The organism is Streptomyces sp. NPDC046870 (assembly GCF_040704595.1).
GTDB lineage: Bacteria > Actinomycetota > Actinomycetes > Streptomycetales > Streptomycetaceae > Streptomyces > Streptomyces argyrophylli.
The window spans coordinates 479,598-535,732 of sequence record NZ_JBEYXM010000002.1 but is presented as its reverse complement, the minus strand read 5'-3'; the positions used below and the strand labels follow the sequence as shown (position 1 = coordinate 535,732).

At 72.1% G+C, this 56,135-nt stretch carries 54 protein-coding genes (2 of these 54 cut by a window edge); 28 read left to right on the top strand and 26 right to left on the bottom strand.

Translation table 11 applies throughout. The features are described 5' to 3' along the window. The 9 genes from AB0946_RS06890 to AB0946_RS06850 form a co-directional block, all read left to right on the top strand. A protein-coding gene (locus AB0946_RS06890; protein WP_366759540.1) for an amidohydrolase crosses the window boundary here: on the top strand, nt 1-85 show its final stretch. It extends 1,151 nt beyond the left edge of the window; only the last 85 of its 1,236 coding nucleotides appear in the window; its start codon lies off the left edge, out of view; the stop codon is at nt 83-85. Nucleotides 86-385: 300 nt separating this feature from the next. Further along, entirely contained in the window at nt 386-1,441 is a 1,056-nt protein-coding gene (locus AB0946_RS06885; protein WP_366759539.1) for a BMP family ABC transporter substrate-binding protein, read from the top strand. Nucleotides 1,442-1,604: 163 nt separating this feature from the next. Continuing rightward, the gene (locus AB0946_RS06880; protein ID WP_366759820.1) at nt 1,605-3,164 is read left to right on the top strand and encodes an ABC transporter ATP-binding protein; all 1,560 of its coding nucleotides are present in this window, start codon (nt 1,605-1,607) and stop codon (nt 3,162-3,164) included. Then, nucleotides 3,161-4,288, top strand: a complete 1,128-nt coding sequence (locus AB0946_RS06875; protein WP_366759538.1) for an ABC transporter permease — start codon at nt 3,161-3,163, stop codon at nt 4,286-4,288. The genes AB0946_RS06880 and AB0946_RS06875 overlap by 4 nt, the downstream gene beginning before the upstream one ends. Beyond that, nucleotides 4,288-5,574: an ABC transporter permease gene (locus AB0946_RS06870; protein ID WP_366748687.1), complete on the top strand. Its 1,287-nt coding sequence runs from the start codon at nt 4,288-4,290 to the stop codon at nt 5,572-5,574. Before AB0946_RS06875 ends, AB0946_RS06870 begins: the two co-directional genes overlap by 1 nt. Then, nucleotides 5,571-5,975, top strand: a complete 405-nt coding sequence (locus AB0946_RS06865; RefSeq protein ID WP_366759537.1) for a cytidine deaminase — start codon at nt 5,571-5,573, stop codon at nt 5,973-5,975. The genes AB0946_RS06870 and AB0946_RS06865 overlap by 4 nt, the downstream gene beginning before the upstream one ends. Nucleotides 5,976-6,055: 80 nt before the next feature. Beyond that, a complete protein-coding gene (locus AB0946_RS06860) occupies nt 6,056-7,333 on the top strand; it encodes a thymidine phosphorylase (RefSeq protein WP_366759819.1) in 1,278 nt (425 codons plus the stop codon). A gap of 83 nt (nt 7,334-7,416) precedes the next feature. Beyond that, entirely contained in the window at nt 7,417-8,001 is a 585-nt protein-coding gene (locus tag AB0946_RS06855) for a Uma2 family endonuclease (protein WP_366759535.1), read from the top strand. A 68-nt stretch (nt 8,002-8,069) separates the two neighbouring features. Further along, nucleotides 8,070-8,456 carry an STAS domain-containing protein gene (locus AB0946_RS06850; RefSeq protein ID WP_366759534.1) on the top strand — a complete coding sequence of 129 codons (387 nt, stop codon included), beginning with the start codon at nt 8,070-8,072 and terminating at the stop codon, nt 8,454-8,456. Here the strand turns inward: AB0946_RS06850 and AB0946_RS06845 are convergent. Next, nucleotides 8,340-9,353, bottom strand: coding sequence for a sigma-70 family RNA polymerase sigma factor (locus AB0946_RS06845; RefSeq protein ID WP_366759533.1), 1,014 nt, complete (start codon nt 9,351-9,353; stop codon nt 8,340-8,342). The two genes, AB0946_RS06850 and AB0946_RS06845, sit on opposite strands and share 117 nt — an antisense overlap. Nucleotides 9,354-9,502: 149 nt before the next feature. After that, entirely contained in the window at nt 9,503-10,792 is a 1,290-nt protein-coding gene (locus tag AB0946_RS06840; RefSeq protein ID WP_366759532.1) for an MFS transporter, read from the bottom strand. Nucleotides 10,793-10,854: 62 nt separating this feature from the next. On the opposite strand from AB0946_RS06840, the gene AB0946_RS06835 reads away from it, so the two are divergent. After that, the gene (locus AB0946_RS06835; RefSeq protein ID WP_366759531.1) at nt 10,855-11,808 is read left to right on the top strand and encodes a LysR family transcriptional regulator; all 954 of its coding nucleotides are present in this window, start codon (nt 10,855-10,857) and stop codon (nt 11,806-11,808) included. 13 nt (nt 11,809-11,821) lie between these two features. Here the strand turns inward: AB0946_RS06835 and AB0946_RS06830 are convergent, their stop codons facing one another. After that, nucleotides 11,822-12,580: an alpha/beta hydrolase gene (locus tag AB0946_RS06830; protein WP_366759529.1), complete on the bottom strand. Its 759-nt coding sequence runs from the start codon at nt 12,578-12,580 to the stop codon at nt 11,822-11,824. Between the two features lie 135 nt (nt 12,581-12,715). Here AB0946_RS06830 and AB0946_RS06825 point away from each other — a divergent pair, with 135 nt between their 5' ends. After that, complete coding sequence (locus AB0946_RS06825; RefSeq protein WP_366759528.1) at nt 12,716-13,879, top strand: adenosine deaminase; 1,164 nt, start codon at nt 12,716-12,718, stop codon at nt 13,877-13,879. 151 nt (nt 13,880-14,030) lie between these two features. Further along, nucleotides 14,031-14,414, top strand: a complete 384-nt coding sequence (locus tag AB0946_RS06820; RefSeq protein WP_366759527.1) for an ATP-binding protein — start codon at nt 14,031-14,033, stop codon at nt 14,412-14,414. 94 nt (nt 14,415-14,508) lie between these two features. On the opposite strand, the gene AB0946_RS06815 is transcribed toward AB0946_RS06820, so the two are convergent. The 5 genes from AB0946_RS06815 to afsQ1 all read right to left on the bottom strand — a co-directional run bounded on the left by AB0946_RS06815 (nt 14,509) and on the right by afsQ1 (nt 18,474). Next, nucleotides 14,509-14,709 (bottom strand): PspC domain-containing protein, encoded by a 201-nt coding sequence (locus AB0946_RS06815; RefSeq protein ID WP_014674578.1) that lies wholly within the window; start codon nt 14,707-14,709, stop codon nt 14,509-14,511. Between the two features lie 108 nt (nt 14,710-14,817). Continuing rightward, nucleotides 14,818-15,381 (bottom strand): VanZ family protein, encoded by a 564-nt coding sequence (locus AB0946_RS06810; protein WP_366759526.1) that lies wholly within the window; start codon nt 15,379-15,381, stop codon nt 14,818-14,820. Nucleotides 15,382-15,611: 230 nt separating this feature from the next. Further along, nucleotides 15,612-16,214: a hypothetical protein gene (locus AB0946_RS06805; RefSeq protein WP_366759525.1), complete on the bottom strand. Its 603-nt coding sequence runs from the start codon at nt 16,212-16,214 to the stop codon at nt 15,612-15,614. Next, nucleotides 16,211-17,800: a HAMP domain-containing sensor histidine kinase gene (locus AB0946_RS06800; protein WP_366759524.1), complete on the bottom strand. Its 1,590-nt coding sequence runs from the start codon at nt 17,798-17,800 to the stop codon at nt 16,211-16,213. Before AB0946_RS06800 ends, AB0946_RS06805 begins: the two co-directional genes overlap by 4 nt. Continuing rightward, nucleotides 17,797-18,474: a two-component system response regulator AfsQ1 gene (gene afsQ1, locus AB0946_RS06795; RefSeq protein ID WP_031024517.1), complete on the bottom strand. Its 678-nt coding sequence runs from the start codon at nt 18,472-18,474 to the stop codon at nt 17,797-17,799. The genes AB0946_RS06800 and afsQ1 overlap by 4 nt, the downstream gene beginning before the upstream one ends. A 241-nt stretch (nt 18,475-18,715) precedes the next feature. Here afsQ1 and AB0946_RS06790 point away from each other — a divergent pair, with 241 nt between their 5' ends. After that, nucleotides 18,716-19,486 carry a SigE family RNA polymerase sigma factor gene (locus tag AB0946_RS06790; RefSeq protein WP_366759523.1) on the top strand — a complete coding sequence of 257 codons (771 nt, stop codon included), beginning with the start codon at nt 18,716-18,718 and terminating at the stop codon, nt 19,484-19,486. A gap of 149 nt (nt 19,487-19,635) precedes the next feature. Here the strand turns inward: AB0946_RS06790 and AB0946_RS06785 are convergent, their stop codons facing one another. After that, nucleotides 19,636-20,238 (bottom strand): uridine kinase, encoded by a 603-nt coding sequence (locus AB0946_RS06785; RefSeq protein WP_366759818.1) that lies wholly within the window; start codon nt 20,236-20,238, stop codon nt 19,636-19,638. Nucleotides 20,239-20,398: 160 nt separating this feature from the next. Between AB0946_RS06785 and AB0946_RS06780 the strand changes: the two genes are divergently transcribed. After that, on the top strand, nt 20,399-20,800 hold the full coding sequence (locus AB0946_RS06780; RefSeq protein WP_366759522.1) for a hypothetical protein: 402 nt from the start codon (nt 20,399-20,401) through the stop codon (nt 20,798-20,800). 115 nt (nt 20,801-20,915) lie between these two features. Here the strand turns inward: AB0946_RS06780 and AB0946_RS06775 are convergent, their stop codons facing one another. From AB0946_RS06775 to deoC, 3 genes are read right to left on the bottom strand one after another with little or no spacing between them, the layout of a single operon-like run. Further along, entirely contained in the window at nt 20,916-21,800 is an 885-nt protein-coding gene (locus tag AB0946_RS06775; protein ID WP_366759521.1) for an aldehyde dehydrogenase family protein, read from the bottom strand. Beyond that, on the bottom strand, nt 21,793-23,223 hold the full coding sequence (locus AB0946_RS06770; protein ID WP_366759520.1) for an aldehyde dehydrogenase family protein: 1,431 nt from the start codon (nt 23,221-23,223) through the stop codon (nt 21,793-21,795). The genes AB0946_RS06775 and AB0946_RS06770 overlap by 8 nt, the downstream gene beginning before the upstream one ends. Nucleotides 23,224-23,229: 6 nt before the next feature. Beyond that, a complete protein-coding gene (deoC, locus tag AB0946_RS06765) occupies nt 23,230-24,189 on the bottom strand; it encodes a deoxyribose-phosphate aldolase (RefSeq protein WP_366759817.1) in 960 nt (319 codons plus the stop codon). A gap of 136 nt (nt 24,190-24,325) precedes the next feature. On the opposite strand from deoC, the gene AB0946_RS06760 reads away from it, so the two are divergent. Next, on the top strand, nt 24,326-25,027 hold the full coding sequence (locus AB0946_RS06760) for a PH domain-containing protein (RefSeq protein ID WP_366759519.1): 702 nt from the start codon (nt 24,326-24,328) through the stop codon (nt 25,025-25,027). A 355-nt stretch (nt 25,028-25,382) separates the two neighbouring features. On the opposite strand, the gene AB0946_RS06755 is transcribed toward AB0946_RS06760, so the two are convergent. From AB0946_RS06755 to AB0946_RS06745, 3 genes are all read right to left on the bottom strand, one after another. Continuing rightward, complete coding sequence (locus AB0946_RS06755; protein ID WP_366759518.1) at nt 25,383-27,014, bottom strand: phospho-sugar mutase; 1,632 nt, start codon at nt 27,012-27,014, stop codon at nt 25,383-25,385. A 920-nt stretch (nt 27,015-27,934) separates the two neighbouring features. Further along, nucleotides 27,935-28,759, bottom strand: coding sequence for a purine-nucleoside phosphorylase (locus tag AB0946_RS06750; RefSeq protein WP_171153358.1), 825 nt, complete (start codon nt 28,757-28,759; stop codon nt 27,935-27,937). 134 nt (nt 28,760-28,893) lie between these two features. Further along, a complete protein-coding gene (locus tag AB0946_RS06745) occupies nt 28,894-29,331 on the bottom strand; it encodes a gamma-glutamylcyclotransferase (RefSeq protein ID WP_014674593.1) in 438 nt (145 codons plus the stop codon). Nucleotides 29,332-29,427: 96 nt separating this feature from the next. On the opposite strand from AB0946_RS06745, the gene AB0946_RS06740 reads away from it, so the two are divergent. Beyond that, nucleotides 29,428-30,876, top strand: a complete 1,449-nt coding sequence (locus tag AB0946_RS06740) for an NAD(P)H-quinone dehydrogenase (RefSeq protein WP_366759517.1) — start codon at nt 29,428-29,430, stop codon at nt 30,874-30,876. 190 nt (nt 30,877-31,066) lie between these two features. Continuing rightward, the gene (locus tag AB0946_RS06735) at nt 31,067-31,975 is read left to right on the top strand and encodes a DeoR/GlpR family DNA-binding transcription regulator (RefSeq protein ID WP_366759516.1); all 909 of its coding nucleotides are present in this window, start codon (nt 31,067-31,069) and stop codon (nt 31,973-31,975) included. Nucleotides 31,976-32,060: 85 nt separating this feature from the next. Here the strand turns inward: AB0946_RS06735 and AB0946_RS06730 are convergent, their stop codons facing one another. The 3 genes from AB0946_RS06730 to AB0946_RS06720 all read right to left on the bottom strand — a co-directional run bounded on the left by AB0946_RS06730 (nt 32,061) and on the right by AB0946_RS06720 (nt 35,352). Then, the gene (locus AB0946_RS06730; RefSeq protein WP_366759514.1) at nt 32,061-33,020 is read right to left on the bottom strand and encodes a hypothetical protein; all 960 of its coding nucleotides are present in this window, start codon (nt 33,018-33,020) and stop codon (nt 32,061-32,063) included. A 3-nt stretch (nt 33,021-33,023) separates the two neighbouring features. Beyond that, the gene (locus AB0946_RS06725) at nt 33,024-33,500 is read right to left on the bottom strand and encodes a hypothetical protein (RefSeq protein ID WP_366759513.1); all 477 of its coding nucleotides are present in this window, start codon (nt 33,498-33,500) and stop codon (nt 33,024-33,026) included. Nucleotides 33,501-33,579: 79 nt separating this feature from the next. Beyond that, on the bottom strand, nt 33,580-35,352 hold the full coding sequence (locus tag AB0946_RS06720) for a biotin carboxylase N-terminal domain-containing protein (RefSeq protein ID WP_366759512.1): 1,773 nt from the start codon (nt 35,350-35,352) through the stop codon (nt 33,580-33,582). 364 nt (nt 35,353-35,716) lie between these two features. On the opposite strand from AB0946_RS06720, the gene AB0946_RS06715 reads away from it, so the two are divergent. Continuing rightward, nucleotides 35,717-36,301 (top strand): hypothetical protein, encoded by a 585-nt coding sequence (locus AB0946_RS06715; protein WP_366759511.1) that lies wholly within the window; start codon nt 35,717-35,719, stop codon nt 36,299-36,301. On the opposite strand, the gene AB0946_RS06710 is transcribed toward AB0946_RS06715, so the two are convergent. From AB0946_RS06710 to AB0946_RS06695, 4 genes are all read right to left on the bottom strand, one after another. After that, nucleotides 36,273-36,890 carry a nucleoside triphosphate pyrophosphatase gene (locus tag AB0946_RS06710; protein WP_366759510.1) on the bottom strand — a complete coding sequence of 206 codons (618 nt, stop codon included), beginning with the start codon at nt 36,888-36,890 and terminating at the stop codon, nt 36,273-36,275. The genes AB0946_RS06715 and AB0946_RS06710 overlap by 29 nt on opposite strands. Before the next feature lie 32 nt (nt 36,891-36,922). After that, complete coding sequence (locus AB0946_RS06705; protein WP_366759509.1) at nt 36,923-37,051, bottom strand: hypothetical protein; 129 nt, start codon at nt 37,049-37,051, stop codon at nt 36,923-36,925. An 83-nt stretch (nt 37,052-37,134) separates the two neighbouring features. Continuing rightward, nucleotides 37,135-37,344 (bottom strand): acyl-CoA carboxylase subunit epsilon, encoded by a 210-nt coding sequence (locus AB0946_RS06700; RefSeq protein ID WP_366759508.1) that lies wholly within the window; start codon nt 37,342-37,344, stop codon nt 37,135-37,137. A gap of 32 nt (nt 37,345-37,376) precedes the next feature. Continuing rightward, the gene (locus AB0946_RS06695) at nt 37,377-38,990 is read right to left on the bottom strand and encodes an acyl-CoA carboxylase subunit beta (protein WP_366759507.1); all 1,614 of its coding nucleotides are present in this window, start codon (nt 38,988-38,990) and stop codon (nt 37,377-37,379) included. Nucleotides 38,991-39,100: 110 nt separating this feature from the next. On the opposite strand from AB0946_RS06695, the gene AB0946_RS06690 reads away from it, so the two are divergent. Both AB0946_RS06690 and AB0946_RS06685 read left to right on the top strand, forming a co-directional pair. Further along, nucleotides 39,101-39,961 carry a biotin--[acetyl-CoA-carboxylase] ligase gene (locus tag AB0946_RS06690; protein WP_366759506.1) on the top strand — a complete coding sequence of 287 codons (861 nt, stop codon included), beginning with the start codon at nt 39,101-39,103 and terminating at the stop codon, nt 39,959-39,961. Between the two features lie 203 nt (nt 39,962-40,164). Continuing rightward, nucleotides 40,165-41,289, top strand: a complete 1,125-nt coding sequence (locus tag AB0946_RS06685) for an adenylate/guanylate cyclase domain-containing protein (RefSeq protein ID WP_014674603.1) — start codon at nt 40,165-40,167, stop codon at nt 41,287-41,289. On the opposite strand, the gene AB0946_RS06680 is transcribed toward AB0946_RS06685, so the two are convergent. Then, nucleotides 41,264-41,941 (bottom strand): hypothetical protein, encoded by a 678-nt coding sequence (locus tag AB0946_RS06680; protein ID WP_366759505.1) that lies wholly within the window; start codon nt 41,939-41,941, stop codon nt 41,264-41,266. The two genes, AB0946_RS06685 and AB0946_RS06680, sit on opposite strands and share 26 nt — an antisense overlap. 152 nt (nt 41,942-42,093) lie before the next feature. Between AB0946_RS06680 and AB0946_RS06675 the strand changes: the two genes are divergently transcribed. The 3 genes from AB0946_RS06675 (at nt 42,094) to hutH (ending at nt 46,069) form a co-directional block, all read left to right on the top strand. Further along, on the top strand, nt 42,094-42,888 hold the full coding sequence (locus tag AB0946_RS06675; RefSeq protein ID WP_366759504.1) for an enoyl-CoA hydratase-related protein: 795 nt from the start codon (nt 42,094-42,096) through the stop codon (nt 42,886-42,888). Between the two features lie 411 nt (nt 42,889-43,299). After that, complete coding sequence (locus AB0946_RS06670) at nt 43,300-44,442, top strand: GGDEF domain-containing protein (RefSeq protein WP_366759503.1); 1,143 nt, start codon at nt 43,300-43,302, stop codon at nt 44,440-44,442. Between the two features lie 88 nt (nt 44,443-44,530). Beyond that, nucleotides 44,531-46,069 carry a histidine ammonia-lyase gene (gene hutH, locus AB0946_RS06665; RefSeq protein ID WP_366759816.1) on the top strand — a complete coding sequence of 513 codons (1,539 nt, stop codon included), beginning with the start codon at nt 44,531-44,533 and terminating at the stop codon, nt 46,067-46,069. Between the two features lie 55 nt (nt 46,070-46,124). On the opposite strand, the gene AB0946_RS06660 is transcribed toward hutH, so the two are convergent. Both AB0946_RS06660 and AB0946_RS06655 read right to left on the bottom strand, forming a co-directional pair. Then, nucleotides 46,125-46,922 carry a hypothetical protein gene (locus AB0946_RS06660; protein ID WP_366759502.1) on the bottom strand — a complete coding sequence of 266 codons (798 nt, stop codon included), beginning with the start codon at nt 46,920-46,922 and terminating at the stop codon, nt 46,125-46,127. Between the two features lie 42 nt (nt 46,923-46,964). Next, nucleotides 46,965-47,291, bottom strand: coding sequence for an LAETG motif-containing sortase-dependent surface protein (locus AB0946_RS06655; RefSeq protein ID WP_366759501.1), 327 nt, complete (start codon nt 47,289-47,291; stop codon nt 46,965-46,967). A gap of 109 nt (nt 47,292-47,400) precedes the next feature. Between AB0946_RS06655 and AB0946_RS06650 the strand changes: the two genes are divergently transcribed. The 5 genes from AB0946_RS06650 (at nt 47,401) to AB0946_RS06630 (ending at nt 55,178) form a co-directional block, all read left to right on the top strand. Next, on the top strand, nt 47,401-47,745 hold the full coding sequence (locus AB0946_RS06650; protein WP_366759500.1) for a hypothetical protein: 345 nt from the start codon (nt 47,401-47,403) through the stop codon (nt 47,743-47,745). Between the two features lie 236 nt (nt 47,746-47,981). Beyond that, complete coding sequence (locus AB0946_RS06645; protein ID WP_366759499.1) at nt 47,982-49,229, top strand: Ig-like domain-containing protein; 1,248 nt, start codon at nt 47,982-47,984, stop codon at nt 49,227-49,229. Between the two features lie 157 nt (nt 49,230-49,386). After that, complete coding sequence (locus AB0946_RS06640) at nt 49,387-50,826, top strand: ABC transporter permease (RefSeq protein ID WP_366759498.1); 1,440 nt, start codon at nt 49,387-49,389, stop codon at nt 50,824-50,826. Nucleotides 50,827-50,946: 120 nt separating this feature from the next. Further along, the gene (locus AB0946_RS06635; RefSeq protein WP_366759497.1) at nt 50,947-51,630 is read left to right on the top strand and encodes an ABC transporter ATP-binding protein; all 684 of its coding nucleotides are present in this window, start codon (nt 50,947-50,949) and stop codon (nt 51,628-51,630) included. A 302-nt stretch (nt 51,631-51,932) separates the two neighbouring features. After that, entirely contained in the window at nt 51,933-55,178 is a 3,246-nt protein-coding gene (locus AB0946_RS06630; RefSeq protein WP_366759496.1) for a S8 family serine peptidase, read from the top strand. Nucleotides 55,179-55,247: 69 nt separating this feature from the next. Here AB0946_RS06630 and AB0946_RS06625 read toward each other — a convergent pair whose 3' ends face one another. Further along, on the bottom strand, nt 55,248-56,135 hold the 3' portion of the coding sequence (locus AB0946_RS06625; RefSeq protein ID WP_366759495.1) for a helix-turn-helix transcriptional regulator. It continues 21 nt past the right edge of the window; the window shows 888 of its 909 coding nt (coding positions 22-909); the start codon falls outside the window, past its right edge; the stop codon is at nt 55,248-55,250.

Here is a 56,135-nt window from a genome sequence, read left to right as displayed (position 1 = left end):
CGACGCCGACGAGCACGCGATCACGGTGGGTGTGGAGATGTTCACCGCCGCCGCGTTCCTGGACGTCAACGGGTCGCGGAGCTGAGCGGACGGCCCCCGGCCGGCCCGTCCACGGGCCGGCCGGGGGCGGCCCTCCCGCCCGGCGCAACACGGATGCAAGCCAATCGTGCACTGTGCGCAACAACGGTGTGGGAGGACCAAGACACCGAGTTCAGGCAGTGTTTGCCTCGAATCGATAACGGCTTCGCGAGAGGGTTTTTTGCGACATCTACGCGCGTTACGATGCCGCGAAGCCGACGCCGCCGGGGCGTCTCGGCCGGAGCACCCGCATGGTGCTCACATCAAGCGCCGCCAAGGCGCTCAGGTCAGGTGAAGGAGCCTTCCCGTGCGCCGGGTAGCCAAGCTTTCCGCTGCGTGTATCGCCTCCGCAGCTCTCGCACTGACTGCCACTGCCTGTGGCAGCACCTCCTCCGACAACGACTCCGGCTCGCCCGCCTCGGGCGACGGCAAGGGTGTCAAGGTCGGTCTCGCCTTCGACGTCGGCGGCCGTGGTGACCGCTCGTTCAACGACTCCGCCGCGCGCGGTGCCGACAAGGCGGAGAAGGAGTTCGGCGGCGGCATCAAGGAGCTGACCGCGAAGACCTCGGACACCGAGGCCGACCGCGAGCAGCGCCTGTCGGACCTGGCCGACGCGGGCTACAACCCCGTCATCGGTGTCGGTTACGCGTACGCCGCCTCGATGACCAAGGTCGCCGCGAAGTACCCGAAGACCACCTTCGGCATCGTCGACTCGGTGGTGAACGGCAAGAACGTCGACAGCATCACCTTCACCGAGGAGCAGGGCTCCTACCTGGCGGGTGTCGCCGCCGCGCTGAAGACCAAGACGAAGCACGTCGGCTTCATCGGCGGTGTCGACGTCCCGCTGATCAAGAAGTTCGAGGCGGGTTACGTCCAGGGCGTCAAGGACACCAACCCGAAGATCAAGGTCGACACGCAGTACCTGTCCCACGGCTCGGACACCTCCGGCTTCGCCAGCCCCGACAAGGGCAAGGAGGCCGCGCAGGGCATGCTCGACAACGGCGCGGACGTCGTCTACTCGGCGGCCGGCTCCTCCGGCAACGGCGCCATCGAGGCCGTCGCCGGCAAGAAGGGCGCCTGGGCCATCGGCGTGGACTCGGACCAGTACAGCATCCCGGGTCTGGCCAAGTACAAGAACTCGATCCTGACCTCGGTCGTCAAGAACGTCGACGTCGGTGTCTACGACCTGGTCAAGTCCGTCCACGACGGCAAGCCGCTGACCGGCACCAACACCTACTCGCTCGCCAAGGACGGCGTCTCGCTGTCCACCAGCGGTGGCTTCATCGACGACATCAAGGCCAAGCTGGACGCGGCGCAGAAGAAGATCGTCGACGGCTCGATCAAGGTCAAGACCACCCCGTGACCTGACGGGTCCCGTCGGACCCCGGCTCGGCGGAGGCGTCCTCCACAGCCCCCGCCGAGCCATAACAATGTGTCAACTCTACGCGTGTAGCACGGAGTTGCCGCGCTAGCGTCGCCGACGCCTGCCCCCTCCCCGCAGCCCCTTTCCCCGAGGAGAGTGCGCCATCAACGCGTCCAGCCCTCCCGCTGCCGTCGAACTGCGCGGCATCACCAAGCGTTTCCCCGGCGTCGTCGCCAACCGCGACATCGACATCACGGTCCGCACGGGCACCGTCCACGCCCTGTGCGGCGAGAACGGCGCCGGCAAGTCCACCCTCATGAAGATCCTCTACGGCATGCAGCAGCCGGACGAGGGCACCATCACGGTGGGCGGCGAACAGGTCGTCTTCCACGACCCCGGCGACGCCATCGCCCGCGGCATCGGCATGGTGCACCAGCACTTCATGCTCGCCGACAACCTCACCGTGCTGGAGAACGTCGTCCTCGGCGCGGAGAAGCTGCACGGCATCGGGGGCAAGGCACGCGCCCGGATCAAGGAGATCTCCGACGCCTACGGCCTGGGCGTGCGGCCCGACGCCCTGGTCGAGGAACTCGGCGTCGCCGACCGCCAGCGCGTGGAGATCCTCAAGGTCCTCTACCGCGGCGCCAAGACCCTCATCCTGGACGAGCCCACCGCCGTCCTGGTGCCGCAGGAGGTCGACGCCCTCTTCGACAACCTGCGCGAACTCAAGGCCGAGGGCCTCACCGTCATCTTCATCTCGCACAAGCTGGGCGAGGTGCTCTCCGTCGCCGACGAGATCACCGTCATCCGTCGCGGCACCACCGTCGGCACCGTCGACCCGCGCGGCACCACCCCCAAGCAGCTGGCCGAGCTGATGGTCGGCAGCGAGCTGCCCACCCCGGAGACCCAGGAGTCCACGGTCACCGACGTCCCGATGCTCACGGTGGACGGCCTGCACCTCGCGCAGACCGACCTCGACGGCATCGAGCGGATCATCCTCGACGAGATCTCCTTCACCATCCACAAGGGCGAGGTCCTCGGCATCGCCGGCGTGGAGGGCAACGGCCAGTCCGAGCTGGTCGAGGCCATCATGGGCATGCGCCGCCCGGACGCCGGCGTCGTCACGCTCGACGGCACCGACATCTCCCAGGCCCCGACCCGCGACCGCCGCGAGTCCGGCATCGGCTACGTCCCCGAGGACCGCCACCGCCACGGCCTGCTGCTGGAAGCGCCGCTGTGGGAGAACCGCATCCTCGGCCACGTCACCGAGAAGCCCAACTCACGCGGCGGGCTGCTCGACCTCAAGGCCGCCCGCGCCGACACCCAGCGCATCGTCGAGGCCTACGACGTCCGCACCCCCGGCATCGACGTCACCGCCGCCTCCCTGTCCGGCGGCAACCAGCAGAAGCTGATCGTCGGCCGGGAGATGAGCCACCAGCCCAAGCTGCTCATCGCCGCCCACCCCACCCGCGGTGTGGACGTCGGCGCGCAGGCGGCCATCTGGGACCACATCCGCGAGGCCCGCCGCGAGGGCCTGGCCGTGCTGCTGATCTCCGCGGACCTGGACGAGCTGATCGGGCTCTCCGACACCCTGCGGGTGATGTACCGCGGCCGTCTGGTCGCCGACGCCGACCCCGCCACGATCACCCCCGAGGAGCTGGGCTCCGCCATGACGGGTGCGGCCACCGGCCACCTGGAGCACACAGAGGACGACGCGCGATGAACAAGCTGACCTCACGGATCGACAAGGAGCGGCTGCTCCTCGGCATCGCCGCGCCCCTGCTGGCGGTCGTCGCCGCGCTCGTCGTCACCACCCTGGTGATCCTCGCGACCGGCAAGAACCCCGGCGACGCCTTCAGCGACATGGTGACCTACGGCTTCGCCAGCGACAGCCAGGTCTACATCCTGAACAAGGCGACGACGTACTACCTCGCGGGTGTCGCGGTCGCCATCGGCTTCCGCATGAACCTGTTCAACATCGGTGTCGACGGCCAGTACCGGCTCGCCGCGTTCATCGCCGCCGTCCTCGGCGGGGCGCTCACCGTGCCCGGCTGGATCGCCATCCCGCTGATCATCCTCTGTGCCATGGCGACCGGCGCCCTGTGGGCGGCCATCGCCGGCATCCTCAAGGTGACCCGGGGCGTCAGCGAGGTCATCGCGACCATCATGCTGAACTCGATCGCCACCGCGGTCATCGCCTACCTGCTCCAGCCCGGCAAGCTCGGCCAGCTGGACCAGGCCGGCACCCTCGTCTCCACCAAGCCGCTGCCGTCGTCGTCGTACTTCTTCAGCTTCGACACCGGCCCGGCCGGTGAGCTGTGGGGCTTCATCGTCATCGCCGTGCTCGTCGGCGTGGCGTACTGGTTCGTGCTCGGCCGCACCCGGTTCGGCTTCGACCTGCGCACCGTCGGCCAGTCCGAGACCGCCGCCGCCGCGAGCGGCGTCGGCGTGAAGAAGATGATCGCCACCAGCATGATCATCTCCGGTGCGGTGGCCGGCCTGATCGGCATGCCGACCCTGCTGAACGACAGCCACCAGTTCAGCAACGACTTCCCGGCCGGCATCGGCTTCACCGGCATCGCCATCGCCCTGCTCGGCCGCAACCACCCGATCGGCATAGCGCTCGGCGCGCTGCTCTGGGGCTTCCTGGAGCGCACCACCAACCACCTGGAGTTCCAGGGCTACGACAAGGAAATCCTCGGCGTCATCCAGGGCGTCATCGTGCTGTGCGTCGTCATCGCCTACGAGGTCGTACGCCGGTACGGCCTGAAGCGCCAGCAGCAGCGCGTCGGCGCCGAACTCGCCGCCCAGGCCGCCGCCCCGACGAAGAAGCAGGAGGTGGCGTGATGACTGCCACGATGACCGACGCGCCGCCGCCCGCGGCGCCCAAGGCGGCGGACGCGCCGCAGCGCTCCGGCCGCTCCCTCGGCCTCATACTCATGATCGTCGCGGGCGCACTGCTGCTCATCGCCGCCGTCCGCGTGATCACCGGCGCCAACCAGCTCGACTCCGCGGGCCAGGTCGCGGCCGCACTCGGCCTCGCCGTGCCGATCGGCCTCGCCGGACTCGCCGGCCTGTGGTCGGAACGGGCCGGCGTGGTCAACATCGGCCTCGAAGGCATGATGATCCTCGGCACCTTCGGCGCCGGCTGGATCGGCTGGCAGTCCAGCCCCTGGCTCGGCCTGCTGTGCGGCATCGCCTTCGGCGTCCTCGGCGGCCTGGTGCACGCCGTCGCCACCGTCACCTTCGGCGTCGACCACATCGTCTCCGGTGTCGCCGTCAACCTGCTCGCGCTCGGCGCCACCCAGTACCTGGCCAAGCTGTTCTTCGCCGACGGCAAGGCCGCCGGAGCGGGCGGCAACCCCAAGCAGTCCCCGCCCGCGGACACGCTGCCCGACGTCACCGTCCCCGGCCTCTCGGACGGCCTCGCGTCGATCGAGAAGCACCACTGGTTCCTGGTCTCCGACCTCGCCGGCATCATCGGCGGCCTGATCACCAACCTGTCCGTGGTGACGATCATCGCCGTGCTGCTGTTCGTCGGCAGCTGGTGGCTGCTGTGGCGCACCCCGTTCGGGCTGCGGCTGCGCTCCTGCGGCGAGAACCCGGTCGCCGCCGAGTCCCTCGGCGTCAACGTCTACCAGTACAAGTACGCGGCCGTGGCCGTCTCCGGCGGCCTCGCCGGCCTCGGCGGCGCCTTCCTCGCGCTGGTCACCTCGCACACCTACCTGGAGGGCCAGACCGGCGGCCGCGGCTACATCGGTCTCGCCGCCATGATCTTCGGCAACTGGCGCCCCGGCGGCCTGGCCATGGGCGCGGGCCTGTTCGGCTACTCCGACGCGCTCCAGCTGCGCAACGGCGGCGTGACCGTCCACGCCCTGCTCCTGCTGCTGGTCGTGCTGCTCGCGCTGCTGGCCGGCTGGAAGCTGTACAAGAAGGCCCTGGTGCAGGGCGTGGTCAGCGCCGTCATGGCCGCGCTGGTCCTCGTCTGGTACCTGCTCACCGACGAGGTCCCCAGCGACTTCGTCGGCGCCACCCCGTACGTCGTCACGCTGCTGGTGCTGTCGCTGTCCGCGCAGCGCCTGCGGATGCCGAAGGCGGACGGCATGCGCTACCGGAAGGGACAGGGCAAGTGACCCAAGGAGCCGCCGACTTCGACTGGGAGGCCCTGCGCGCCGAGGCGCGGGAGGCCATGACCCACGCCTACGCCCCCTACTCCGGCTACCCGGTCGGCGTGGCGGCCCTGGTCGACGACGGCCGCACGGTCACCGGCTGCAACGTCGAGAACGCCTCCTACGGCCTCGGCCTGTGCGCCGAGTGCGGCCTGGTCTCCCAGCTCCAGCGCACCGGCGGGGGCCGGCTGACGCACTTCACGTGTGTCGACGGCACCGGCGCCCTGCTGGTCCCGTGCGGCCGCTGCCGTCAGCTGCTCTACGAGTTCGGCGGCCCCGGCCTGCTGCTGGACACCCCGGCGGGCGTCCTGCCGCTCTCCGAGATGCTGCCCCAGGCCTTCGGCCCGGACCATCTCACCCCGTAAGGCCGTACGGCCCCCCTGCCCCGCTCGCAGGGGGGCCGCGCACTTCGCACCTCCCGGAAGGAACCACACCCGCCATGGCCATGGACGCCATCTCCGTCATCCGCACCAAGCGGGACCGCGGTGAGCTGACCGACGAGCAGATCGACTGGGTCATCGACGCGTACACCCGGGGCGAGGTCGCCGACGAGCAGATGTCCGCGCTCGCCATGGCGATCCTGCTCAACGGCATGAACCGCCGCGAGATCGCCCGCTGGACCGCGGCGATGATCGCCTCCGGCGAGCGCATGGACTTCTCCTCGCTGTCCCGCCCGACGGCCGACAAGCACTCCACGGGCGGCGTCGGCGACAAGATCACCCTGCCGCTGGCCCCGCTCGTCGCCGCCTGCGGCGCGGCCGTCCCCCAGCTCTCCGGCCGGGGCCTCGGCCACACCGGCGGCACCCTGGACAAGCTGGAGTCGATCCCCGGCTGGCGCGCGCTGCTCTCCAACGAGGAGATGCTGAACGTCCTCGACACCACGGGCGCGGTGATCTGCGCGGCGGGCGACGGCCTGGCCCCCGCCGACAAGAAGCTGTACGCCCTGCGCGACGTCACCGGCACGGTCGAGGCGATCCCCCTGATCGCCTCCTCGATCATGTCGAAGAAGATCGCCGAGGGCACCGGCTCGCTGGTGCTCGACGTGAAGGTGGGCACGGGCGCCTTCATGAAGACCATCGAGGACGCCCGCGAGCTGGCCTCCACCATGGTCGGCCTCGGCACCGACCACGGCGTGAGGACGGTCGCCCTGCTGACCGACATGTCCACCCCGCTCGGCCTGACCGCGGGCAACGCCCTGGAGGTCCGCGAGTCGGTCGAGGTCCTGGCCGGCGGCGGCCCGGCGGACGTCGTGGAACTGACCATCGCCCTGGCCCGCGAGATGCTCGACGCGGCGGGCATCAAGGACGCCGACCCCGCGAAGGCCCTCGCCGACGGCTCGGCGATGGACGTCTGGCGCCGCATGATCGCGGCCCAGGGCGGCGACCCGGACGCGCCGCTGCCCACCGCGAGGGAGCAGCACGTCGTCAAGGCCCCGGCCTCGGGCGTCCTGACCCGCCTCGACGCGTACGACATCGGGGTCGGCGCCTGGCGCCTGGGCGCCGGCCGGGCCCGCAAGGAGGATCCGGTGCAGGCGGGCGCGGGCATCGAGCTGCACGCCAAGCCGGGCGACACGGTGACCGAGGGTCAGCCCCTGCTGACCCTGCACACCGACACCCCGGAGCGCTTCGAGTACGCGCTCCAGGCGGTGGCGGGCTCCTACGACATCGCGGCCCCGGGCACGGCCTTCCAGGCCACGCCGGTGGTGCGGGAACGTATCGCCTGACCTGGGCTTTCCACGGGACCGGTGGACCTCCACCGGTCCCGTTCGGCATGCTGGGATCGGTGACGCACCGATAGGAGACCGCCATGAGCGCACTCACCGTCAGCCAGGACTCCGACCAGAACTGGGACGACCTCGTCCGGTACTGGGAGGAGATGGAATGGCCCGAGGGCAGCAAGGTGGAGATCATCGAGGGGATCATCACCGTGTCACCTGCTCCCGCATCCCGTCACAACGTGATCGCGGAACGTATCCAGCGTCGCCTCTACTCCGTGGTCCCCGAAGAGTGGGGGATCTTCCAGACACTGGCCATCGCCGTGCCGTCACGGCTGGGCATGCTCATCCCGGACCTGGTGGTGGCTCCAGTGCGAGAATGCGCCGAGGCCGACTCCCACATCCCCGCCGCCCTCGCCGAACTCGTCGTCGAGGTCACTTCCAAGTCCAACGCCGGCCACGATCGCGTCAGCAAGCCCGCCGCATACGCCACCGCCGGTATCCCGCTGTACCTCCTGATCGACCGCTGGGCCCCCGGAGGCCCCACCGCGACGCTCTACGGCGAGCCGAAAGGCGACGTCTACCGGGTCCTCAAGGCGGTCAAGTTCGGCGACCTCATCGAGCTGCCGGAGCCGTTCGGCCTCACCCTCGACACCGGCGAGTTCCCGGTCGGCTGACCGGCGTCACCCCGACACCGCCGCCGCCCCACCGGCCGGACCGGCACCGCGGCGCGCCACCGACCCCGATGAGTTCCGCCCGGCCCGGCGGTCTACCGCACGTGGATGCCGAGACCCCCGCCGTGCTGGTGCTGCCCGGGCCCGTCCGTCGGGACGACGTGCCGGGGCTGTGCGCCGATGTGCGGGCGCTGCTGGAAGCCGGCGGGACCGGGGTGGTCGTGTGCGACGTGGGCGGGCTCGGGCCGCCGGGACTGGCGGCCGTCGACCTGCTGGCCCGGCTGGAGCTGACCGCCCGCCGGGCCGGCGGCCGGATACGGCTGCGGGACCCCGACCCCGCGCTACACGCCCTTCTCGGCCTCGTCGGACTCCGCTTCCAGGTGGAGGGGCAGACCGAAGAGCGGGAACCAGCGCTGGGTGTCGAGGAAGCAGTGGAATCCGGTGATCCGGCCGTCTGAGGTTTCCAGCACCTGCACCGCCCACGGGCTGAACCCGCCGTTGTCCGGGTCGGGCTTGTAGTGCGCGAAGCCCGGCAGACCGTTGGCCCGGACCGGCAGCAGCCGGGAACCGGCGCAGGAGGCGCCCAGGGTCGTCATGAAACCGGTGATGTCCGCGGTGCCGCGCAGCCACAGGTCGAACGGCGGCATCGTCATGACGGCGTCCTCGTGCAGCAGCGCCGTCAGAGCCGTCATGTCGTAGCCCTCGAACGCCTTGACGTAACGCTCCAGCAGCTTCTGCTGCTCCTCGTCCAGCGGATCGGACACCGCCCCCTCGGTACCCGCGTCCCCGCGCTCCGCGAGCGTGGCCCGGGCCCGCTGCAAGGCGCTGTTCACCGAGGCGACCGTGGTGTCCAGCAGCTCGGCCACCTCACTCGCCTTCCAGGCCAGCACCTCACGCAGGATCAGCACCGCCCGCTGCTTGGGCGGCAGCTGCTGGAGGGCCGCCATGAAGGCGAGCCGGATCGACTCCTTGGCGACCGCCGCCTCCGCCGGGTCCTCCACGACCGGCAGCACGCGCGCGTCCGGCATCGGCTCCAGCCAGGTGTTGTCCGGGCGCGGGGAGAGCGCCGCCCGCGCGAGCGGGGTGGCCTCCGACAGGTCCATCGGCCGGGCCCGCTTGCTGCCCGCCGCCAGCATGTCCAGGCACACGTTCGTCGCGATCCGGTACAGCCACGAGCGCAGGCTGGAACGGCCCTCGAACTTGTCGTAGCTCCGCCAGGCCCGCACCAGGGTGTCCTGCACCGCGTCCTCGGCCTCGAAGGAGGAACCGAGCATCCGGTAGCAGTACCCGGTCAGCTCGGTCCGGTGCTTCTCCAGTGCGACGTCCAGATCCGCCGTCGCCGTGCTGTCGCCCATCGTCCACCCACCCCTGTGGCCGTCCCTGTAGCGCGCCTTCGCGCCCCAGCACTTGAGAAGCTACCGCAGCCCACTGACAATGGCCCCCGGAGTGGGGAAAGGCCCAGCTCGGAACGGTTGCCCGGGGGAGCCGGGCGGCGTGCGCCGGGTCAGTGCGCGCCCACCGGCTCCCGCCGCGCCGCCACCCGGGCCGCCCGCGAGCCCAGGACGGTGATCGTGACGACGCCGAGGACCGCGAGGAGGCCGACACCGACCGTGCCCGCCCACCCGTCGGCGTGGAACGCCAGCGCGCCGACCGTGCTGCCGACGCTGGAGCCGATGGAGTAGGCGGACTGGTACAGCGCCGACGCCTGGGCCCGGCCGTGCGTGGCCGTCTTGCTGACGGCCGAGGAGGCCACCGCGTGCCCGGCGAAGAAGCCCGCCGTGATCAGCACCAGACCCGCCAGGACCGGCACCAGGGAGGCGGTCAGGGACAGCAGCAGCCCCGCCGCCGTCGTACCGCCCGCGAGATACAGCGCGCCCCGGCGGCCGAGGCGGCCCACCAGCCGGCCCGCCGCCGACGCGGAGACCGTACCCACCAGGTAGACCAGGAAGATCGAGCCCACGATGCCCTGCGGAAGCCCGAACGGTGCCGCCGTCAGCCGGTAACCGATCACCGTGTACACACCGCCGAACACCGTCATGAACAGCGCGCCGATCGCGTACAGGCGGCGCAGCAGCGGGTCGGAGAGGTGGTCGCGGACGGTGCCGAGCAGGACCCGCGGGCGCAGCGAACCCGCCGTGAAGTGCCTCGGGGCCGGCAACAGCAGCCGGAAGGCCACCGCGCAGGCGACCGCGAGCGCGCCGATCACCCCGACCGACACCCGCCAGCCCCACTCCTGCGCGACCCAGCCGGTGATCACCCGGCCGCTCATGCCGCCCACGCTGTTGCCCGCCACGAACAGCCCGATCGCCGTGACCAGCGCCTTCGGCCGCACCTCCTCCGCCAGGTACGCCTGCGCCGAGGCCGGCAGCCCGGCCAGCGCCGCGCCCTGCACCGCCCGCAGCACCACCAGCGCGCCGAGCGACGGCGCGAAGGGCACCAGCATGCCGACCGTGACGGCCACGGCCAGCGAGGCGGTCATGACCGTACGGCGTCCGAACCGCTCCGACAGCGCGCTCATCGGCAGGACGAACAGCGCGAGAGCACCGGTCGCGGCGGCCACGGTCCAGCTCGCCTCGCTCGCCGCGACCCCGAACTCCCCGGAGATCAGGGGCAGCAGGGCCTGGGTGGAGTAGAGGAGGGCGAAGGTGGCGACCCCGGCGAGGAACAGGGCGAGGCTCATCCGGCGGTAGCCGGGGCCGCCCGGCGTCAGCCGGGAGTCGGGGCCGGACTCGGCGGTGCGGAGGGACGTGACGGCGTCCACGCCGGTGGACGCCCCGGTACTGGCGGGAGACATGCTTCGAACGTAGACCGGCCCCACTCATGCGTCCAATGCATGGAATCGCCATAATCGTTCCCATGGCGCATCAGCAGAGCTCACCGGCGCGACTGTCACCGTCCAGTGACGCAGAAGACATGGCGCTGTTGCTCGCGCCCCGCCTCGCGTACTTCGCCGGCGTGGCCCGCACCGAGCACGTCACCCGGGCCGCGCGGGAGCTGGACGTCCCCCAGTCCACCCTGTCCCGGGCGATGGTCCGCCTGGAGCGGGACCTGGGCGTCGACCTGTTCGCCCGGCACGGCCGCACGGTCTCCCTGACCACCGCCGGCCGCACCTTCCTCGCCTCCGTGGAGCGGGCCCTCGCCGAGATCGAGCGCGCCGCCGAGGAGGTCCGCGCGGACGCCGATCCGGCCACCGGCAAGGTCGCCTTCGGCTTCCTGCACACCATGGGCGCCGAGACCGTGCCCGGCCTGCTGCACGCCTTCCGCGCCGACCACCCGCGCGTGCGCTTCAGCCTCGTGCAGAACTACGGCGAGGCCATGCTGGAGGGGCTGCGCGCCGGTGAACTCGACCTCTGCCTCACCTCGCCCGTCCCCGACGCGCCCGACCTGGTCGCCCGGCGCCTGGACGAGCAGAAACTGCGCCTGGTCGTCCCCGCGGAGCACCGCCTGGCGGGCCGCCGCCGCATCCGGCTGGCAGAAGCGGCCGAGGAGACCTTCGTGACCCTGGAACCGGGCTACGGCCTGCGCCGCATCACGGACGACCTGTGCCGCGAGGCCGGTTTCAAGCCCCGCATCGCCTTCGAGGGCGAGGAGGCGGAGACGCTGCGCGGCCTGGTGGCGGCGGGCCTCGGGGTCGCCCTCCTGCCGCCCCCGACCGTCCCGCGCCCGGGCGTGGCGGAACTGACGGTCACGGCCCCCAGGGCGGTCCGCGAGATCGGCGTGGCCTGGCCGGCCGGCCGCCCCGACACCCCACCGGTGGCGGCCTTCAAGAGGTTCCTGCTCTCCAGGAGGGGCAACCTGCTGCCCGGCTGAGGGACGCCCCGCCCTACCGTTTCCACGACTTGCCGAACCCCGCGGCCAGCGGCATCCGCAGGCCGATCGGCGGGGGCGCGGCCAACGCGTCCTCCACGGGACGGGACACGGCGTGCCCGAACAACGCGCCCATCACGAAATCCACCGTCAGACACAGCACTTCGTCCCGGTACCCGTGCAGCCCGTGCCCGTCGGAGTGCACCTCGAACCGGCACACCTCCCGGTTCGCCTTCTTCGCCCGCGCCGCGAACCGGAACGACAGCTCCGGGTCGGTCCGGTCGTCGTTCGTGCCGTGGGCGATCAGCACCCGCCGCCCGACCAGCTGCTTCACCGGCTCGGGCGGCGCGGCGACGTCCTCCTCCGGCATCCAGGGGGCCAGCGCCACCACGGAGCTGACCGCCTCGTGCCCGCCGGCCCGCAGCGCCGCGCGCCCGCCCATGTCCACGCCCACCAGACACACGGGCACGTCCCCGTAGCGCCGTACGACCTCGTCGGCGGCCCACTCGGCATCGGCCGCCGGATGGGCCTCGCTGCCGTTCCAGCCGCGGTAGCGGTACTGCACCGGATGGACGGCCAGCCCCTCGTCCCGGCCCGCACGGGCGAGCGCGCGGCCCAGGGAGCGGACGAGGGTCAACGCCCGGACAGGGGACGGCCGGCGGACGGAGACCTCCTCCCCGCCGGGGAGCAGCAGCACCGCTCCGCTCACCGACGTCGGCTGCGCGCCGACTGCCTTCCCCAGCCCGGCCGTTCGGACCGGCGTCGCTTGTCCCATGGCAGAACAGTGTCAGAACGGCGCGGTGTACTGAACCCGTGCGTCCGGTCACCGTTGGGTATCGACGGAGAAGCGCCGCGAAACCGCTGTCGCGCGCACGGGGTGCTCTACGCGCGTAGGAGTTAGAGTGCGGAAATGACGAGCCAGACCGCACCCACCGGGAACGCCCCCACCGCGGACCAGATCCGCCGGGCCCCCAAGGTACTGCTGCACGATCATCTCGACGGCGGGCTCCGCCCGGGCACCGTCGTGGACCTCGCCCGGGAGACCGGGTACACCGACCTGCCCGAGACCGACCCGGACAAACTCGGCATCTGGTTCCAGGAGGCCGCCGACTCCGGCTCGCTGGAACGGTACCTGGAGACCTTCCGGCACACCGTCGGCGTGCTCCAGACCAAGGAGGCCCTGACCCGGGTCGCCCGCGAGTGCGCCGAGGACCTCGCCGAGGACGGGGTCGTCTACGCCGAGGTGCGCTACGCGCCCGAGCAGCACCTGGACCGCGGGCTGTCCCTGGAGGAGGTCGTCGAAGCCGTCAACGAGGGGTTCCGGCAGGGGGAGCGGCTCGCCCGTGAGAACGGCCACCGCATCCGGGTCGGCGCCCTGCTGACCGCCATGCGGCACGCCGCCCGCTCCCTGGAGATCGCCGAACTCGCCAACCGCTACCGGGACTCCGGCGTGGTCGGTTTCGACATCGCCGGCGCCGAGGCCGGCTACCCGCCCACCCGGCACCTGGACGCCTTCGAGTACCTCAAGCGCGAGAACAACCACTTCACCATCCACGCCGGCGAGGCCTTCGGGCTGCCGTCCATCTGGCAGGCGCTCCAGTGGTGCGGAGCCGACCGGCTCGGACACGGGGTGCGGATCATCGACGACATCGAGGTCCGCGAGGACGGCTCGGTGAAGCTGGGCCGGCTCGCCTCCTACGTGCGCGACAAGCGGATCCCGCTGGAACTGTGCCCCAGCTCCAACCTCCAGACCGGGGCCGCGACCTCCTACGCCGAGCATCCCATCGGCCTGCTGCGCCGACTCCACTTCCGGGCCACCGTGAACACCGACAACCGGCTGATGTCGCACACCACGATGAGCCGGGAGTTCGAGCACCTCGTCGAGGCGTTCGGTTACACGCTTGACGATGTCCAGTGGTTCTCCGTCAATGCGATGAAATCAGCGTTCATTCCTTTCGATGAACGACTCGCGATGATCAATGACGTCATCAAGCCCGGATACGCCGAGCTGAAATCCGAATGGCTGTTCCGGCAGACCGCGTCCACCAGCGGTTCTGACGGTTCCGGGGCCTAGCGGACGGGTGGGTGCCGGACCGGAACGCGGGCGCGCTCTCACCGGGCGTCCGCATTTCGGTGTTTGCGGCGGACGGCTGCGGATGTTTACGGTCGTGGACCGCTCAGATCGTTCGTGATCTTCCGTCTCCGCATGCAAGGACGCATTCACCATGAAGCAGTCTGCTGCCAAGACCCTCGGTGTCGCAGCCCTCGGTGCCGCTTTCGCCGCCGCCGGTGCGGGCGTGGCCGACGCGGCCCCGGTCAGCCCCGACGCCGGCCAGACGCTGAACACCGTCACCAAGATGCTGCCGCCCGAGCAGGTCGTCGAGGCGCTGCCGGACAGCGGTGCCGTGAAGACGGTGAAGCCCGTGGCCAAGAGGGGTGTCGCGGCGGCTCTGCCGGCCGTCGGCAAGGGCACGTCCACCGCGCGGCCCGTCGTCGGGAACGTCCTCGCCGACAGGCCGACCAAGCCGGTCGCCGGTCTGCTCGGCGGGCTCCCGGTGCAGGGTCTGCCCACGCACGGCGTGCCGGTCAACGGCATCCCGGTCGGCTGAGCCCGGCTTCCGTCCGACGCGCGCGGGGCGCTCCGGTACGTCCGGACGCGCCCCTGTGGCATGCCCGCGCCCGTGTCCGCGCCGGCGTGCGGGCTCACCAGGCGGTGCGCGCCTTGTCCTCGGACGGGAGCAGCAGCCACAGCGCTATGTAGAGCAGGAACTGCGGGCCCGGCAGCAGGCAGGACACCAGGAAGATCACCCGCATCGTCGTGGCCGAGGTGCCGAAGCGCCGGGCCAGTCCGGCGCAGACTCCGCCGATCACGCGGCCGTGGGTGGGGCGGGAAAGGGCGGTCATGTCGGCTCCTCCGTGGTCGTCGGCTCTCGCGAGCCGGTGGCGGACCCCCGGTCCGGGGCCCCTCAACTGCCTTCAACGGTACGGAGACGAAGGGGACGAAGCATCACTCTAAGGGGCGATACCGACCCTGGGAATCGTCGGGGTACGGCCCTGAGAGAGCTCCTCCTGGACGGAGACCACCGGCTCGGGCGCGCCGTGTTCCCCCGCGTCCCGGCGTCGCAGCCGGGCGCGGGCCGCCGGTACGACGGCCAGGTGCGCCAGGACGACTCCCGTCGTGTTCAGCAGCACCGAGTCGACGTCCACGACCCTGCCCGGCACACCGGTCTGCAACAGGGCGATGCCGAGGGAGAGGAGGACGCCGGCCGCGGCCGTGCGGATCAGGGACGCGACCGGGGAGACGGTGAGCCTGCCGTGCGCCATCGGGAGCAGGACGCCCAGTGGGGCGAGCAGCGCGAGTCCCTCGCCGAGGGGTCTGACCGCCTGGGGCCAGCCCAGCGCCAGGTCGGCCCGGATGCCGGCCAGTGGGCGCAGGTTCGGGGGCATCACCCAGGGGACGTCCAGGGGGCGCAGCATCAGCCAGGCGACGAGGGCGAGATGTGCGACGAGGAGGACACCTCCCGTCACACGGATGCGGATCGCGGCGCTGCCGCCGATGGAGCCTTGACGCTGCACGACCCCGTAGACGCGGGGGCGGCCCCGATCGGTTCCGCCGTGGAAACGTTCCGGCTCGGGACGCTCCCGCGGCACGCCGCTGCCGGGAGCGCCCCGAAGGGGCGCGGGGAACTGCGCGAGCGGCCACAACGGACCCGCAGCCGGACGAGGGACGCCCCCCACGACGTCACCCCGCCGGCCCCCGCCGAAGGCGAACGGCAACCGTGACCCCGCACAAGCCGAGCGCAGCGCTACGCGTTCGGGACCCCGCTCGACGGCGGCTGCGTGGTGCCCGGGTGGTCGCGGACCTCGTCGGTGCAGGCGTAGCGGCGCAGGGGGTCGGGGGCGGGGCCGGCCAGGATGACCGAGCCGTCGTCCTCCGTCGCCGCCGAGTCGGACAGGGTGCACACCAGCTGCGCCAGGGCGTAGGAGGTGAGCCGTGACGGCGCCGTGCCGAGCCTGAGCGTGTCCTCGGGGTCCTTCGGGCCGGGCCCGGCCACCCGGAGACCGCCCGGCACGTACGTCGTGTAGCCCGCGGAGCGCTCCGCGGCGGACGGTGACGTGGCCAGCTGGTCCAGCAGTCCCTGCGCCACGATCACCCGGCGCCGGGCGTCCGGGGTGCCCTCCGGGACCCGCACGGTCCGGTCGACGGCCACCAGGGACGCCCCGCACAGCAGGAACACCCGTACCGGCACCCCGCGCGCGGACTGCGCGGACGCGTCGGGCCCGGCCAGCGAGCACGGCACCCTGGACGGTGCCGGCCCGAAGTCGGTCGGCACCTCCGTCGCCCGGATGCCGCAGCCGGCGAGCAGCACGCCCAGGAGGGGCAGCGCCAGCAGGCGTCGTACGGTCATGACCCCTCCTTTCCCGCGCTGTCGTGGCCGGTCTCGCCGGCCTTGGTGTCCCCGCCGTCCTCCTCGGTCAGTGCCGAGGCGTCCCGAGGCAGCCGGAGTGTGAACACCGCGCCGCCGTCGGGGGAGTTGGCCGCGGTGATCTCGCCGCCGTGGATGTGGGCGTTCTCCAGGGCGATGGACAGGCCGAGCCCGCTGCCCTCCGAGCGCGGCCGGGAGGCGCTCGCCTTGTAGAAGCGGTCGAAGACGTGCGGGAGGACGTCCTCCGGGATGCCGGGCCCGTGGTCGCGGACCCGGATCTCGACCGAGTCGTCCGCCTCCCGGACCGACACCCGCACCGGCGACCCGCCGTGCTTGAGCGCGTTGCCGACCAGGTTGGCGAGGATGACGTCCAGCCGGCGCGGGTCCAGCCGGGCGTGGATGCCGCGCTCGGCGTCCAGCTCGACGGCGTCCAGCCAGGCACGGGCGTCGATGCACGCGGTGATCTGGTCGGCGACGTCGACGTCGTCCAGGACCAGCCGGGCGGTGCCGGCGTCGAAGCGGGTGACCTCCATCAGGTTCTCGACGAGGTCGTTCAGCCGCCGGGTCTCGCTGACCACCAGCCGGACGGCGGGCTCGATCATCGGGTCCATGCTGCCGGTCTCGGCCTCCAGCTCCTCCTCCAGCACCTCCGTGACGGCGGTGATGGCGGTGAGCGGCGTCCGCAGCTCGTGGCTCATGTCGGCCACGAACCGGCGCGAGGCCTCGTCCCGCGCGGCCATCTCGGCGACCCGCTGCTCCAGCGCCTCGGCCGCGTTGTTGAACGTCCGGGACAGGTCGGCGAGTTCGTCGGTCCCGGACACCCGCAGCCGGGTGTCCAGCCGGCCCTCGCCGAGCCGCCGCGCGGCCACGCCCAGCCGGTGCACGGGCTTGAGCACGGTCGTGGCGGCGGCCTGCGCGAGCAGCGCGGCCCCGATCAGCGCGAGCCCGGTGGCGATGCCCAGCGACCAGGCCAGCGAGTTGAGGTCCTTCGCCTCCGGCTCCAGGGACTTCGCCATGTAGCCGGTCGGGCCGCCGCCGATGACGCGCGTACCGGCCACCAGGTAGGGCGTGCCGTGGTCCACGACCCGCTGCCAGTACAGGTGGTACGGCTCCTTGTTGGAGTCCGTCACGCCCTGCCGCCTGGTCACGGCGTCCCGCAGCGAGCGGGGCACGTCCTCCAGCGAGAAGCCGTTGATGCCGCCCGAGTTGCCGTACACGGTCTTGCCGTCGGCGTCCTGGGCGACCAGGAGCACGCTGAAGTGCTGGCTGCTGGCGGCCATCTGGCCGGCCGCGCGCTGCACCTGGTCCTGCGTCGGGTGTTCCGGCAGCGCGCCCGCGCGGTTCTGCATCTCCTGCCGGAAGTCGCGCAGCACGGCGTCCTGGGCGCGGGTGAGCACGGCCTCCCGGTTGAGCCAGTAGGCGATCCCGGACGCCGACACGGCGGCCGTGAGGGCCACCAGCCCGAAGACGACGACCAGGCGCAGCCTGAGGCTGGTGAACCTGAGCCGCGACAGACTTCCCTTGCGCCCCGCGGCCCAGCCGCGCAGCCCCCCTTGCGTACCGGTCACTGAGGGGCGTCCAGGCGGTAGCCGACACCACGGACGGTACGGATGAGCGTCGGCGACGACGGCACGTCCTCCACCTTCGCGCGCAGCCGCTGCACGCACGCGTCGACCAGGCGCGAGTCACCGAGGTAGTCGTGCTCCCACACCAGCCGCAGCAGCTGCTGCCGGGACAGCGCCTGACCGGGCCGGCGGCTCAGCTCCAGCAGCAGCCGCAGCTCGGTCGGGGTCAGCTGGAGGTCCTCGCCGTTCTTCGTGACGGTCATGGCCGACCGGTCGATGACCAGGCTGCCGAAGGTCGCCGAGTCGCTGGACTCGCGCTCCCCGCGCCGCAGCACGGCCCGGATCCGGGCGTCCAGCACCCTGCCCTGCACCGGCTTGACGACATAGTCGTCGGCGCCGGACTCCAGACCGACCACGACGTCGATGTCGTCGCTGCGCGCGGTCAGCAGGATGATCGGCAGCTGGTCCGTGCGCCGGATGCGCCGGCACACCTCGAACCCGTCGATGCCGGGCAGCATCACGTCCAGCACGATGAGGTCCGGCCGCTGCTCGCGCAGCAGCTTCAGACCGTCCTCGCCGCTGGCAGCGGTGGCCACCCGGTGTCCCTGGCGCGTCAGGGAGAGCTCCAGGGCCGTACGGATGGCGTCGTCGTCCTCGATCAGCAACAGGGAAGGCACGGGCTCATTCTGGCCCATGGAGGGGCCGCCGTACGACCTGCCGGGACCAGGTCATCCGCAGCGCCACCGCCTGTGCGCGGTGTGTGACCCGCCTGGGCGGGACCCCTGTGACAGGTCTGTGACAGTCGGCAGACACGGCCATGAAGTCACCCCGGCAGTCTTTTCGGCACGGGCAGGGCCGCCGGCCGGAACCAGCCCGGGCAAGACGGAGTCACCGGAAGTCCACGACGGGGAGCGCGAGATGAACACGCTGCACAGCATCAGCACCAGCGCAGTGGTCACGCGTCTGCACGACGTGCACCGGGGCAACGAGAAGTCCGGTGCCGAGGGGGGTCCCTCCCGCGCGAGCGCGTTCGAGCGTGGGGGAGGGCGGGGATGCGCTCGGGGCACCGGGCGTCAGCACACCGCGTACATGGCGGTGGTTGACACACGGGGGGAGGCTCACGGGGGAGCCGCGTACAGGGAGGAACCGGGGGAGCGCCGTTCGCTGACGGAGGCGGAGTTCACCGCCTACGTCCAGGAGCGCCGCGCCTCCCTGTACGCCACCGCCTACCACCTGACCGGGGACCGCTTCGAGGCCGAGGACCTGCTGCAGAGCGCGCTGTTCTCGACGTACCGGGCCTGGGACCGGATCAGCGACAAGGCCGCGGTCGGCGGATACCTCCGCCGCACCATGACCAACCTGCACATCAGCGCCTGGCGGCGCCGCAAGCTCAACGAGTACCCGACCGAGGAACTGCCGGAGACGCCCTCCGACACGGACGCGATGCGCGGCACCGAACTGCGCGCGGTCCTGTGGCAGGCGCTGGCCCGGCTGCCCGAACTCCAGCGCACCATGCTGGTCCTGCGCTACTACGAGGGCCGCACGGACCCGGAGATCGCGGAGATCCTCGGCATCAGCGTCGGCACGGTGAAGTCCAGCATCTGGCGCTCGCTGCGCCGGCTGCGCGAGGACGAGGTCCTCAGCTTCGGCCGTGACGAGGAGGACGCCTTCGGCGAACTGGTCGCCTGAGGTCCGGGGGGGACGACGGGGGAGACGGGGGAAAGGCCGGGGACCACTGGGGGGTGGGCCCACGGGGGAAACGGGGGAGCAAGGGAACGGGGCTGGTGGGCCGGGGGGCCTGCCGGCCCCGCTCTTGCGTGCGTACGGGGCGGTACGGGTCAGGCCGCCGTCCGCTGCCGTACCTGCCGGCCCGCCACCGCTGCCGCGAGCCGGCCCAGCGCCTCGTCCCGGTCGCAGGGGTGCGCGCCGAGCGACACCTGGCGGGCGACGATCGACCGCTCCGTGCGCATCAGCCGCCACCCGCGGCGCAGCAGGAACGGCACCGACTTGCGGCCCTCCCGCAGATCGCGCAGGAAGCGCCGCCGGAAGGTGGTGACCGGACCACGGGACAGGCACAGCGCGTCCGCGAGCAGCCCCAGTTCCCGGCAGCGCTCGACGATCTCCGCGGCGAAGACGCCCTCCGCGATGAACAGCGGGGTACGGCCGATGTGCAGCGTCTCCTCGCCGGTGCGGGCGCTCAGCGAGAGGTCGTACACCGGCACCGGCGTCGACCCCGTGGCACACAGCCGGGCGATGGCCTCGACGGCGACGTCCGCGTCCCACGACTCCGGGTGGTCCCAGTCGATGTCCGAACTCCCCTCCACCAGGGGCAGAGTCGGATCGTCACCCTCCTTGTAGAAGTCGTCAAGGCGCAGCACGGGGAGCCCGGAACGGGCGGCGACGAGTGACTTGCCCGAGCCCGAGGGGCCGCACAGCAGCACGACACGGGCGGGAGACGGGAGATGAAGGCTCACGGAACACCAGTTTGACGCATGGGGGGCGCCCTGCCGACCCCGCGGGTCGGCTTTTGAGCGTGAGTCTCGCCTCAACTACCCTGAGTGCCGACACCCTTACCCTGCGCACCAGAAGGTGGCACCAGCGATGGCCCGACACACTTTCCCCCGGCACTCCACCGCGCAGCGCGCCCTGATCGTCCTCGCGACCGCCGGAGCGGCCCTGGGCGCGGGGGCGGCGACGGCGTCCGCCGGCTCGGTCCCCGGCGTGGGCCTCCACCACCGTCCCCTGGACCTCGGCAACGTCGACCCCCAGGCGGGCGCGCGCTCCCTGACCGGCATGGTGGAGTACGTGACCGGCCCGGTCGCGGGTCTCAAGCCCAACCCGCTCGCGGGCACGGGCGTGGACCCGCTCGACAACGGCGTGGGCACCCAGGTGGCCGACTTCAAGCCGGTCGGCTCCCAGACGCTGACGCGCCCGCTGGCCCAGGCGCAGTCGGTCGGCAGCGTCCCGGGGGTCGGCCAGGCCCTCGGCGCCCTCGGTCACTGAGAGCGCCCCCGAAGGGGCGCGGGGCGGGGTCCGGCATGCGGCACCGCCGTGCGGGCGCGACCAGCAACGACCAGCCCGCAGTTCGGCGAACGGCGGCGGTTCCCCGCCCGGCCCCTCAGTAGGAGGAGCCCGACGCGCCCAGCGCCCCCGTCGGGTGCCACACGGTCTTGGTCTCCAGGAACGCCGTCATCCGCTCGGTCCCCGGCGTCTCGAAGTAATCCACAGCCTGTGGACGGAGCACCCGCTTCAGGTTGTCGGCCGCCGCGATCTCCAGCTCCTTCGCCAGGTCCTCGTCCGCGCCCGCGAGGTCGATCGCGTTGACGTCCTGATGCGCGGCCAGCGGCGCCGCGATCTCCGCCGTACGGCCGGACAGGACGTTGACGACACCGCCCGGGACGTCGGAGGTGGCCAGCACCTCGCCCAGGGACAGGGCCGGCAGCGGGGCCTTCTCGGAGGCGATCACGATCGCCGTGTTGCCGGTGGCGATCACCGGGGCCACGACCGACACCAGGCCGAGGAAGGACGACTCCTGCGGGGCCAGCACGGCGACTACGCCGGTCGGCTCCGGGGAGGAGAGGTTGAAGTACGGGCCCGCGACCGGGTTGGCGCCGCCGATCACCTGGGCGATCTTGTCGGTCCAGCCCGCGTACCAGACCCAGCGGTCGATCGTCGCCTCCACGACGGACGCCGCCTTCGACTTCGACAGGCCCTCCGCGTCCGCGACCTCCCGGACGAACTGCTCCCTGCGGCCCTCCAGCATCTCCGCGACGCGGTAGAGGACCTGGCCGCGGTTGTAGGCGGTCGCGCCGGACCAGCCGCCGAACGCCTTGCGCGCGGCGGTCACCGCGTCACGGGCGTCCTTGCGGGAGGACAGCGGAGCGTTGGCCAGCCAGTTGCCCTTCGAGTCCTGCACCTCGTACACCCGGCCGCTCTCGGAACGCGGGAACTTCCCGCCGACGTACAGCTTGTAGGTCTTGAACACACTGAGTCGGTCAGACATCGAGGTACGCCTCCAGGCCGTGGCGGCCGCCCTCGCGGCCGAAGCCCGACTCCTTGTAACCGCCGAACGGCGAGGTCGGGTCGAACTTGTTGAACGTGTTGGACCAGACCACACCGGCGCGCAGCTTGTTCGCGACGGCCAGGATGCGCGAGCCCTTCTCGGTCCAGATGCCGGCCGAGAGGCCGTACTGGGTGTTGTTGGCCTTGGCGACGGCCTCGTCGGGCGTACGGAAGGTGAGGACCGACAGCACCGGGCCGAAGATCTCGTCGCGGGCGATGGTGTGCGCCTGGGTGACGTTCGTGAACAGCGTCGGGGCGAACCAGTAACCCGACGAGGGCAGTTCACAGGCCGGCGACCAGCGCTCCGCGCCCTCCGCCTCGCCCTGCTCGGCCAGCGCGGTGATCCGGGCCAGCTGCTCGGCGGAGTTGATCGCGCCGATGTCGGTGTTCTTGTCCAGCGGGTCGCCGAGGCGCAGCGTGGACAAACGGCGCTTGAGGGAGTCCAGCAGCTCGTCCTGGATCGACTCCTGGACCAGCAGGCGGGAGCCCGCGCAGCAGACCTGGCCCTGGTTGAAGAAGATGCCGTTGACGATGCCCTCGACGGCCTGGTCGATCGGCGCGTCGTCGAAGACGATGTTCGCGCCCTTGCCGCCCAGTTCGAGCGTGAGCTTCTTACGGGTGCCGGCGACCGTGCGGGCGATCTCCTTGCCGACGGCCGTGGAGCCGGTGAAGGCCACCTTGTTCACGTCGGGGTGGGCGACCAGCGCGGCGCCCGCGTCGCCGTAGCCCGGGAGGATGTTGACGACACCCCTGGGCAGGCCGGCCTGGCGGCAGACGTCCGCGAAGAACAGGGCGGACAGCGGGGTCGTCTCGGCGGGCTTCAGGACGACCGTGTTGCCGGTCGCGAGGGCCGGGGCGATCTTCCACGCCAGCATCAGCAGCGGGAAGTTCCACGGGATGACCTGGCCGGCCACGCCCAGCGGCCTCGGGTCCGGGCCGAAGCCGGCGTGGCCGAGCTTGTCGGCCCAGCCCGCGTAGTAGAAGAAGTGCGCGGCGACCAGCGGAAGGTCCGCGTCGCGGGTCTCCCTGATCGGCTTGCCGTTGTCCAGCGTCTCCAGGACGGCCAGCTCACGGCTGCGCTCCTGGACGATCCGGGCGATGCGGAACAGGTACTTGGCGCGCTCCGAGCCGGGCAGCGCGGACCACTTCTCGAACGCCTTGCGGGCGGCCCTGACGGCACGGTCGACGTCCTCGGAACCGGCCTGGGCGACCTCGGCGAGGACCTCCTCCGTCGACGGCGAGACCGTCTTGAAGACCTTGCCGTCGGCCGCCTCGGTGAACTCGCCGTCGATGAACAGACCGTACGAGGGCGCGATGTCGACGATCGCGCGGGACTCGGGGGCGGGTGCGTACTCGAATGCCATGGGGGATCAGTCCACCGTCACGTAGTCGGGACCGGAGTAGCGGCCGGTGGCCAGCTTCTGGCGCTGCATCAGCAGGTCGTTCAGGAGCGAGGAGGCGCCGAAGCGGAACCAGTGGTTGTCCAGCCAGTCCTCGCCCGCGGTCTCGTTGACCAGGACCAGGAACTTGATCGCGTCCTTGCTGGTGCGGATGCCGCCGGCCGGCTTCACGCCGACCTGGACGCCGGTCTGGGCCCGGAAGTCGCGGACCGCCTCCAGCATGAGGAGGGTGTTCGCGGGCGTGGCGTTGACGGCGACCTTGCCCGTCGACGTCTTGATGAAGTCGGCGCCGGCCAGCATGCCGAGCCAGGAGGCGCGGCGGATGTTGTCGTACGTCGACAGCTCGCCGGTCTCGAAGATGACCTTCAGCCGGGCGTTCGTCCCGCAGGCCTCCTTCACGGCGACGATCTCGTCGTACACCTTCAGGTACCTGCCGGCGAGGAACGCGCCCCGGTCGATGACCATGTCGATCTCGTCGGCGCCGGCGGCGACGGCCTCACGGACGTCGGCCAGCTTCACGTCGAGCGCGGCACGGCCGGCCGGGAAGGCGGTGGCCACGGAGGCGACCTTGACGCCGGAGCCGGCGACGGCCTCCTTGGCGACGGCCACCATGTCGGGGTAGACGCAGACCGCGGCCGTCGTCGGGGTCGTGCGGTCCGTGGGGTCCGGGTGGACCGCCTTGGCGCCGAGCGCCCGGACCTTGCCCGGGGTGTCCGCGCCTTCCAGCGTCGTCAGGTCGACCATCGAGATGGCGAGGTCGATGGCGTACGCCTTCGCGGTGGTCTTGATGGAACGGGTGCCGAGGGACGCGGCGCGCGCCTCCAGGCCGACCGCGTCGACGCCGGGCAGCCCGTGGAGGAAGCGGCGCAGCGTGCTGTCGGACGCGGTGACGTCACCGAGAGCGTGAGCTGTGGGTGCGGTAGTGGGCATGGTCACCAGACGAGCATATCTACGCGCGTAGCGGCTGTACACCCCCCGGGCCCGACCCCGAGGCCGACATCACGGATGAGCGCCGGTTCACGGGCGCGTGGCCGCCCCGCGTACGGCGTCGTGCAGAATCGGGGCCATGACCACCCCGGACCACCCGTCACCCGCGTCACAGCCGCCGGCGCCCGCCGCCAAGGACCGCGTCTACCGCTCGCCCCTCGCGCTGGCGGGCGGCACGCTGCTGCTCCTGGTCGTCCTCTGGCTGGGCTTCGACGCCCTGTTCAAGGGCCACGGCCGGACCCCGTGGCTGGCGCTGGCCGGGATGATCCTGATCGTGCCGCTGGTCCTCGCCTTCACGCTCCGCCCGGCGGTGTTCGCGGGCGAGGACCGGCTGCGCGTCCGCAACCCGTTCCGGGTGATCACCCTGCCCTGGGGCGAGATCGCCGGCCTGCGCTCCGGGTACTCCAACGAGGTCGTCGCCAAGTCCGGAACCAAGTACCAGCTGTGGGCGGTCCCCGTCTCGCTGCGGGCCCGCAAGAAGGCAGTCCGCCGCCAGCAGCGCGCGGCGGCGGACGCGGCCCGCGGCACCGCCCGGGGCGGCCGGGACGGGACGCTCGCACCGAGCGGCCTCGGCTTCGGCGGGTTCAGCGTGCGCGGCCCGGACGCGGGGCCGGCCCGGGCGGAGACCGACCAGATCATGGCCGACCTGGGCGAGATGCTGGAACGGCGCGGGCAGGCCGAGTCGGCACAGGGCGAGATCACCGTCCGCTGGGCCTACGAGGTGGCCGCGCCCGCGGTCGCCGGAGCGGTACTGCTGGCGATCCTGCTGGCGGTGGGCTGAGGGAGCCCGCGGAGGCTGCCTGTGCGGCCCGCGGAGGCGGGGGGCCACGGCCTGGTCGGGCTGGAGCGGAGCCGCCGGTTTCCCGCTGGGACGGGTGCCTGCGCGGGAGGGGCGGGGCGGTTCGCCGTCGCGGCCCGGGCGGGTGTCGGTGTACGTCGGCTGCGGGCCTCGGACCGGGTTTCCTGTGTGACGTACCGGGACGTGCCTGCGTGGGCGCGGCGCGGGCTGTCCGCCGCTGTGACGCCGGGCGCTGGTGCTCGCGGCGGCACGACGACGGCCCCGCGGGTGCTGTCGTGCGGAGGGACGGCGGCCCTGCGGTCGCTGGCGTGCGGACGGACAGCAGGGCCCCGGATCCTCAGATGCCGGCAGCCGCCGACAGGTCGCGCTTGACGGCCGCCAGCAGCTCCGCCGCGCGGGCGCGGGCGGCCGGCAGGTCGGCGTGTGCCGCGACCGGTACGACGACCTCCAGGTAGCACTTCAGCTTCGGCTCGGTACCGCTGGGACGGACGATGACCCGGGCGCCGTCGAGCGTGTAGCGCAGGCCGTCCGTGGGCGGCAGCTTCTCCGTGCCCCGGCTCAGGTCCTCGGCCCGGACGACGGGCAGCCCGGCGAGACCGGCCGGCGGCTGCTCGCGCAGACGGCGCATCGCGTCCGCGATCAGCGACAGGTCCTGGACGCGCACCGACAGCTGGTCGGTGGCGTGCAGGCCGTGCTCCACGGCCAGGTCGTCGAGCAGGTCGAGGAGGGTACGGCCCTCCTCCTTCAGCGCGGACGCCAGCTCGGTGACCAGCAGCGCGGCGGTGATGCCGTCCTTGTCACGCACGCCGTCCGGGTCCACGCAGTAGCCGAGGGCTTCCTCGTAGCCGTAGCGCAGGCCGTCGACCCGGGCGATCCACTTGAAGCCGGTCAGCGTCTCCTCGTACGGCAGCCCCGCCTTCTGCGCGATCCGGCCGAGCAGGGAGGAGGAGACGATCGACTCGGCGAAGGTGCCCCGGGCGCCACGGCGGACCAGATGGGCGGCGAGCAGGGCGCCGACCTCGTCGCCGCGCAGCATCCGCCAGTCGCCGCCGTCCTTCACGGCCACCGCGCAGCGGTCCGCGTCGGGGTCGTTGGCGATCACCAGGTCCGGGTCGGTGGCGCGGGCCCGCGCGAACGCCAGGTCCATCGCGCCCGGCTCCTCCGGGTTCGGGAAGGCGACCGTCGGGAAGTCCGGGTCCGGGTCGGCCTGCTCGGCGACCAGCACCGGCTCGGGGAAGCCGGCCCGGGCGAACGCGGCCAGCAGGACGTCCCGGCCGACGCCGTGCATCGCCGTGTAGACCGTGCGGGCGGTACGGGGGGAGGCGGGGTCCAGCACGGCGTCCGTACGGGCGAGATAGGCGTCCAGGACCGACTCGTCCAGGGTCTCCCAGCCGCTCTCCGGACGGGGTACGTCGTGCAGGGAGGCGATCGCGGCGATCTCGGCGGCGATCTCCGCGTCGGCGGGCGGGACGATCTGGGAGCCGTCGCCGAGGTAGACCTTGTAGCCGTTGTCCCGGGGCGGGTTGTGGCTGGCGGTGACCTCGACGCCCGCGACCGCGCCGAGGTGCCTTATCGCGAAGGCCAGCACGGGGGTGGGCAGGGGGCGGGGGAGTACGGCCGCACGCAGGCCGGCGCCGGTCATGACGGCGGCGGTGTCCCGGGCGAAGTCGGCGGACTTGTGCCGGGCGTCGTAGCCGATGACGACGAGTCCACCGGGGTGGCCGTTCTTCTTCAGGTACGCGGCGAGTCCGGCGGCGGCGCGGATGACGACACTGCGGTTCATGCGCATCGGGCCGGCGCCCAGCTCGCCGCGCAGGCCGGCGGTGCCGAACTGGAGTGTGCCGGAGAAGCGGTCCGTCAGCTCCTCGACGGCACCGGCGTCGAGCAGCGCGGCCAGTTCGTCGCGGGTCTCCTGGTCCGGGTCCTCGGCGAGCCAGGCCTTGGCCCGGGCGATGAGATCGTCGTGCACCTTGGGATCAACCTCTCCTGTGTTTGCCTCGTCCAACCGGGGGCGCCGCCCCCGGACCCCCACCTGCCGCCGGCGCCCCCTGGGAGCCGGGCGCGGCATGGAAGGGAGCTTGCCGCATCGCGCGCCGCGCACCACGCACGGCCGCGTGCGGTAACCGCGCCCGCTGTGAGCCGCCGGCCGCACGGCGGGCCGCTCCCGGCCGCTCGCGGTACGCGCCTGCCCCGGGCCGCCGGCATCAGTCGCCGGCCGCGCTCCGGAGAGCCGCCCGCCGCGCCACCGCCGGCCGAGCCCAGCGGCTCCGTTCGAAGCCGAGCCCGGTGCTCCGCCCCTGTCCGGAGCCGAGCCCTACGCCCGCCCGAGGGCCAAGCGCGGTGCTCCTTTCAGAGCCAGGGGCGGTGCTCCGCCGAGGGCCGAGCCTGGTGCTCCGCCCGAAGCCGGTCGGCGCTCCGCTCCTGTCCGGAGCCGAACCCCACGCCCGCCGAGGGCCAAGCCCGGTGCTCCGCTCAAGGCCGAGCCCCACGCCCGCCCAGGGCCAAGCCCGGCGCTTCGCCCCAGCCGGCCGGCACACCGCCCCGGCCCGGAGCCAGGCCTGGTGCTCCGCCCAGGGTCGAGCCTGGTGCTCCGCCCGAAGCCGGTCGGCGCTCCGCTCCTGTCCGGAGCCGAACCCCACGCCCGCCGAGAGCCAAGCCCGTGCCCCGCTCAAGGCCGAGCCCCACGCCCGCCCAGGGCCAAGCCCGGCGCTCCGTCCCAGCCGGCCGGCACACCGCCCCCCGCCCGGAGCCAAGCGCGCTGTCCCTCCCGGGGCCAAGCCCCCGACCCCGCCGAGACCCAAGCGCGCTGTCCCTCCCGGGGCCAGGCGCTCCGTGTCACCCCGACGCGGTCGGTGCGGCGGTCCGGTCGGAGTCGGGCGCAGCGTCTCGTCAGATCCTGCCCAGGACCCGCGCCAGCAGTTCGCCCATGCGGGCTGCCGAGTCGCGGCCGGCCTGGAGGACCTCCTCGTGGTTGAGGGGTTCGCCGGTCATGCCCGCGGCCAGGTTGGTGACCAGGGAGATGCCGAGCACCTCGGCGCCGGCCTCGCGGGCGGCGATGGCCTCCAGCACCGTGGACATGCCGACCAGGTCCGCGCCGATGACGCGGGCCATGCGGATCTCGGCCGGGGTCTCGTAGTGCGGGCCGGGGAACTGGGCGTAGACGCCCTCCTCCAGCGTGGGGTCGATCTCCTTGCACAGGGCGCGCAGGCGCGGCGAGTACAGGTCCGTCAGGTCGACGAAGTTCGCGCCGACGATCGGGGACGTCGCCGTCAGGTTGATGTGGTCGCTGATCAGCACCGGCTGGCCGGGCCGCATGCCCTCGCGCAGACCGCCGCAGCCGTTGGTCAGCACGATGGTCTTGCAGCCGGCCGCGACGGCCGTACGGACGCCGTGCGCCACCGCGGCCACGCCGCGTCCCTCGTAGTAGTGGGTGCGGCCCAGGAAGACCAGGGCGCGCTTGTCACCGGAGGAGTACGAGCGGATCTTTCCGCCGTGGCCCTCGACGGCCGGCGGCGGGAAGCCGGGCAGCTCGGTGACCTGGAACTCGGCGTCCGGCGCCCCGAGGGCGTCGACGGCCGGAGCCCAGCCGGAGCCCATCACGAGGGCGACGTCGTGGGTCTCGGCGCCCGTGAGGGCGCGCAGGCGCGCGGCGGCGGCGTCGGCGGCCGCGTAGGGGTCGCCCTGGATGTCGTCCGGAAGAAGAGATGCGTTCACGCCGATGAGGGTAGCCGGTCTTCGCCTACGCGCGTAGATGACAGAGCCCACGGGTTTGCCTTCGTTGTCTTGTCGGTTTCCACAAGCAGCCGTAAAAAGCGGAGCAAAACACGGCACAGAGGGTGCCGGGAGGATCAGCAGGGGCGCTTGCGGAGCTCCATCACGTAGTCGTGCGGAGCCCCCGCCGACTCCGCCGCGTCGGCGATCTCGCCCAGATAGCGCGCCGACGGCAGCCCGCCCTCGTACGCGTTGAGGACGTACGCCCAGGCCGGCTCCTCACCGTCCAGGGTGTGCACGCGCACGCGTACCCGGCGGTAGATGTCGAGGCCCACGCCCTCCCACCGGTCGAGCGACTCCTCGTCCATGGGCGCGATGTCGTAGAGGCCGACGAACACCTCGGCCAGCGGGTCCTCGACGATCGTCGCCAGCGCTCCCTCCCAGCCCAGCTGCTCGCCGCCGAAGGTCAGCCGCCAGCCGTTCAGCCAGCCGGTGGCGCGCAGCGGGGAGTGCGGGGCGCGGCGGGACATCAGGCGCGCGTCGAGGTTGCCGGCGTACGCGGCATAGAGCGACATGGAGAGAGGGTACGGCAGGCACACCACGGGTCCCGGGCGTCCCGGGAGTCACCGGGTGGCGCCCCCGGGCAGTGGCACCTTGAAGCGTGCGGGACAATGGAGTACGTGACTCGGATCGTGATCATCGGTGGCGGACCCGGCGGATACGAAGCGGCGCTGGTGGCCGCTCAGCTCGGCGCGGAGGTGACCGTCGTCGACTGCGACGGTCTGGGCGGAGCGTCGGTGCTGACCGACTGCGTGCCGTCGAAGACCCTTATCGCTACGGCCGAGGTCATGACGACCTTCGACTCGTCGTACGAAGAGCTCGGCATCATCGTCGCGGACGACACCCCGCCGCTGGAGCAGGCGGCCCGGGTGGTCGGCGTGGACCTCGGGAAGGTCAACCGCCGGGTGAAGCGGCTGGCGCTCGCCCAGTCCCACGACATCACCGCCTCCGTCACCCGGGCCGGCGCCCGGGTCATGCGGGGGCGCGGCCGGCTGGACGGCATGCAGGCCCTGGACGGGTCCCGGAAGGTCGTCGTCACCGCCGCCGACGGCACCGAGGAGACGCTCACCGCCGACGCCGTCCTCATCGCCACCGGCGGTCATCCGCGCGAGCTGCCCGACGCCCGGCCCGACGGCGAGCGCATCCTCAACTGGACCCAGGTCTACGACCTCACCGAGCTGCCCGAAGAGCTGATCGTGGTCGGGTCGGGCGTGACCGGTGCCGAGTTCGCCGGCGCGTACCAGGCCCTGGGGTCGAAGGTCACGCTCGTGTCGTCCCGCGACCGCGTGCTGCCGGGAGAGGACCCGGACGCCGCCGCCGTCCTGGAGGACGTCTTCCGGCGCCGCGGCATGAACGTCATGGCCCGCTCCCGCGCGCAGTCCGCCAAGCGGGTCGGTGACCGGGTCGAGGTGACGCTGGCCGACGGCCGGGTCATCACCGGCTCGCACTGCCTGATGGCGGTCGGTGCCATCCCGAACAGCGCGGGCCTCGGCCTGGAGGAGGCCGGGGTCAAGCTGCGCGACTCGGGTCACATCTGGACGGACAAGGTGTCCCGGACGACCGCGCCCGGCGTCTACGCGGCCGGTGACGTGACCGGCGTCTTCGCCCTCGCGTCCGTCGCCGCCATGCAGGGGCGCATCGCCATGTACCACTTCCTCGGCGACGCGGTGGCCCCGCTGAACCTGAAGACCGTCTCGTCCAACGTCTTCACCGACCCCGAGATCGCCACCGTCGGTTACAGCCAGGCGGACGTGGACGCGGGGAAGATCGACGCGAAGGTCGTCAAGCTGCCGCTGCTGCGCAACCCGCGCGCCAAGATGCAGGGCATCCGGGACGGCTTCGTGAAGATCTTCTGCCGGCCGGGCACGGGCATCGTGGTCGGCGGGGTGGTCGTGGCGCCGCGCGCCTCGGAACTGATCCACCCCATCTCGATCGCCGTCGACAACAATCTGACGGTCGAACAGATCGCGAACGCGTTCACGGTGTACCCCTCCCTTTCGGGGTCGATCGCGGAGGTCGCGCGGCAGCTGCACACCCGTAAGGCGAGCGCGGAGGCCTGACGGCCGCCGCCGACTTCCCCCTGGTCACGGGGTGTTGTGGCGTGTGCGGCCGGCATAGTCGGGGCGGGCGGGTTCTATACCACTTCCCGCCCTGTCATGCGAACAACTTCTGCTATTCGGCGCAAACTGCTGAAAGCAGACGGTCGCTGGGGTTACTGTCAGTTTCGTGTTCGCTGCTGAACGTCGCCAATTGATCCTAGAAATGGTGCGAGCGAACGGTGCCGTGTCGCTCCGTGAGCTCGCCCGCGTCGTCCAGACCTCCGAAGTGACCGTACGGCGGGACGTGCGGGCACTGGAGGCAGAAGGACTCCTCGACCGCCGGCACGGCGGTGCGGTACTGCCGGGCGGGTTCACGCGAGAATCCGGCTTTCCGCAGAAATCCCATCTCGCGACCGCCGAGAAGACGGCCATCGCCGACCTCGCCGCGGGCCTCGTCGACGAGGGCGAGGCGATCGTGGTCGGGGCCGGTACGACCACGCAGGAGCTGGCCCGCCGGCTCGCGCGTGTGCCGGGCCTGACGGTCGTCACCAACTCCCTCCTGGTGGCGCAGGCGCTGGCCCATGCCAACCGGGTGGAGGTCGTGATGACCGGAGGCACCCTGCGCGGCTCCAACTACGCCCTCGTCGGCTCCGGCGCGGAGCAGTCCCTCCAGGGCCTGCGCGTGTCGAAGGCCTTCCTGTCCGGAAGCGGCCTGACGGCCGAGCGCGGCCTGTCCACCTCCAACATGCTCTCGGCCTCCGTCGACCGGGCCCTCGTCCAGGCCGCGGCGGAGGTCGTGGTCCTCGCCGACCACACCAAGCTCGGCACGGACACCATGTTCCAGACCGTGCCCACGGACCTCATCACCCGGCTGGTCACCGACGAGCCCCCGGCCCACGACGACCGCGCCGCCACGGAGTTGCAGGCGCTCGCGGACCAGGGCGTGCAGATCGCCGTCGCCGGGGCGAGTGGGAACCCGGGGGGTGAACAGGTCCCGGCGACCCGCCGAGCCCCACTGCCGGGGCCGCGCCGGGGGCACGTGGCGCTCCGCTCGGGGGCCGGGCTGGGGGAGTCGGCCGCGGCCGAGCGGGGACGCGTCGCCGATCTGCGAAGGCGCTGAGAACACCCGGGCGCCCGTCCGGGCACGGGGCGTCGGGCCGCTGCGGGTCCGCGACGGTCGTGCGCGCCCACACGGCGGCCGCTCGTCACGAACGGTTCCGCGCCGCGTCGGGCCCGCTGTCCTCGGGCCGGTTGGGCCGGGCCCGGTAGGGGGCGAAGGCCGTGACGGCTGCCGGGGCGTACCGGCGGCGGGACATCCGGGTCACCAGTTGCCACATGGTGCGCTCCTCCTCCAGGTCTCCCGGCAGGTCCAGGCCGAGTGCCTCGGCGAGCGGCTTGCGGCCCAGGTTGACCAGGGCGCGCACCGCCGCCGCCCACTCGTCGGTGGCGGCCACGGCCGCGTGGTACCAGACCGGGATCAGGACGACCAGTACGACGCCCGTGACCGCCAGCACCGGGCGATCGCCCCGTCCGGACGACAGTGCGGTGAAGGCCGTCGCGGCCACCACCGCATGGCCGTACAGCAGGGCCACGAAGAAGTCGACGTTGGTGCGGGCGCTCTCGTTCTGCTTGCGGGTCCACTCCGGTGCGGCGCTGGTCAACTCGTTCCACAGAACCTGGGTGTCCAGACGGTAGCGGTCGTGGCCGTACTCCTCGAAGCGGCGGATGGCGTTGCCGAGCCGGGTCGGGGCGATCTGGTCGTCGTCCACGGGGTAGCGGCTCAGCTTCTCGGCGAGCAGGGCCCGCCGGATCGGTGCTGCGCCGGCGGTCGCCGCCAGCCGGTCGGCGATCCGCCCCCGCCGGGCCCGCTGCACCCGGCAGCCCCGCTCGTACGCCACCGCCGGCCACAACGCGTACCCCTCCAGGAACCGGTAGAGGGGCGTCTGCAGGGCGTTGAGGACCAGGCCGAGCAGGACGGCCGCGACCAGGAGCAGCAGCGCCGTACGGCCCCCGGTGGCCGGATGGTGCCCGGCCAGGATCGCGGGGCGGTGCACGCTGGGCGCGACCGCGAACAGGAAGACGGCCAGATTCAGTGCGGTCGGCAGGATCCATCCGACGAGCAGGGCCCATCCGCCGCCGAGGGCGCCCTTGGCGATGTCTCCCACGGACTACGAGCCCTCCGTGTCGCGCGCCCAGTCGTCGTCGGGGTCGAGCACGGGGCCGGGGGAGGTGTGGCCCACCGGTGGGGCCGGCGTCTCCGCGCCGATCCGCTCCTGGGCCAAGTGGACGGTGCCGGGCGTCACCGCGGCACGTATGGCGTCCCCGACCAACTGTGAGAGCCGGTCCCTGAGTTCACGATCCGTCGCGCGGTGGGGCAGGGAGACGCTGAACGTCGTCGTGGCGGACACGTCCACCGTGACGAACACGGTGCCGACGGTCCTGGCAGTCTCGTCCCGCCAGTCGACCAGGGACCGCGCGAACCGGGCCGCTGTGTCGATGTCGCCGCTGACCCGGAAGTCCACGCTGTGCCGGACGGGGACCGCCTGACTGGACCACGCCGGCGTGCCCGCGTCCTGCCGTAACCACTGGAGCAGCCCTTCGACCTGACCGGCGTCGGCGCTGATGACGGTGAAGACGAAGTCCACGCGGCCAGCTTAGAGCCCGGAAAAGCGGCCGGCCCCCGGGTGTTTTCCGGGGGCCGGCTCGGTCTTTCGCGGTCGGACCTCAGTCCTTGATCTCGCAGATCGCCGCGCCCGACGTGATGGACGCGCCGACCTCGGCGGTCAGGCCCTTGATGGTGCCCGCCTTGTGGGCGTTCAGGGGCTGTTCCATCTTCATGGCCTCCAGGACGACGACCAGGTCGCCCTCCTTGACCTCCTGGCCCTCCTCGACGGCGATCTTCACGATCGTGCCCTGCATCGGCGAGGCGAGGGTGTCACCGGAGGCGACCGGGCCGGACTTCTTCGCCGCGCGGCGCTTCGGCTTGGCGCCGGCCGCGAGGCCCGTGCGGGCCAGGCTCATGCCCAGCGACGACGGCAGCGAGACCTCCAGGCGCTTGCCGCCGACCTCGACGACGACCGTCTCGCGGCCCAGCTCCTCCTCCGCCTCGGCGTCGGCGGGCGCGGCGAACGGCTTGATCTCGTTGACGAACTCGGTCTCGATCCAGCGGGTGTGGACCGTGAAGGGGTCCTGGGAGCCGGTCAGCTCGGGGGCGAAGGCCGGGTCCCGCACCACCACGCGGTGGAAGGGGATCGCCGTGGCCATGCCCTCGACCTGGAACTCGTCCAGCGCGCGGGCGGCCCGCTCCAGGGCCTCCTTGCGGGTACGGCCGGTCACGACCAGCTTGGCGAGCAGCGAGTCCCAGGCCGGGCCGATGACCGAGCCGGACTCCACGCCCGCGTCCAGGCGGACGCCGGGGCCGGACGGCGGGTCGAACCGGGTGACCGTGCCGGGGGCCGGGAGGAAGTTGCGGCCCGGGTCCTCACCGTTGATACGGAACTCGAACGAGTGACCGCGCAGCACCGGATCGCCGTAACCGAGTTCCTCGCCGTCGGCGATGCGGAACATCTCGCGGACCAGGTCGATGCCGGCGACCTCCTCGGTCACCGGGTGCTCCACCTGGAGGCGGGTGTTCACCTCCAGGAAGGAGATCGTGCCGTCCTGGCCGACCAGGAACTCACAGGTGCCGGCGCCCTCGTAGCGGGCCTCCTTCAGGATCGCCTTCGACGCGCGGTACAGCTCGGCGACCTGCTCCTCGGACAGGAACGGCGCCGGGGCCTCCTCGACCAGCTTCTGGTGGCGGCGCTGCAGGGAGCAGTCACGGGTGGAGACCACGACCACGTTGCCGTGCTTGTCGGCCAGGCACTGGGTCTCCACGTGGCGCGGACGGTCCAGGTAGCGCTCGACGAAGCACTCGCCGCGGCCGAAGGCGGCGACCGCCTCGCGCACCGCGGAGTCGTACAGCTCCGGGACCTCTTCGAGGGTGCGGGCCACCTTCAGGCCGCGGCCACCGCCACCGAAGGCGGCCTTGATGGCGATGGGCAGGCCGTGCTCCCGGGCGAAGGCCACGACCTCCTCGGCACCGCTCACCGGATCGGGTGTACCGGCGACCAGCGGCGCGCCGGCGCGCTGGGCGATGTGCCGGGCGGCGACCTTGTCGCCCAGGTCGCGGATCGCCTGCGGCGGCGGGCCGATCCAGATCAGGCCGGCGTCCAGCACGGCCTGCGCGAACTCGGCGTTCTCCGAGAGGAAGCCGTACCCCGGGTGGACGGCGTCCGCGCCGGACTCACGCGCCGCGTTCAAGATCTTTTCGATGACCAGGTAGCTGGTGGCCGGGGTGTCACCGCCCAGAGCGAACGCCTCATCCGCGGCGCGGACATGCAGAGCGTCCCGGTCCGGGTCGGCGTAGACGGCCACGCTCGCGATCCCGGCGTCCCGGCAGGCCCGGGCCACGCGGACAGCGATTTCGCCACGGTTGGCGATGAGCACCTTGCGCACGATTGAGGCTCCCTCCTTGAAACAAGCCGAGTTTAGGGACTGCCGACACGGCACTTCGACCCGTCCCCTGTGGTGAGCTTGCCCACACGGAGCGTGATGCGAGGCCCGCTCGACCCGCGAAAGCCCATGTCGCACCTCGGTACGCAGGACTCCTGCGGAAAACCCTAGCCCTGTCATGTGGCCAAGGTCTCTGTGAAGGCGTGCTGCGGGCCACTCGGATTCTTTGTCGAGTCCCTACGAATGGCCCAATGATTCTTTGCTGCCGCCCGAACCCTTGTCCCTGGGTTTACCCGTTAGTAGCGTTCGCGCTGTCCCGAACGTACCTGGGGTAACAGGCTGCTGGTGTGAGAGTGGGTGGGGACCGGTGGTGCGCAGACCGGTGGCAGGGGTCGTGGCGGTCGTCCTCCTGGCGGAGGCCGTCCTCATCGCGGCGCTCAACTGGTTCCTCGGAGTGGTCGTCGACCGCCAGGACATGTCCCTGGCCGGTCTGGACCCCGACGTTATGTCGATGTCCTCGAAGATCGGCGGAGTGGTCTTCGGCCTCTACTTCGCGCTGTGCGCGCTGGTGGCCGCGCTGGTCGCGGTACGGGACCGTGCCCCGGCGGGTCTCGGCCGCGTCCTGCTGATCAGCGCGGCCGTGGTGCACGGCCTGCTCGGCGCGTTCGCCTGGGGTCTGGTGGGCTGGACGGCGTTCCTGTTCATGGTGGTCGTCCTGGCGCTGATCGTGCTGCTCCTGATGACGTACGACCGTGCGGGCGGCCCGGAGGGCGCGGCACCCGGCGGCACGCCCGGGGAGGGCGCCGGCCCGGCCGCGCGGGCGGAACCGGGCGCGGCCCCCGCCGGCGCGGGCGCGCCGGTGAGCCGTACGGACGAGCCGCAGGACGGGGACGACGAGCCGCAGGACACGGTCCCCGCCCGGATCACCGCTCCGGTGCCCACAACTCCGTGATGCCCACGCCCAGTTCCGCGAGGAGTTTGCGGAGCAGGGGAAGGCTGATGCCGATCACGTTGCCGTGGTCGCCGTCGATGCCCTCGATGAACGGCGCCGAGCGGCCGTCCAGGGTGAACGCGCCGGCGACGTGCAGCGGCTCCCCCGAGGCCACGTAGGCGGTGATCTCCTCGTCGCTGGGCTCACCGAAGCGGACGACGGTGGACGCGGTCGCCGACACGTACCGCTTGGCCTCCGTGTCCCACACGCAGTGCCCCGTCTGGAGGACCCCGGCCCGCCCGCGCATGCTCTTCCAGCGGGCGGTGGCCTCCTCGGCGTCGGCCGGCTTGCCGAGCGCCTGCCCGTCCAGCTCCAGCACCGAGTCGCAGCCGATCACCAGGGCGCCCCGCACCTCCGGTTTCGCCGCCACGACGCTCGCCTTTGCCTCGGCGAGGGCGAGGGCCAGTTCCGCCGGGGTGGGCGCGGTGACGGCGTCCTCGTCGACGCCGCTCACGATCACCTCGGGGGCGAGGCCGGCCTGCCGGAGCAGGGCCAGCCGGGCGGGGGACTGGGAGGCGAGCACGAGTCGCCTGCGGGGTTTGGCAGTCATGCGGTCAGGTTAGTCAGCGGGCGCGCCGCGGCTCACCTCAGGCCACTGACGATCATGAACAGCACCATGGCGAGGGCCACCAGGAGCCCGAGCCGCCGAAGCATGTCCTGCGCGTCGCGCAGTTCCTTCGGCGGCTCGTTCTCCGGGTCTGACCACAGCATCCCTCCAGCGTGCGGCTTCCGCCGGGGAGGGCGCCTGAGTACTGCTACTCAGGTTGGCGCCCCGGTGTGGCACCCAGGGCGCCTCAGCCCGGCCAGTAGGTGCGGGTCCAGGACGTCGGGCCCGGGCGGGGGACGCGGCGGGCCGCGATCCGGGACGGGTCGGACCACGCGTCCCTCGGGGACTCCGCGCCGGACGGCGTCGCCGCCGCCGCCGCGGCGCGGGCGCGGACCACCGCCAGGGCGGCGGCCAGCTCCTCCGGGGTCGGATTGCCTCGTACGACCTTGATGTTCATGACCGCTCCCGGGGTCGGCAGGGCTCGGGGACCTAGAGGGGGATGTTGCCGTGCTTCTTCGGAGGGAGGGATTCCCGCTTGGTGCGCAGCTGACGCAGCCCGCGGACGATGTGCGCGCGGGTGTCGGACGGCATGATCACCGCGTCGACGTAGCCGCGCTCGGCCGCGACGTAGGGGTTGAGGAGGGTGTCCTCGTACTCCTGGATCAGCCGGGCGCGCACCGCCTCGACGTCCTCGCCGCTCGCCTCCGCCTCCGCGATCGTGCGGCGGTGCAGGATGTTGACGGCGCCCTGGGCGCCCATGACGGCGATCTGGGCGGTGGGCCAGGCCAGGTTGAGGTCGGCGCCCAGGTGCTTGGAGCCCATGACGTCGTAGGCGCCGCCGAAGGCCTTGCGGGTGATGACGGTGATCAGCGGGACGGTGGCCTCGGCGTAGGCGTAGATCAGCTTGGCGCCGCGCCGGATGATGCCGTCGTGCTCCTGGCCGACGCCCGGCAGGAAGCCCGGCACGTCCACGAAGGTCAGCACCGGGATGTTGAAGGCGTCGCAGGTCCGCACGAAGCGGGCGGCCTTCTCGCTCGCCGTGATGTCGAGGCAGCCGGCGAACTGCATCGGCTGGTTGGCGACGACGCCGACCGGGTGGCCCTCGACCCGCCCGAACCCGGTGAGGATGTTCGGCGCGAACAGGGCCTGGGTCTCGAAGAACTCGCCGTCGTCCAGGACGTGCTCGATCACCGTGTGCATGTCGTACGGCTGGTTGGCGCTGTCCGGTACGACGGTGTCCAGCTCGCGGTCCTCGTCGCTGGGGGAGAGGTCCGCCTCCTCCGGGAAGACCGGGGGCTCGGAGAGGTTGTTGGACGGCAGGTACGACAGCAGCTGCTTGACGTACTCGATGGCGTCCTTCTCGTCCCCGGCCATGTGGTGGGCCACGCCGGAGGCGGTGTTGTGGGTGCGGGCGCCGCCCAGCTCCTCGAAGCCGACGTCCTCGCCGGTGACGGTCTTGATGACGTCCGGGCCGGTGATGAACATGTGCGAGGTCTGGTCGACCATGACCGTGAAGTCGGTGATGGCCGGGGAGTAGACCGCGCCGCCCGCGCAGGGCCCGACGACGAGCGAGATCTGCGGGATGACCCCACTGGCGTGGGTGTTGCGCCGGAAGATCTCGCCGTACGCCCCCAGGGAGGCGACCCCCTCCTGGATGCGGGCGCCGCCGGAGTCGTTGATCCCGATGACCGGGCAGCCGGTCTTCAGGGCGAAGTCCATGACCTTGACGATCTTCTGGCCGTAGACCTCGCCGAGGGCGCCGCCGAAGACGGTGAAGTCCTGCGAGAAGACCGCGACCGGGCGGCCGTCGACCGTGCCGTAGCCGGTGACGACACCGTCCCCGTACGGGCGGTTCCGCTCCAGCCCGAAGTGGGTGGAGCGGTGCCGGGCGAACTCGTCCAGCTCGACGAACGACCCCTCGTCGAGCAGCAGTTCGATCCGCTCACGCGCCGTCAGCTTGCCCTTGGCGTGCTGCTTCTCGACGGCGCGCTCCGAGCCGGCGTGCGTCGCCTCGTGGATGCGGCGCTGGAGATCCGCGAGCTTCCCCGCGGTCGTGTGGATGTCGATCTCTTGGACCTCGTGACGCTCTTCCGGCTCGGACATCGGGATGCGGCTCCCTGCCTGCTCAAAAGGGGGGACGGTTACTCATCCGTAGAGTAGTGGCGGGCCTGCGGATCAGCAGTGCGTCGTTTACCACACCTAGGGTGGCTTGCATGACGCCGCAGAATCCATCAGACGACAGCCGCTGGTCCGACCTGGACCGTCCGCCCCTGAACGGCGCCGCCCTGCGCCGCGGGCTGGTCAGGCCGGAGGGCCTGTACTGCGACATCGAGGTGGTGCAGCGGACCGGCTCCACCAACTCCGACCTGGTCGCCCTGGCCGCCGCGGGCGACGCCGACGAGGGCGCGGTCCTGGTGGCCGAGGAGCAGACGACGGGCCGGGGCCGGCTGGACCGCCGCTGGACGGCTCCGCCGCGCTCCGGCCTGTTCTTCTCCGTCCTGCTCAAACCCACCGAGGTGCCGGTGGCCCGCTGGGGGTGGCTGCCGCTGCTGACGGGCGTGGCGGTGGCGACCGGGCTGTCCCGGGCGGCGGGCGTCGACACGGCGCTCAAGTGGCCGAACGACCTGCTCGTGACCGTGGGCGGGGAGGAACGCAAGGCCGGGGGCATCCTCGCCGAGCGGGCCGGAAACGACGGCGTCGTCATCGGCGTCGGCATCAACGTCACCCTCAGGGCGGACGAGCTGCCCGTCCCGCAGGCGGGATCCCTGGCCCTGGCCGGGGCGCTGGGCACGGACCGGGATCCGCTGCTGCGGGCGGTGCTGCGGTCGCTGGAGGACTGGTACGGGCGCTGGCGGGCCGCGGGGGGCGATCCCTCGGCGAGCCGGCTCCAGGAGACGTACACCGCGGGCTGCGCGACCCTCGGGCGGGTGGTGCGGGCGGAGCTGCCGGGCGACCGCTCGGTGGTCGGGGAGGCCGTGGCGCTGGACGGCGACGGACGGCTGATCATCGCCACGGAGAACGGGGTGCAGGAGCCGGTGGGAGCGGGCGACATCGTCCACCTGCGGCCGGCGTAGAGCGCGCGGGGAGCCGCGCGACCAGCCAGGATGGACCCGCGGCCGGGCACGGCGATCACCCGCCGCCGGACCACGCCGGTTCGCTCGACCGGTGCCGGGAACGCGTCCCGTCGGCCCAACCCGACGGAGTGAGCTGGCGCACACCTGCCGTAGAGTTGAGGCCGGTCGATACCTGACCGCGGCAGATCGGAAGGGCAGCAGGCGTGACCGTCGACGACACGGGCTCCGGCGCTGGCGGGGACGGCCGGGTGGACCCCCACGCCCCCGAGACCGGCGACGACCCGCTGGCCCTGCGTCTGGAACAGCTCATCCTGGGCGCCGAGCGCCGCTACACCCCGTTCCAGGCCGCCCGCAGCGCCGGCGTCTCCATGGAGCTGGCGTCCCGGTTCTGGCGGGCGATGGGCTTCGCGGACATCGGCCAGGCCAAGGCCCTCACCGAGGCCGACGTGCTGGCCCTGCGCCGCCTCGCCGGCCTGGTGGAGGCGGGGCTGCTGAGCGAGGCCATGGCGGTGCAGGTGGCCCGGTCCACCGGGCAGACCACCGCCCGGTTGGCGGAATGGCAGATCGACTCTTTCCTGGAGGGCCTGACCGAGCCCCCGGAACCGGGGATGACCCGGACCGAGGTGACGTACCCGATCGTCGAGCTGCTCCTGCCCGAGCTGGAGGAGTTCCTCGTCTACGTCTGGCGGCGCCAGCTCGCCGCGTCGGCCGGCCGGGTCGTCCAGACCGCCGACGACGAGGAGATGGTCGACCGACGGCTCGCCGTCGGCTTCGCGGACCTCGTCGGCTTCACCCGGCTCACCCGCCGCATGGAGGAGGAGGAGCTGGGCGAGCTGGTCGAGGCGTTCGAGACGACCGCCGCCGACCTGGTGGCGGCGCGCGGCGGCCGGCTCATCAAGACCCTCGGCGACGAGGTGCTGTACGCGGCGGACGACGCCGGTGTGGCCGCGGACATCGCGCTGCGGCTGGTGGAGACGCTGGCGAACGACGAGACGATGCCCGAGCTGCGGGTCGGCATGGCGTTCGGCACGGTGACCACCCGCATGGGCGATGTGTTCGGCACGACGGTGAACCTGGCCTCCCGGCTGACCTCGATAGCCCCGCGCGACGCCGTCCTCGTGGACAGCGCGTTCGCCGAGGAGCTGATCCGCAGCGGGGAGGCGCCCGCCTCGGAGGCGGAGGCGGCGGAGGCCGCTGCGGCGGCCGAGAAGGAGGGCGAGGACCCGCCGGTGTACCGCTTCGCGCTCCAGCCGATGTGGCAGCGCCCGGTGCGCGGGCTCGGCGTGGTCGAGCCGTGGCTGCTCACCCGCCGTGACGGCCAGCCGTAGCCGCCGGTCGCGTCACCGCCTGTCCGGACAGGCCCTGGCCGTGCCGGTCGCCGAGTACGTCCACGCACAGTCCGATCACCGGCACGCACACCCCGCCCGGACGCGGCTCCGGGTCCGCCGGGCCGTGGCCGGGGGTGGGGGTGGCGGTCGGAGTGGGGGTCGCCGGGGCCGGACGCGGAGCGGACGTCGTCGGTGCGGGCGGCCGGGAGGTGCCGTTCGGCGGGGCCGGGGTCCGGCTCGGCAGGGCGGTCGGTACGGCGGTGCCGCCGGGCGTGGCCGTGTCCGGGGCCGGTGCCGTACGGGCCGGGGTGCCGGTGGGCACCGGCACCAGGTTCCTGCCGCCCATGGCCGAGGTCGCCGACGGCAGGGCGGTCGGGGCGGCGGCGATGGTGGCCGCGGTGCCGGCGGAGCGGTCCGTGGGACTCCCGCCCGGTCCGATCCTGGGCTCGGCCTCCGCGGTGCCCGGCGCCCCGACTCCCGCGTCCGGGGCGGCCCGTACCAGGCTGAGCACGCCCGCGGCCAGGGCGAGGCCGCCGGCGGCCAGCAGCACCTTGCGCGGGTGGGGCTTGCGGTGCCGGCCGCGCCGTACTCCCGGCGTACGCTCCGGCGCGCGTTCCCGCTCGGTGCCGGAGTGTGCAGGTATCGGTGTCATGGGTCCCGGACGCTATGCGCTCGTGTGGGCGGTGTGCGGGGAGAAGGCCGGGATGTCACTCGAACGGGTGTAGCCCCCTGGACTTCACGGGAAGGAACCCGGCTGCGATGATCAGGGCGACGGATGTTAACCCACGTTAACCGGAGGGTGTCATGGGTGAGGAGCGGTTCGGGGAGTTCGTGCTGGTGCGGCGGCACGGGCACGTCGCGGAGCTGATGCTGGACCGGCCCAAGGCGATGAACGCGGTCTCCACGGAGATGGCCCGCTCCCTCACGAGCGCCTGTGCCGCGCTCTCCGCCGACCGGGACGCCCGGGTGGTCGTCCTCACCTCGTCGCACGAACGGGCGTTCTGCGTCGGGGCGGACCTGAAGGAGCGGAACTCCTTCACGGACGCCGACCTGGTGCGGCAGCGGCCGGTGGCGCGCGGGGCGTACACCGGGGTGCTGGAGCTGCCGGTGCCGACGGTCGCGGCGGTGCACGGCTTCGCGCTGGGCGGGGGATTCGAGCTGGCGCTGTCCTGCGACCTGATCGTGGCGGACCGCACGGCCGTGGTGGGACTGCCGGAGGTGTCCGTGGGCGTGATCCCGGGCGGCGGCGGCACCCAGCTGCTGCCCCGGCGGGTCGGCGCGGCCCGCGCGGCGGAGCTGATCTTCTCGGCGCGGCGGGTGGAGGCGGCGGAGGCGGCCGAGCTGGGACTGGTGGACCGGCTGGTCGAGCCCGGCCGGGACCGCGAGGAGGCGCTGGCACTGGCCGAGCGGATCGCCGGCAACTCGCCGGTGGGGCTGCGGGCGGCGAAGCGGGCGCTGCGCCTGGGGCACGGGCTGGACCTGCGGGCCGGGCTGGAGGTGGAGGACGCGGCCTGGCGCTCGGTGGCCTTCTCGGGCGACCGGGCGGAGGGAGTGGCGGCCTTCAACGAGAAGCGCAAGCCGCAGTGGCCGGGAGAGTAGGACGACACCGGTCCCCGACCCTGGAACCCCGAAGGGGGCGCGGGGAACTGCGCGACCGGCCACTACGCACCCGCACCCGGCAATGGTCCGGCGCCCTGAAGGGGCGCGGGGAACTGCGCGACCGGCCACAGCGCACCCGCACCCGGCAACGGTCTGGCGCCCTGAAGGGGCGCGGGGAACTGCGCGACGGGCCACAGCGCACCCGCACCCGGCAGCGGTCCGGGTCCCCGCCCCGGTAGCCGGACGCCGCAGCAAGCCGCAACCCACCGGCACCGGGTACCCGTCCCGCGCCCGAGCCGGCACCGGCACGCCGCAAGCCACCACGCACACGCACACGCGCAGTGACCCGCGCGGCCACCTGATCGCCGCACCGACAGCCCCAAACACCTCATTCCTCCCTAACCTGGAGTAATGGGTCAGGACAAGCGGCTGGCCGCAGTCGTGGCGCTGGCGCAGGGCATGGCGGCGGCGCACACCCCGCGGGAGTGCTGGCAGGCCGCCGCCCGCGGCGCCTGCCACGCGCTGGACGGCAGCTTCGCCGCGCTGTCGGTGTGGGAACGCGAGCTCGGCCGGCTCCGGGTCCTGGTGAACGTGGGCGACCGCGCCCCGGACGAAGAGGAGTTCCCGGAGGCCGAGACCTACCCGGTGCACCAGTTCCCGGAGATCACCGAGTTCCTGCACGAGCGGTGGGCCGGCGGCGGGGGCCCCAACGCCTGGGTGGAGACGGCCGAGGGCACGGCGAAAGGCACCCCCGGCTACTTCCACCAGCGCGTCGCCGCCCTGCGCCGCCGGGGCCGCGGCTGCTGCGTGGTCGCCCCGGTCGTCCTGCACGGCCGGGCCTGGGGCGAGCTGTACGTGGCGCGGCCGGTCGGCGAGCCCCTCTTCGCGCGGGGGGACGCCGACTTCGCGACCGTCCTCGCCGCCGTCGTCGCCGCGGGCATCGCGCAGACCGAGCGGCTGGAGGAGGCGCGCCGGCTCGCTTTCACCGACGCCCTCACCGGCCTGGCCAACCGCCGTGCCGTGGACGTACGCCTGGAGGAGGCCGTGGAGCGGCACCGTGCGCAGGGCGTGGTCGTCAGCCTGGTCGTCTGCGACCTCAACGGGCTCAAGCGGGTCAACGACACCCTCGGGCACGCCGTCGGCGACCGCCTCCTCGAACGCTTCGGCTCGGTGCTGTCGCTGTGCGGCGCGATGGTGCCGGGCGCGCTGGCCGCACGGCTCGGCGGGGACGAGTTCTGTCTGCTCGCGGTCGGGCCGCCCGCCGACGAGGTGGTGAAGGCGGCCGACGAGCTGTGCCGGCGGGCCGGCGAGCTGGAGCCGGGGGAGGGCGTCGCCTGCGGGGTCGCCTCGACCGAGGACGCGATCGGCGAGGTGCGGGACGCACGCCGGCTGTTCCGGCTCGCGGACGCCGCCCAGTACCGGGCGAAGGCGCTGCGCCTGGACCGGCCGGTGGTGGCCGGCCGGGAGGGGCCGGACGATCCGGTGGTGCGGCTGGCCGACGCGCCACCGCCCGCACGGGCCGAACGGCGCCGGTTCCGCGGACGCCGGCCGTGAGGCGAAGCCCACACGGCGCGGTAAGGGGTGCACCCGGTCCCCACTAGTGACACCGGGGCATTCAATGCGTACGCTCCTGAATATGGATATGCACACTGTGGTGGTGGGGACGTCCGGCGTCACCGCGTCCGACGTTCTCGCCGTGGCGCGCGGCGGTGCCCGCATCGAGCTGTCGGCGGAGGCGGTGGCGGCCCTCGCGGCGGCCCGGGAGATCGTGGACGCGCTCGCGGCCAAGCCCGACCCGGTCTACGGCGTCTCCACCGGTTTCGGCGCCCTCGCGACCCGGCACATCAGCCGGGAACTGCGCGCCCAGCTGCAGCGCAACATCGTCCGCTCGCACGCCGCCGGCATGGGCCCCCGGGTGGAGCGCGAGGTCGTACGGGCCCTGATGTTCCTGCGCCTGAAGACCGTCTGCTCCGGGCACACCGGTGTGCGGCCCGAGGTCGCGCAGACCATGGCCGACGTGCTGAACGCCGGGATCACCCCGGTGGTGCACGAGTACGGCTCCCTCGGCTGTTCCGGCGACCTGGCCCCGCTGTCCCACTGCGCCCTCACCCTCATGGGAGAAGGGGAGGCGGAGGGCCCCGACGGCACCGTCCGGCCCGCCGGCGAGCTGCTCGCCGAGCACGGGATCGCCCCCGTCGAGCTGCGCGAGAAGGAGGGCCTCGCCCTCCTCAACGGCACCGACGGCATGCTCGGCATGCTGATCATGGCTCTCGCCGACCTCGACACCCTCTACAAGTCCGCCGACGTCACCGCCGCCCTCACCCTGGAGGCGCTGCTCGGGACCGACAAGGTGCTCGCGCCCGAACTGCACGCCATCCGGCCCCATCCGGGTCAGGGCGCCTCCGCCGCCAACATGCTCGCGGTGCTCAAGGGCTCCCAGCTCACCGGCCACCACCAGGACGACGCGCCCCGCGTCCAGGACGCCTACTCGGTGCGCTGCGCCCCGCAGGTCGCCGGCGCCGGCCGCGACACCCTCGCGCACGCCCGCCTGGTCGCCGAGCGGGAGCTGGCCTCCGCCGTCGACAACCCCGTCGTCCTGTCCGACGGCCGCGTGGAGTCCAACGGCAACTTCCACGGCGCCCCGGTCGCCTACGTCCTGGACTTCCTCGCCATCGCCGCCGCCGACCTCGGCTCCATCGCCGAGCGCCGCACCGACCGGCTGCTGGACAAGAACCGCAGCCACGGCCTGCCGCCGTTCCTCGCCGACGACGCCGGCGTGGACTCCGGTCTGATGATCGCTCAGTACACGCAGGCCGCGCTGGTCAGCGAGCTGAAGCGGCTCGCCGTCCCGGCCTCCGCGGACTCCATCCCGTCCTCCGCCATGCAGGAGGACCACGTCTCCATGGGCTGGTCGGCCGCGCGCAAGCTGCGCACCGCCGTGGACAACCTCACCCGGGTCATCGCCATCGAGCTGTACGCGGCCACCCGCGCCATCGAGCTGCGCGAGGGCCTCACCCCGGCGCCCGCCTCCCAGGAGGTCATCGAGGCCGCCCGGGCCGCGGGTGTGCGGGGTCCGGGTCCGGACCGGTTCCTGGCGCCCGACCTGGCCGCCGCCGACGCGTTCGTGCGCGGCGGCGATCTGGTGGCGGCCGTGGAGAAGGTCACCGGCCCGCTCCAGTGAACGCGAAGGGGCCCCGGCACACCGGCCGGGGCCCCTCGGCGCTACGGACGGAACGTCACTTCAGCTTGGCGGCCTGCGCCTTCACCACCGGAGCGGAGACCGTGTAGGCCTTCTTGCTCATCATCGCCCCGATGTTGATCGTCGTGTACGTGGCGAGGGTGTTCCCGTGCCGCACGACCTCGGCGTGCAGCGGCATGGCGCCGTCCTCGCCCGCGTCGTTGGTCGCGGTGAAGGCCACCGACGCGTCACCCGTGCCCGAGGACTTCTCCTCGGCGACCTTGGTGAACTTCCCCTTCTCGCCGTCCTGCACGCCGGAGAAGCCGTCCGCGCAGGCCTTGACCGCGTCGGAGACCGACGTCAGCGCCCGCTCGGCGCCGTCGCCGTCGTACGAGGCCAGGGTGACCACGGTGACGTCCAGGTCCATGGACTTGTTGATCGCGTCCTCGAACTTGCCGTCGGCCAGGTCGTCCAGGGACGTGGCGTCGTCCGTGGGGTCCTTCTTCTTGTCCTCCGTGGCCATGCGGCTGGTGTTCGCCGCCGGCTCACCGGGCGCGATGCCGGTGAACACCTGGAGCACCGGCCGGCACTTGGCGTCGTCGGACGTGACCTTGGCGCTGTCGGGGATGCCGCCCTCGACGGGGCCCACCTCGTACCCGGGCACCTCGCCCTTGGCGATGATCAGCTTCTTCAGTTCGGCGGCGCTCAGCGCCTTCGCGGCCGGCTTCGCCGCGTCCGGGCCCTTGGCGTCCCCGGAGTCCTTGGACCCCCCGTCGCCACATCCCGTGACGAGGGCGAGCGACAGCGCGCTCACAGCTGCGGTGGCGCACAGCCGCACGCCCGATGATCTCTTCATGAGCGAACTATGAGCGGGCTGTCAAACTTTCGTCAAGGACGATTAAAAGCCCAGGCGTTCCCGGCGCACCGAATACACGACGAATCCGGCACCCACGGCGAGGAAGAGGCTGCCGCCGACGACGTACGGGGTGGTGTCGAAGCTTCCCGTGTCGGCCAGCCCGGTCTCCTCCGCCGCCTCCTGGCCGGTGTCCTCGGTGGTGGCCACCGTGACCGCTCTGGCCTGCGTGACCTGCGTCGGCGCGGACTCCCGCGCCGTCTGTCGTGCCGGGGCGTCCTGCGAGGCGTTCGCGGACGGGACGAACCACAGGGCGCACAACAGGGTGCCCGCGGCGGTGGCGGTCAGCAGCGGACGGCGAGCGGATGACACGGAATATCGATCCCCTTGTGACGCTGGCGAATTGGCCGTGTGGGGCGATGTTAGTGAAAGGCGCGGGTCACAGGAAAGTCACGGGAGGTTTCGGCCGTACGCTCCCGCCATGAGCACAGAAGAGACATCACGTTTTGTGCGGCTTCGCGTGGAGCTGGTGCTGGAAGTCCAGGACGACGACGAGGTGGCCAAGGCCGCGCTGCGCCGGATCGCCGGGGACCAGGAGCTGCCGGAGGGGGAGCGGGCCCAGGCCGAGGCCGCTGTGACGGAAGACACCGCGGAGGCCCTGGCGTATCTCGTGGACCCGTTCGACCTGGTGAGCGAGGTGCCCGGAGTGGAACTGCAGCAGGCGTCCTGGTCGAGCGAGCGGGTCGACTACGACCCCGATTCGCCCGACTGGGACCTGGACGAGGATGATGGGGCGGACGACGGGGAAGAGGACGGCATCGGCTGAGCGTCGCGGGGCACCCATGACCCCGGACGGCAACCACCGTCCGGGGTTTCGTCGTCCCAGGGGACGCACGGACCGAATCCCGCACCACCCGCCGCCGCGGACGACCACGTTCCGCGGACGTGGGATGCCCCACAGCCCGACGGGCTGGGGAACGGGAGGCACCGGCCGTAGCGTTGAAGGTTCTCGGCGGGGACTCTCGGGGTTATCGCGACTCGGCAACGATGGAGAAGCTTGTGATGACGAACAGTATGCGGCGTAGGCGCCTGACGGCCGCGTCCGCTCTGCTCGGTGGTGTGCTGGTGCTGACGGCGTGTTCCGGCTCCGACGCCGGCGCCACTTCCGGCGGCGACGACACCTCGCAGGCCAAGGTCGACGAGGCGGCGGCCAAGAAGTCGTCGGAGGCGCAGATCACCATCACGCCCAAGGACGGCTCCGACAACGCGTCCATCAACAACTCCGCGGCCGTCTCCGTGCGCAAGGGCACGCTCACGTCCGTCACGATGACCAGCCAGGACGGCAAGACCGTCGCCGGGCAGCTGTCCGCCGACAAGACGAGCTGGAAGCCCAGCGTCCAGCTCGAGCGTTCCACCACCTACAGGCTCGCCGCGGAGGCCAAGGACTCCGGGGGCCGCATAGCGCACGAGAACGCGTCCTTCACCACGGTCTCCCCGGCCAACAGCTTCATCGGCACCTTCACCCCGGACGACGGCTCCACGGTCGGCGTCGGCATGCCGGTGTCGATCAACTTCGACAAGGCGATCACGAACAAGGCGGCCGTGCAGAAGGGCATCACGGTCAGCTCCAGCAGCGGCCAGGAGGTCGCCTGCCACTGGTTCAACGCCAACCGCATGGACTGCCGCCCGGAGGAGTACTGGAAGGAAGGCTCCACCGTCACCCTGAAGCTCGCGCTCGACGGCGTCCAGGGCGCCAGCGGCGTCTACGGCGTCCAGCAGAAGACGGTCACCTTCCACATCGGCCGCAACCAGGTCTCGTACGTCGACGCGCAGACCAAGCAGATGAAGGTCACGCAGGACGGCAAGGTCGTCAAGACCATACCGATCTCCGCCGGCTCGCCCGACAACAAGACGTACGAGGGCCAGATGGTGATCTCCGAGAAGTTCAAGGAGACCCGGATGAACGGCGCGACGGTCGGCTTCACCGACGACGACGGCAAGGGCGAGTACGACATCAAGGACGTGCCGCACGCCATGCGCCTGACCAACTCCGGCACCTTCATCCACGGCAACTACTGGGGCGCGCCCTCGGTGTTCGGCAACGTCAACACCAGCCACGGCTGTGTGGGCCTCCAGGACAAGAAGGGCGCCGACGACCCCAGCACGCCGGCGTCCTGGTTCTACGACCACTCGCTGATCGGTGACGTCGTGGTCGTCCAGCACACCGGTGACAAGACCGTCTCGCCGGACAACGGCCTCAACGGCTGGAACATGGACTGGGCGCAGTGGAAGGCCGGCTCGGCCGTCTGACGCCCCCTCACCCTCCGCACCGGTGCCGCCCTCCAGGGGCGGCACCGGTTTCTTCACGGGCGCTCACCCGGGAGTTCCGGGGGCCGGTGGAAGCCTTCTCATGCTCCTCTTATGCCGGCCTTATGGTGCGATCACGGTCCGTCCCTAGCTTGCGGCCATGTTCTTCACCTACCTGAGGCGCGAACTGCGCCGCCGCAGAAAGGCGGCCCTCGTCGTCGCCTCCGGCCTCGCGCTCGGCATCGCGCTGGTCATCGTGGTCAACTCCGTGTCCAACGGCATGGGGAAGGCCCAGGACAAGGTGCTCCAGTCGCTCTACGGCCTGGGGACCGACATGACGGTGACCAAGGCGGCGTCGGCGTCCACCGGTGACGCCCAGCGGCCCCGCTTCCGGTTCGACGCGCGGAACGACGGCGACGACTCCACCCAGAGCAACGACCGCGTGATGGTGCAGGGCTTCCAGACCCTGTCGGCCTCCACGGTGACCAAGGTGGGCTCGCAGTCCGGCGTCGCGGACGCGGTCGGCGGGCTGAGCCTCCAGGTCCTCAAGGTCAGCGGGCAGTTCACGCGGGGTCAGTTCCAGCAGGGCGGGAGCGGCGGCTTCCAGCGCGGCGGCGGGAACGGTCAGCCCCAGGGCGAGGTGAAGGGCGGCGGCGCCGACTTCGACGTCAACAGCTACTCGGTGTACGGCACCGACGTCACCAAGCCCGGCCTCGGCCCGCTGACCTCCTCGAAGATCACCAGCGGGCGTGCCTTCAGGGCGACCGATACCGACGCCGAGGTCGTCGTGGCGGACTCCGCCTACGCCAAGGAGAAGAAGTACGAGGTCGGTTCCACCGTCACCGTCAAGGGCGTCAGGTTCATGGTGATCGGCATCGCCACCGCCGACAGCGGTGACTCGGCCGCCGACCTCTACCTCCCGCTGAAGCAGGCCCAGACCCTCGGCGACGCGAAGGACAAGGTCACCACGATCTACGTCAAGGCGGCCGACTCGAAGAAGATCGACAGCGTCAAGTCGGCGATCCGGAAGAACGTCCCCGGTACGACGGTCACCACCTCCGCCGACCTCGCGGACACCGTCTCCGGCTCCCTGTCCACGGCCTCCTCCCTCGCCGCGAACGTCGGCACGTGGCTGTCCCTGGCGGTGCTGGTGGCCGCGTTCCTGGTGGCCGGCCTGCTCACCTCCTCGGCGGTCTCCCGCCGGGTCCGCGAGTTCGGCACGCTGAAGGCGCTGGGCTGGCGGTCGGGCCGGGTGACCCGGCAGGTGGTCGGCGAGGCCATGGTCAACGGCCTGGTCGGCGGCGTCCTCGGTATCGCCCTCGGCCTCGCGGGCGCGTACGCCGTGACCGCCGTCAGCCCCGGCCTCCAGGCCCAGGTCGGCGGCACGGGGGGCGGCCCCGGCGGTGGCGGCGGCTTCCCGGGCGGACCGGGCCGGCGGACGGCGAAGACCCTGGAAGTGGCCCTCACGGCCCCGGTGAGCGTGACGACGATCGTCCTGGCGGTGGGCCTCGCGGTGGCGGGCGGCCTGATCGCGGGCGCGTTCGGCGGCTGGCGCGCGTCCAGGCTGCGCCCGGCGGACGCGCTGAGGCGGGTGGAGTAGGCCGGCTTCACGGCGTGGCCGGCCGGTCCGGCAGGGGCGCGGGGACACGCGCGCCCGCCCCCGCGGACCGGCGGCCGGAACCAGCGCGCACCCACCCCGAAAACAGATCCCGGAGCCCCCGTGTACGAACTGAACAACGTCATCAAGCGCTACATCCGGGGCAAGGACACCGTCCACGCCCTCGACGGAATCGACCTCACCATCCCCGACGGCGACAGGCTCGTCATCCAGGGCCCCACCGGCGGCGGGAAGTCCACGCTCCTGCAGATGCTCGGCGGCCTCGACCGCCCCACCTCCGGCGAAGTCGTCCTGGACGGCACCGACCTGGCCGGGCTGAGCGAGGCCCGGCTGACCCGGGTCCGCAGCGAGAGCATCGGCTTCGTCTTCCAGTCCTTCAACCTCATCCCGACCCTCACCGCCCAGGAGAACGTGGAGACCGCCCTCGTCCCCCTCGGCATCAAGGTGAGGGAACGCCGCGAACTCGCCGCCGAGGCACTGGAGTCCGTCGGTCTGGGCGAGCGCCTCGGGCATCTCCCGGGCGAGATGTCCGGAGGGCAGCAGCAGCGCGTCGCCATCGCCCGGGCCGTCGTGAAGAAACCCAAGGTGCTGCTGGCCGACGAGCCGACCGGCAACCTGGACGAGGGAACGCGGGACGAGATCATGGACGTGCTCGAACGCCTGTGGACGGAGCACGGGCTGACCTTCATCATGGTCACCCACGACTCCACGCTGGCGAAGAAGGCCCCGCGCCTGGCCACACTGCGCAAGGGCAGGATCACCGTGAAGGAGAACGCGGCCACCTGACGGCGCATAACACAGGCGGAACGCGGCGGACTTCGCAGTTGTGTAACGGTGTCCCGGCCGCCGCGTAACAGTTTCCTGGCGCGCTTTCTCACCGTCCTCTCATCTATTGAGCCCACTGATCACCCCCCGGCATACTGCGTGGTCCGGGGGGTTGGCGTGCATACGTGCGAGTCCACCCCCGACCGGGTGAACGGGGAATCCGCCCGGTACTCCATCTCCAGGGGGAGAACTTGCGCAGACAAGTGAAAAGAGCGGCTGCGGCCACCGTGGCAACGGCCGCAGCAGTCGCCCTCGCAGCGGGTATGACCAGCCCGGCGTCGGCGAAGCCCGACCGCGCCTCGGTGGTCACCACCGCCGCCTCGAAGGCCGCCGTCAAGCACCACGTCACCCTGATCACCGGTGACCGCGTCGCCCTCGACGCCAAGGGCCGTGTCGTCGGCCTGGAGCGGGCCAAGGGACGCGAGCACATACCCTTCCAGGTCCGCAAGGCCTCCGGACACACGCTGGTGGTCCCCGCCGACGCGGCCCACCTGGTCGCCTCCGGCACGCTGGACCAGCGCCTGTTCGACGTCACCGAGCTCAACAAGGCCGCCACCCGCAAGGCCCAGAAGAACGGCCTGAAGGTCATCGTCGGCTACCGCGGAACCGCGGCCGCCGCCAAGGCCGACGTCCGCGACGCCGGCACCCTGCGCCGCAGCCTGAAGGCGCTCAACGCGGACGCCGTGCAGACCCCGGTCAAGGACACCGCCGGCCTGTGGGCCGCCGTCACCAACGGCGACAAGACCGCCTCCGGCATCGCCCACGTCTGGCTCGACGGCGTCCGCAAGGCCGCCCTCGACAAGTCCGTGCCGCAGATCGGCGCCCCCACCGCGTGGGCCGCCGGCTACACCGGCAAGGGCGTGAAGGTCGCCGTCCTGGACACCGGTGTGGACACCAGCCACCCGGACCTCAAGGACCAGGTGATCGAGTCCAAGAACTTCACCCCCGCCGCCGACGCCAAGGACCACTTCGGTCACGGCACGCACGTCGCGTCCATCGTGGCCGGCACCGGTGCCAAGTCGGGCGGCAAGTACAAGGGTGTGGCCCCGGACGCCAAGCTCCTCAACGGCAAGGTCCTGGACGACAACGGCTCCGGTGACGACTCCGGCATCCTCGCCGGCATGGAGTGGGCGGCCTCCCAGGGCGCCGACGTCATCAACCTGAGCCTCGGCGGCTACGACACCCCCGAGATCGACCCCCTCGAGGCCGAGGTCAACAAGCTCTCTGCCGAAAAGGGCATCCTGTTCGCGATCGCCGCGGGCAACGAGGGCCCCCAGTCGATCGGTTCGCCGGGCAGCGCGGACGCCGCGCTCACCGTCGGCGCCGTCGACGACAAGGACAGGCTCGCCGACTTCTCCTCCACCGGCCCGCGCGCCGGCGACGGCGCCATCAAGCCGGACGTCACCGCGCCGGGCGTGGACATCACCGCCGCCGCGGCCAAGGGCAGCGTCATCGACCAGGAGGTCGGCGAGAAGCCCGAGGGCTACCTGACCATCTCCGGCACCTCGATGGCCACCCCGCACGTCGCGGGCGCCGCCGCCATCCTCAAGCAGGAGCACCCGGACTGGGGCTACGCCGAGCTGAAGGGCGCCCTCACCGGCTCCACCAAGGGCGGCAAGTACACCCCGTTCCAGCAGGGCACGGGCCGTATCCAGGTCGACAAGGCCATCAAGCAGTCGATCGTCGCCGACCCCGTGTCGGTGAGCTTCGGTGTGCAGCAGTGGCCGCACACCGACGACAAGCCGGTCACCAAGAAGCTGACGTACCGCAACCTCGGTGACAAGGACGTCACGCTCACCCTGAGCAGCACCGCCACCAACCCCAAGGGCGCGGCGGCCCCGTCCGGCTTCTTCAAGCTCGGCGCGACCACCGTCACCGTCCCCGCGCACGGCACCGCCTCGGCCGACTTCACCGTCGACACCAAGCTGGGCGGCACCGTCGACGGCGCCTACTCGGCGTACGTCACGGCGACGGGCGACGGCCAGACCGTCCGCACGGCCGCCGCGGTGCAGCGCGAGGTGGAGTCGTACGACCTGACCCTGAAGTTCATCGGCCGCGACGGCAAGCCGGCCCCGTACTACAACGCCGACGTCAGCGGCGTGGGCGGCCTGGCCAACGGCGTCTGGCTGAACCCCTACGACAAGTCCGGCACGGTGAAGGTGCGCGCGCCCAAGGGCACGTACATCCTCAACACCTCCGTCTACGGTGACCCCCAGGACGCCTCCAAGGGCATCGACTGGATCGCGCAGCCGAAGCTGACCGTCGACAAGAAGCAGACGATCACCATCGACGCGCGCAAGACCAAGCCGGTGGACATCACCGTCCCCGCCTCGGGCCTGAAGTCCCAGTTCGCCTCGCCGGAGTACGACGTCACCGTCGGCAACGGCCAGTACGGCTTCGGCTGGTTCCTCGACTCGTACAAGAACTTCCGCACCGCCCACCTGGGCCCGCAGCTGCCCGCCGGGACGCTGTGGCAGCAGTGGGACGGCCACTGGAGCAAGGGCGCGACCGAGCAGTACGACGTCACCTCCGGCGGTGCCGTCAAGCAGCTCGCCACCGGCTACACCAAGCACTACAAGGCGGGCGACCTCGCCACGGTGAAGGCCCGGCTGGGCGCGGCGGCGAGCGGCAAGAAGGGCACCATCGACGCGGTGGGCTGGCTGCCCGGCAGCTCCGGCGCCTCCTCCATCAGCATCCCGCAGAAGCTGCCCGGCACCCGCACCCTGCACCTGTCCGCCACCGGCGGCGTGCAGTGGGAGCTGGACTTCCAGCAGAACGGCGGGGTCGACCAGGACGGCTTCCCGGTCACCGAGGCCGGCTACGGGCTCGGCCAGTTCACCTTCAAGGGCGGCAAGACCTACACCAAGACGGTCAACACCGCCGTCTTCGGCCCGCACCTCAACGCGAACTACGGCCTGTTCCGCGACGGCAACGAGATCTTCGGCGTGCTGCCGCTGTTCGCCGACTCCGCCAAGCACGCCGGGTCCTCGCAGTTCACCTCGGTGAACACCACGCTCTACCGCAACGGCACCAAGGTCGGCTCCAACACCGACCCGCTGTTCGGCGACGCCACCTTCAAGGTGCCGTCCGGTGACGCGGCGTACAAGCTGACCACCTCGGTCAAGCGGTCCGCAAAGGTGTCGGAGGCCTCGACGCGCATCGACGCGACCTGGACCTTCCGCTCCAAGAAGCCGGCGGACTTCGTCCAGCTGCCCGCCTCCGCGCTGCACTTCGGCGCCACGACCGGCCTGGACAGCCGCGTCACGGCCGGCAAGACGGTCACCTTCCCGGTCACCGTGGAGGGCTCCGCCGCCGGCAGGAACCTGAAGTCCCTCGCCGTCTACGTCTCCTACGACGGCAAGAACTTCAAGAAGGTCACCGTCAAGAGCGGCAAGATCACCGTCAAGAACCCGGCGAAGAACAAGGCGATCTCGTTCCGCGCCAACATCACCGACAAGAAGGGCAACACGTCGGCGATCACGATCTACAACGCGTACTTCGGCAAGTAGGCCGGCGCGCGGTAGACCGCAACGCTCCTTGACGAGGGGTGCACCGGAGGACAGCCTCCGGTGCACCCCTCAGCGCGTTGCCGAGCGGGTCGCGTCGGCGCCCCAGCTGGCCAGGAGACGCAGGGAGTCCGCGGAAGCGGAGTCAGGGTCGGCGTGATAGGTGACCAGCGACTGCTCCGAGCCGTCCGTCAGGCGGAAGCTCTCGAAGTGCAGGGCCAGGTCGCCCACCAGGGGGTGGTGCAGGTGCTTGACGCCGTGGCTCTTCTCCTTGACGTCGTGCGTGGCCCACAGCCGGCGGAACTCCTCGCTCTTGACGGACAGCTCACCCACCAGGGCCGACAGCCGCGCGTCGTCCGGATCGCACCCCGCGTCCATGCGCAGGGCGCACACGATGTCGATCGCCTTCTGCTCCCAGTCGACGAACAGCTCGCGGTAGGCGGGACGCAGGAAGACCAGCCGCGCCCAATTGCGCTCACCGGGCGGCAACTCGCCCCAGTCACCGAAGACGGCCGCCGCCATCCGGTTCCAGGCGAGGATCTGCGAGCACCGGCCCACGACGTACGCCGGTACGCCCTCCATGCTGTCCAGCAGCTGCCGCAGCGCCGCCCGCACCTGCTGCTGCCGCGCCGCGGGCTTCTTCTTGTGCGCCTTCGGCTTGGCCAGGTGGGTCAGGTGCGCGTGCTCGGCGTCCGTCAGCCGCAGCGCCCGGGCGATCGAGTCCAGCACCTCGGCCGAGACGTTACGGCCGTTGCCCTGCTCAAGACGGGTGTAGTACGCCACCGACACCCCGGCCAGCTGCGCCAGCTCCTCACGGCGCAGCCCCGGCACCCGGCGGTGCCGTCCGAATCCGGCCAGTCCCACGTCCTCCGGCTTCAGCCGGGCCCGCCGGCTGCGCAGGAACTCGCTCAGCTCCGCCCGCCGGTCCAGGGGCCGGCCGGTCGTCACGCCTGCGTCCGC

Coding starts and splice junctions, on each gene's coding strand:
- AB0946_RS06695 (WP_366759507.1), bottom strand. CDS start 38,990: ATGTCCGAGCCGGAAGAGCGTCACGAGGTCCAAGAGATCGACATCCAC.
- hutH (WP_366759816.1), top strand. CDS start 44,531: ATGCACACTGTGGTGGTGGGGACGTCCGGCGTCACCGCGTCCGACGTT.
- AB0946_RS06630 (WP_366759496.1), top strand. CDS start 51,933: ATGACCAGCCCGGCGTCGGCGAAGCCCGACCGCGCCTCGGTGGTCACC.
- AB0946_RS06760 (WP_366759519.1), top strand. CDS start 24,326: ATGACCACCCCGGACCACCCGTCACCCGCGTCACAGCCGCCGGCGCCC.
- AB0946_RS06850 (WP_366759534.1), top strand. CDS start 8,070: ATGAGTTCCGCCCGGCCCGGCGGTCTACCGCACGTGGATGCCGAGACC.
- AB0946_RS06775 (WP_366759521.1), bottom strand. CDS start 21,800: ATGTCTGACCGACTCAGTGTGTTCAAGACCTACAAGCTGTACGTCGGC.
- AB0946_RS06835 (WP_366759531.1), top strand. CDS start 10,855: ATGGCGCATCAGCAGAGCTCACCGGCGCGACTGTCACCGTCCAGTGAC.
- AB0946_RS06705 (WP_366759509.1), bottom strand. CDS start 37,051: ATGCTGTGGTCAGACCCGGAGAACGAGCCGCCGAAGGAACTGCGCGAC.
- AB0946_RS06690 (WP_366759506.1), top strand. CDS start 39,101: ATGACGCCGCAGAATCCATCAGACGACAGCCGCTGGTCCGACCTGGAC.
- AB0946_RS06840 (WP_366759532.1), bottom strand. CDS start 10,792: ATGTCTCCCGCCAGTACCGGGGCGTCCACCGGCGTGGACGCCGTCACG.
- AB0946_RS06790 (WP_366759523.1), top strand. CDS start 18,716: ATGAACACGCTGCACAGCATCAGCACCAGCGCAGTGGTCACGCGTCTG.
- AB0946_RS06645 (WP_366759499.1), top strand. CDS start 47,982: ATGACGAACAGTATGCGGCGTAGGCGCCTGACGGCCGCGTCCGCTCTG.
- AB0946_RS06650 (WP_366759500.1), top strand. CDS start 47,401: ATGAGCACAGAAGAGACATCACGTTTTGTGCGGCTTCGCGTGGAGCTG.
- AB0946_RS06680 (WP_366759505.1), bottom strand. CDS start 41,941: ATGACACCGATACCTGCACACTCCGGCACCGAGCGGGAACGCGCGCCG.
- AB0946_RS06820 (WP_366759527.1), top strand. CDS start 14,031: ATGAAGCAGTCTGCTGCCAAGACCCTCGGTGTCGCAGCCCTCGGTGCC.
- AB0946_RS06825 (WP_366759528.1), top strand. CDS start 12,716: ATGACGAGCCAGACCGCACCCACCGGGAACGCCCCCACCGCGGACCAG.
- AB0946_RS06780 (WP_366759522.1), top strand. CDS start 20,399: ATGGCCCGACACACTTTCCCCCGGCACTCCACCGCGCAGCGCGCCCTG.
- AB0946_RS06770 (WP_366759520.1), bottom strand. CDS start 23,223: ATGGCATTCGAGTACGCACCCGCCCCCGAGTCCCGCGCGATCGTCGAC.
- AB0946_RS06700 (WP_366759508.1), bottom strand. CDS start 37,344: ATGAACATCAAGGTCGTACGAGGCAATCCGACCCCGGAGGAGCTGGCC.
- AB0946_RS06830 (WP_366759529.1), bottom strand. CDS start 12,580: ATGGGACAAGCGACGCCGGTCCGAACGGCCGGGCTGGGGAAGGCAGTC.
- AB0946_RS06875 (WP_366759538.1), top strand. CDS start 3,161: ATGAACAAGCTGACCTCACGGATCGACAAGGAGCGGCTGCTCCTCGGC.
- AB0946_RS06815 (WP_014674578.1), bottom strand. CDS start 14,709: ATGACCGCCCTTTCCCGCCCCACCCACGGCCGCGTGATCGGCGGAGTC.
- AB0946_RS06740 (WP_366759517.1), top strand. CDS start 29,428: ATGGAGTACGTGACTCGGATCGTGATCATCGGTGGCGGACCCGGCGGA.
- deoC (WP_366759817.1), bottom strand. CDS start 24,189: ATGCCCACTACCGCACCCACAGCTCACGCTCTCGGTGACGTCACCGCG.
- AB0946_RS06845 (WP_366759533.1), bottom strand. CDS start 9,353: ATGGGCGACAGCACGGCGACGGCGGATCTGGACGTCGCACTGGAGAAG.
- AB0946_RS06660 (WP_366759502.1), bottom strand. CDS start 46,922: ATGAAGAGATCATCGGGCGTGCGGCTGTGCGCCACCGCAGCTGTGAGC.
- AB0946_RS06710 (WP_366759510.1), bottom strand. CDS start 36,890: ATGACTGCCAAACCCCGCAGGCGACTCGTGCTCGCCTCCCAGTCCCCC.
- AB0946_RS06675 (WP_366759504.1), top strand. CDS start 42,094: ATGGGTGAGGAGCGGTTCGGGGAGTTCGTGCTGGTGCGGCGGCACGGG.
- AB0946_RS06860 (WP_366759819.1), top strand. CDS start 6,056: ATGGACGCCATCTCCGTCATCCGCACCAAGCGGGACCGCGGTGAGCTG.
- AB0946_RS06855 (WP_366759535.1), top strand. CDS start 7,417: ATGAGCGCACTCACCGTCAGCCAGGACTCCGACCAGAACTGGGACGAC.
- AB0946_RS06805 (WP_366759525.1), bottom strand. CDS start 16,214: ATGACCGTACGACGCCTGCTGGCGCTGCCCCTCCTGGGCGTGCTGCTC.
- AB0946_RS06745 (WP_014674593.1), bottom strand. CDS start 29,331: ATGTCGCTCTATGCCGCGTACGCCGGCAACCTCGACGCGCGCCTGATG.
- AB0946_RS06870 (WP_366748687.1), top strand. CDS start 4,288: ATGACTGCCACGATGACCGACGCGCCGCCGCCCGCGGCGCCCAAGGCG.
- AB0946_RS06670 (WP_366759503.1), top strand. CDS start 43,300: ATGGGTCAGGACAAGCGGCTGGCCGCAGTCGTGGCGCTGGCGCAGGGC.
- AB0946_RS06640 (WP_366759498.1), top strand. CDS start 49,387: ATGTTCTTCACCTACCTGAGGCGCGAACTGCGCCGCCGCAGAAAGGCG.